The following is a 55,771-nucleotide window of genomic DNA, read 5'->3' as shown; positions in this document are numbered from 1 at the left end:
GCAAGTTGTGCGGCGATGTGGAGTTCGACGCCGCGCGCGAGCGCGCAGGCTTCATTACGCCGGTGCCGGGCGGCGTGGGGCCGATGACCATCGCCACCCTCTTGCAGAATACGCTGGATTCCGCCAATCTGAATGCCTGAGCTTTCTCCGCCGCGCGCGCGGCGGGTCTGAGCATGCTCGCCACAGCGGCCGGTGCAGCCGGGCTGTGGCGATTTTGTTTTTCGCCGCCACGTCGGCGCGAGAGTTGCAGACAGCCGCGCGCGGCTGTTTTAGTATTACGTAAAACTAATTTACAGATTGATCACGGGTTTACTGAATGAGTCACGAGAAACACTCGGCCACGCTGCTGATCAGCGCGCCGGACAAAAAGGGCCTGGTTGCGGCCATCGCCAATTTCCTGATGACCTATAACGCCAACATCATGCACGCCGACCAGCATCAGGATACCAGCGAGAACCTGTTCCTGATGCGGGTGCAGTGGGATTTGGACGGCTTCACGCTGCCGATGGACAGCTTCGCCGCAGCCTTCCAGCCCATTGCCGACGAGCATGGCATGAATTGGAAGGTGTCGCTGTCGGCGCGCAAGCCGCGCATGGCCATCTTCGTTTCGCAGTACGAGCACTGTCTGGTGGACCTGATGCACCGCTGGCGCATCGGCGAGCTGGATTGCGACATCCCGTTGGTGATATCCAATCACGAAACCTGCCGCCGCTTGGTGGAGTTCAACGGCATTCCGTTCCATGTGATCAAGGTGACCAAGGACAACAAGGCCGAGGCCGAGGCCGAGCAATTCCGCCTGCTGGAAGAGGCTGGCGTCGATTTCATCGTGCTGGCGCGCTACATGCAGATTCTGTCCGGCGAATTCGTCACTCGCTACCCGGACCGCGTGATCAACATCCATCACAGCTTCCTGCCGGCCTTCGACGGCGCCAAGCCTTACCATCGCGCCTTCGCGCGCGGCGTCAAGCTGATCGGCGCCACCAGCCACTATGTGACCGAGGATCTGGACGAAGGCCCGATCATCGAGCAAGAAGTGACCCGCATTTCGCATCGCGACACGGTGGAGGACCTGGTGGAGAAGGGCCGCGACCTGGAAAAAATGGTGTTGTCGCGCGCCGTGCGCTGGCATCTGGACAATCGCGTGCTGTCCTACAACAACAAGACCGTGGTTTTCGATTGAGCCGGCCATGCGCGTGCTGATCGACGATTTATTCGACCTGTTGCGCTTGCGGGTGAAGCCGCTGGCCGCCTATCAGTACCCGTGGTGGCAGCCGGCGCTGCTGCTGACGCTGCTGGGGGTGATCGCCAGCGGGGACACCACGGAGCTGGGCAGCAATGTCGCCGGCCGCATCGGCTTCATGGTGGCGTTCACCTGGATGGAGACGGTGTTCTTCACCCGCTTCATCGGTTTCTGGCTGCGGCTGGGCAAGGCCGAGCTGGCGGGGTCGCTGTTTGGCCTGGTGGTGGTGGCCAGCGGCTTGCAATTCATCGAGCCCCTGACCAGCTGGCTGCCGGACGATGTGGCGGCCGGCGCCGACATGCTGTTGTCGCTGCTGGGCATGGTGGTGCTGGTGAACGCCCTGTCGCAGGTGTCGGGCGTGTCCAAGCTGAGGGTGCTGGCGGGGGTGGTGCTGTTCGCGCCGCTGGCCCTGGTGCTGCTGGCGGCGACGCTGTCCTTGGCCAATACCGCTGGCTGGGTGGATCTGCCGGCCGACATGGTGGCGATGATGCAGCAGAAGGGCGCCGCCAGCTCCGGCTCGGCGGCGATAGCCAAATAAGCCTGGGCTGCAGCCAAGAAAAAAGGACACGCTCAAGCGTGTCCTTTTTGTTTTCCCGATGGCGTCAATCGACCTTGGCGATGTAGCGCGCCAGGCCAAGCATGGCGCGCAAGGCCTGGCCTTTGGCGGTTTCCTCGTTGCGCAGATGGGCGTAGCGGCGCAGGATGGCGCGGCCTTCGACGAACAGATCCATATCGGTGTCCGGCGACGATACCAGCGCGATGCGTTCGATCTCGTTCTGCGGTTTGGGCTGGCCCTGCGCGATGCAGAGGTAGACCTTGTGGGCGTTGAACGGGGTGATGTGGTCGAACAGATAAAGCATCGAGTTGATGCGCAGCCCGGTTTCCTCGCGCACTTCGCGGATCAACGCCTGCGAGCGGAGTTCGCCGCGGTTGGCTTTGCCGCCCGGCAAGTTGTAGCGGCCGCCGCGGCTGGCGGTGACGAGCACGCCGTCGGGGAGTTCGATGATGGCGGTAGCGCGCCTGGCCAAATCATCGGGCAGGCGGTCATTTTTACGATCTTCCAATACACTCATTCTTCCGAAAATATTGATGTACGAGGTCTTTCGCCTCCTGTGTGAGATCAGTGATTCCAAGAAAACCGCCGGTTGTGCTCCACGCGCGTAGAGCAGGGCCGGCGGCTGCCATGAAGGCTTTAGCCCGGAGGGAACCGGGTTTCAATAAGTAGAATTACTGTCTGTTGCAATTCTATAGGATTGACGACGTAAGTCCAGCGCTTTACAGCGCTTTTGCCAGCAGGCCGCCGATGCCGACCAGCAGGCAATAGAAGCCGAAGGGCCGCAGCGACTCGATCTCGGTCTTCTTGAAGTAGCGCATCAGGAACCAGGTGCTGGCATAGGCGCACAGGCCTGCTACCGCGCCGCAGGCCAGCAGCAGGCCCCATTCGGCGGAGCCATGGCCCTTGTGCGCCAGCTTGGGGATTTCCAGAATGCCGGCCGCGGTGATGATGGGGGTGGCCAGCAGGAAGGAGAAGCGGGCGGAAGAGGCGTAGTCCAAGCCGTGGGCCAGGCCGGTCACCAGGGTGGCGCCGGAGCGGGAGAAGCCCGGCAGCAGCGCCAGCGCCTGGCCGGCGCCGATCTTGATGGCGCCGGCAAAGCTCAGCTGCGACAGATCGTGCGAGGCCGCTTTCTTTTTCAGCCGGTCGCCCAGCAGCAGCAGCAGGCCGTTCAGGGCCAGGAAGATCAGCACGGCGGTGGTGCTGGTGAACAGCGCGCGCAGCTGTTTTTCCAGCAAGAGGCCCAGCAGGCCGGCGGGGATGGTGCCGGCGATCACCAGCCACATCAGGCGCGCTTCCGGATTGCTGGCGCGGCCGCCGGCTCTGAGCCAGCCGCCGATGAGGTCTATCCAGTCGCGGCGGAAGTAGACCAGCAGCGCGGCGGCGGTGCCCAGGTGCAGCATCACCATGAATGGCAGGAAGTCCGGGCTGGTGCGGTTGATCGACCAGTGCAGCCAGTCCGGGATCAGCACGCCGTGCCCTAGGCTGCTGACGGGAAACAGTTCGCTGACGCCCTGGATCACGGCAAACAGCAAGGCTTCGATTGGATTCATGGATTACCCCTTGAAAATAGACTGCGGCTGCCGGCGCGTGAGCCATGGCCGGCTCGCCTGGTGATGGTCAGTCTATGCTAAACGCGGCGGCATGGCCGCTGGTTTACCCGGTTTTCAATGCCTGTGCCTGGGGTGCGGGTCTGATTCCTGCTCTTCCTGTTCCAGTTGGCGGCGGATGCCGGCGAAGAAATCGTGGATGCCGTGCACGGAGGGCGAGATGGCGGCCAGTAGCTCGGCGCGGACTTCATTGGAAATGCCGTCCACGAAAGGGCGCATGTCGGCATCCGGGTGGCGTTCGAAACCCAGGGCCATGATAGGCTCCAGAAGCGGGGCGCTGTCCGGGGAATCGAACAGCATGCCCCAGTCTTCGTTCAGCAACTCCATGCCGGCGACAAAGCCTTCGCACCAGTCGTTGCCGCGGATTTCGCCATCGGCGCCGGCGTCCAGCCAGGGCTGGAATTCGCCTCCGCTCAACGCTTCGGCGATGTCCTGCCAGTGGCCGCGCAGCAGGGATACGAACTGTTCCAGCGCTTTTTCGCTGGGGAAGGCTGATTCGTCGTCGAAAGCGTCGCCCAGGATCAGCGGCAGGCATTCCGCCGGGCGGATGGCTTCCGGGCCTGCCAGCAGCGCGGCGAAGAAACCGTCCAGTTGTTCCAGATTCATGCAACCCTGATCAACGAAACGGGACAGGGTGGCGGACAGGCGTTGATAGTCTTGCTCGCTGAGCGCTTGGTGCGGCATGGCGGACTTTCCTTGTGGATCAGGCGGCCATTATGCGGCAGGGGCGGACAAAACAAAACCGCCCGCAAGAGCGGGCGGCTGGATGTTCGGGACAGGCTGGCGGTTTGGCTCAGGAAGCCAGCACCAGGCCGGCGATCAGCGCGGACAGGATGCTCACCAGCGAGGAGCCGTAGACCAGCTTCAGGCCGAAGCGGGACACCATATTGCCGCGCTCTTCGTTCAGGCCCTTCACCGCGCCGGCGATGATGCCGATGGAGCTGAAGTTGGCGAAGGACACCAGGAAAATGGACAGCACGCCGCGGGTGTAGTCGGACAGGTGGGCTGCGTGGTTCTTCAGTTCCAGCATGGCGACAAACTCGTTGGTCACAAGCTTGGTGGCCATGATGCTGCTGGCGGTCAGCGCCTCGGGCGCCGGCACGCCCATCAGCCAGGCGAACGGCCAGAACACATAGCCGAGCATGGTCTGGAAGTTGATGCCGAAGATGGAGGTGAAGATGAAGTTGACGCAGGAGATCAGGGCGATGAAGCCGACCAGCATGGCGGCCACGATCACGGCGATCTTGAAGCCGGTCAGGATGTATTCGCCCAGCATCTCGAAGAACGATACGCGGTGGCCTTCGTTGCTGATCAGCTCGTCTTCGCCCAGCGCGCTGTCGTAGGGGTTGATCAGCGACAGCACCACGAAGGTGCTGAACAGGTTCAGCACCAGCGCGGTCACCACGAAGCGCGGCTCTATCATCTGCATATAGGAGCCGACGATGGACATGGACACGGTGGACATGGCGGTGGCGGCCAGCGTGTACATGCGCTTTTCGTCAAAGGTATGGATGATGTTCTTGTAGGCGATGAAGTTCTCGGACTGGCCCACCATCATCGAGCTGATGGCGTTGAACGATTCGATCTTGCCCATGCCGCTGACCTTGGACAGCACGAAGCCGACGGCGCGGATCACCACCGGCAACACGCGGATGTGCTGCAGGATGCCGATCAGCACAGAAATGAACACGATGGGCATCAGCACCATCAGGAAGAAGCTGAACTCGCCCTTGTTCTGGATGCCGCCGAAGGCGAAGTTGGTGCCTTCGCCGGCAAATTCCATCAACTTGGTGAAGACGCTGGAAATGCTGCCGACGATGGCCAGGCCATATGTCGTGTTGAGCAGGAAGAAGGCCAGGGCGATCTCGACAACCAGCAGCTGCAGGACGGAGCGGATCTTGATGTTCTTCCGGTCGCGAGCGACCAGTTGCGTCAGGGCCAGCACCACGAGTAGGCCGATCAGAAATTGAACGATATGCATGATAAGTGTCGCTTTAGGGTTTCCCGTTGCCGGGGGCGAGTTACGAGCAAGGCATGGGTCCGGCTAAAAGCTCGCCGGCTGATGCCCATTCTTATTGGCGGTGCGGGTCGGCTTCGCAAAGCCGGGATAGCGCCACGCCTTGCCGCCATGACCGATGGGTGGCGGTTTCGGTGTGTGCACAATGCGCTGAAGTCGCGATAAAAACTTTTCTTTAGATCAAACAATCTGTCTTTATGTGAAGAGAATTTAGCCCGGTTTGACTCAGCGGTCAAAACCGGGCTTGTCGTCACGCTTCAGACGGATGGGATTCGCTCTCGCGGCGAGCCTTCTCTGCGAAGTAATGCGCGCGGCGGGCTTCCTTGGCGGCGGCCTTTTCGGCCATTTCCTGCGCCTTGCGCGCCTTTTCGGCGTCTTCCTCGGCCTGGCGCGCGGCGCGGGCGGCCTCGCGCTCGGCGGCTTCGGCGGCTTCAATCGCCTCGACTTCCTTGCGCGTCTTGCACGGGCTGGTTTTTTCGAACCAGGCCACGGATTCCACGTGCGCGGTGTGCGGGAACATATTGATGATGCCGGCGGCCTTCAGCGTGTAGCCCTTGGTGTGCACCAGTACGCCGGCGTCGCGCGCCAGGGTGGCCGGGTTACAGGACACATAGACGATGCGCTTGGGCGCGGTTTCTTCGGTGATGGCCTTCAAGAGCTGCACGGCGCCGTCGCGCGGCGGGTCTACCAGCATCTTGTCGAAACGGCCCAGCGCCGCGAACGATTCCTCGGTCACTTCGAACAGATTGGCCATCTCGTAGCTGACGCGGTCCTGCAGCTGGTTGTGGGTGGCGTTTTCCACCGCGCGCTTGACCAGCGCCTGGCTGCCTTCCATGCCGTGGACGATGGCGCCGGAGCGGGCGATGGGCAGGGTGAAGTTGCCGATGCCGCAGAACATGTCGGCGATGCGCTCGCCCGGCTGCGGATCGAGGAACTTCAGCGCGCGCGCCACCATCACCGCGTTGATCTGCGGGTTCACCTGGGTGAATTCGGTGGGGTAGTACGGCATCTCCACCGCGTATTCCGGCATGCTGTAAGTCAGCTTGGGCGCGTCCAGCGGGTAGATCGGGTAGCAGGTGTCCGGGCCCTTGGGCTGCAGCCAGATCTGCAGCGTGCGTTCCGACGAACCGTGCCGATCGGAAAACGCCTTCAGAACGGCGAAGTCGGCATCGGTGATGTCGTCCATATTGCGGAACACCAGGATGTCCAGCTTGTCGCCGACCGCGACTTCCACTTGCGGCATGCGCTGGCTGATGGACAGCGTAGCGATCATTTCGCGCAGCGGCATGATCAAGTCGGAGATGTGCTTGGGCAGGATGTGGCACTCGCGCATTTCGGCGATGTAGCTGGAGCTTTTCTCATGGAAGCCCACCAGCACGCCGCCTTTCTTGGCCACCATGCGCGCGGACAGACGGGCGCGATGACGGTAGTGCCAGGCCGGTCCGGCGATGGGGGTGAGAATGCGTTCGGACTTGACCTTGCCGATGCGCTTGAGATTGTCTTCCAGCACGCGCTGCTTGATCGCCACCTGGGCGCTGAACTCCACGTGCTGCATCGAGCAGCCGCCGCAGACGCCGAAGTGCGGACAGCGCGGATCGGCGCGCATGAAGCTTTCCTTCAATACCGCGCTGGTATTGGCGTTTTCGTAGCTCGGCTTCTTGCGGTAGCTGCTGTAGATAACCTTTTCGTAAGGCAGCGCGCCATCGATGAAGATGGTTTTGCCGTCAACGTGGGAGACCCCCCGGCCTTCGTGATCCAGCGACTCGACCAGGGCAATCGTCTGTGGGTGCGTCATCGTCTTGCTTGCAAAATCAAACGGTAAGGCGCGGATTTTCTCAAAAATCGGCAATCCGTGCTGGTTTTTTTACAAACGCGTTGCGCAAACGCTTTCTGTTAGAATCTACGGAATGATTCAAAGCAATGGAATGAGCAGTATGTGCAAGTGGTTGACGCTGCTGGCGCTGGGGTGTTTGTCGGCGTTCCCGGCCGCTGCGGCGGCGATGCCCGAGCCGGATGTCCAGATCAATCCGGCCGGCAGGCACTTGGTGCTGAATCTGCCGCAGGCGCGGCTGTTCCTGTACCAGGATGGCAAGCTGGAGCGGATTTTCCCGGTGGCCGTGGGCAAGATGCTGACGCAAACGCCGATCGGCAGTTTCGACATCACCGGCATTTACCGCGATCCCCGCTGGCATGTGCCCAAGTCCATTCAGGACGAGATGAAGCGCAAAGGCAAGCCGGTTCAGACCGTAGTGCCGCCGGGGCCGGACAATCCGCTCGGCCCGGTATTCGTCCGCTTTGGCGAAAGCAAGCTGGGTCTGGGTTTTCACGGCACCAACGCGCCGGCTTCGGTGCCTGGCTTCCGCAGCCATGGCTGCGTGCGGATGAAGAACGATGACGCGCTTTCGCTGGCCAATACCGTCACCCGCGGCGATTCTGTCACCGTTGCCTACCAGACCATTCTGCTGAACGAGGACGAAACCGGGCAGCTGTGGCTCACCGTCTATCGCAACCACTACAAGCAGGACGACCCGTCGATGCCGTATCTGGCGGATACCTTGCTGGCCTGGCAGCATCAGCATCAGATTGCCTTGTACGGCCAGCGGGTGGACGAGGCGCTGAAGCAGCGCAGCGGCAAGCCGGTCTGCATCAGTTGCAAGAGCACCAAGGCGCAGGCCAGCGGCAAGCTGGCGGCGCTGCCCTGGCTATCCAAGATGACGCTGCCGCAGCCCTTGCCGGCCACCGACGGGCCGGCCTCGCATGAGTCCGGTGCGCCGATCAGCCAGCGCGGACATGCCGCCAAGGCGGGATAGGATGTAAAATTGCCAATGACAGGGCTGCTGCTGCGGCCCTTTTCTATTTCAAAGCGCGGCGGCTCTCAGCGCTTGGCCGATGTCCGCCAGGATGTCGTCGATATGCTCGATGCCGATGGACAGCCGCACCAGCTCCGGCCGCACGCCGGCCCGCAATTGCTCCTCCGGCGACAGCTGGCGGTGGGTGGTGGTGGCCGGGTGGCAGGCCAGCGATTTGGCGTCGCCGATATTCACCAGCCGCGTCACCAGCTGCAGCGCGTCGATGAAGCGGCCGCCGGCCTCCGCGCCGCCCCGGATGCCGAAGGACAGGATGCCGGAGGCGCGTCCGCCCAGGTAGCGGTCTACCAGCGGCTTGCTCGGGCTGTTTGGCAGGCCGGCGTACTCCACCCACTCCACCGCCGCGTTTTCCTGCAGGAAGGTGGCCACTTTCAGCGCGTTTTCGGTAATGCGGTCCATGCGCAAGGCCAGCGTTTCGATGCCTTGCAGGATCAGGAAGGCGTTGAACGGCGAGATCGCCGCGCCGGTATTGCGCAGCGGCACCACGCGGGCGCGGGCGATGTAGGCTGCCGGCCCCAGCGCCTCCACGTAATTGACGCCGTGGTAGCTGACGTCGGGGGTATTGAGGCGGACAAAGCGCTGGGCGTGCTGGCCCCACGGGAACTTGCCCGAATCGACGATGATGCCGCCTATGCTGTTGCCGTGGCCGCCCAGGTATTTGGTCAGGCTGTGCACAACGATGTCCGCGCAGTGTTCGAACGGCCGGCACAGATACGGCGAGGGCACCGTGTTGTCGACGATCAGCGGCAGGCCGTGGCGGTGCGCCTCGGCGGCGAAAGCGGCGAAGTCCACCACATTGCCCAGCGGATTGCCGATGGATTCGCAAAACACCGCCTTGGTGCGCGCGTCCACCAGGCTGGCGATGGCGGCCGGGTCCTGGTAATCGACGAAGCGCACCTCGATGCCGAACTGCGGGAAGGTATGGGCGAACAGATTGTAGGTGCCGCCATACAGCGTGCGGGTGGCGATGATGTTGTCGCCGGCTTCGGCGATGGTCTGGATGGCGTAGGCGATGGCCGCCATGCCCGATGCCACCGCCAGCGCGCCGATGCCGCCTTCCAGCGCCGCCACTCGCTTTTCCAGCACGTCGGTGGTGGGGTTCATGATGCGGGTGTAGATATTGCCCTGCACTTTGAGGTCGAACAGGTCTGCCCCATGCTGGGTGCTGTCGAAAGCGTAGCTGGTAGTCTGGTACAAGGGGACCGCCACTGCCTTGGTGGTGGGGTCCGGGCTGTATCCGGCGTGCACGGCTAGGGTTTCCAGTTTCATCGGGCGCTCCTCCGCTTAATCAATATCAATGGCGATACGCTCGAACTTATCCGCAAAGTATTTCAAACGCAAAGAAATAAAAAGCGGGTTCCATATCGCATTTTTTAATATGGGAAATGGAGCTATCCGGGTTGGCAAGAATCGGGTCGCCGCCATTGCCGTCCTCTGCCACTTTGCCGGTGTGGTTCACTCAATTAGGAGCAGAGCATGGAAGCATTGGCGGGCAAGGTTGCCCTGGTGACGGGCGCAAGCTCCGGCATAGGCCGCGAGACGGCCAAATTATTTGCGCAAAACGGCGCAGCCCTGGTTTTGGTGGCGCGACGGCGGCAGGCGCTGGATGCGCTGTTGAACGAATTGTCCGCCAGCGGCGCGCGCGCCGTGGCGCTGGCCGGCGACGTGGCCGACGAGGCATGCGCGCAAGAAGCCGTCCGTCTGGCTGTGGCGAGCTTTGGCGGGCTGGATGTCGCCGTCAATAACGCCGGCGCGCTGGGAGAGGCCGTGCCGACGCCGGAGCTATCTTTGACGCAGTGGCGAAACACGCTGGACATCAATCTGACCGGCGCGTTTCTAGGGGCGAAGCATCAACTGCCGGCGATGCTGCGGCGCGGCGGCGGTTCAATGATCTTTACATCCAGTTTCGTCGGCTATCGCGTAGGGCTGCCGAATATGGCGGCGTACGCGGCCAGCAAGGCCGGTTTGATCGGCTTGACCCAGGCGCTGGCCGGCGAGTTCGGCGGCCGGGGCATCCGGGTGAACGCCTTGCTGCCGGGCGGGACCGATACTCCCATGGGGCGCGAAGCGGCCAGCAGCCCCGAGGCCAGGGCCTGGGTGGAAGGCTTGCATGCGCTGAAGCGGCTGGCGCGGCCGGAGGAGATCGCGCAGTCGGCGCTGTACTTGGCCTCGGATGCCTCCAGCTTCACCACCGGCACGGCCTTGTTAGTGGATGGCGGGGTGTCGATCAGCCGCAGTTGAGGCCGCGTCAGCCGGCTAGTTCTCCGGCCAATTCGCCCACCCGCGCCAGCGCCCGTTGGTAGGCCTCGTTCCACGGATAGCAGCAGGACAGGCGCAGGCAGTTGCGGTAGCGGCCCTTGGCCGAATACATCGCACCCGGCACTACGGTGATGCGTTCGGCCAGCGCCTCGCGGAACAGCTGCATGGTGTCGGCGTGGCTGGGCAGCTCCACCCACAGCAGGCAGCCGCCGGAGGGCAGGGTGGCGCGGGTACCGGCCGGGAAGTGCAGAGCCACCGCGCCGCGCAGCTTTTCCATCTGGCTGATGAAGTGGCGGCGGATCAGCCGCAAGTGGTGGTCGTAGCCGCCGCTTTCCAGATATTCGGCCAGGGTTTCCTCCAGCAGCGCCGGCTGGCCCAGGCTGCTGGAGAATTTCAGCCGCCGCACCTCGCTGAGGAAGCGGCCGGGCGCGATCCAGCCGATGCGGAAGCCCGGCGCCAGCGTTTTGCTGTAGCTTGCGCACAAGAGTATCCAGCCGTCGCGGTCGTAGGCCTTGACCGCGTCTGGCGTGGCGGCGCCGTAATACAAGTCGGCGTGCGGCACGTCCTCGATCAGCGGCACCTGGTAGTCATTGACCAGCTGCGCCAGCCGCTGCTTGGCTTCCGGCGGCATGGTGCTGCCCAGCGGGTTGTGCACTGTGGGCATGGCGACGATGGCATTCAGCCGCTTTTCCGACAGCAGCAGCTCCAGCGCGTCCAACGCCAGCCCGCTGGTGGGGTGGGTGGGAATTTCGATCACCGCCAGGCCCAGGTCCTTCAACATGGGCAGCAGGGCGAAGTAGGTGGGCGACTCCACGCCCACCGTGTCGCCGGGCTTGCAGGTGGCGCGCAATGCCAGCTGCAGCGCCTCGGTGCAGCCATTGCTGATCACCAGATCATCGGCGGCCAGCACGCAGCCCCAGCTGACCGCGCGCTGGGCGATCTGGCGCCGCAGCCGTTCAGAGCCGGGCGGGAACGGGTAGTCGGTGGTCAGCTCCGGGTGCTGGCGCAGCAGGCGGCCCATGATGTGTTTGAAGCGGGTGGTGGGGTAGAAGTCGCTGCCGCGCGGGCTGGCCAGCGACAGGTCGATGAAGTCGGCCTGGTTCTGCGCGCCCATCACCGCCTCGATCTGATCCACCACCTCGCCGGTGTGGTGGGCGGCGCTCTGGCGGCGCATGCGCGGCAGCGGCAGGCTGGCGGCCGATTTGACGTAGAAGCCGGACTGCGGCCGCGCCTCGATCAGGCCGCGATCCTCCAGCGTGCGGTAGGTCTGCAGGATGGTGGACGGGCTGACCTTGTGCATGGCGCAAGCCTTGCGCACCGAAGGCAACCGCTCGCCTGGCCTTACCGTGCCGTTCTGGATCAGCGTGATCCACTCGTTGACCAGCTGCTGATATAGCGGCTCTTGGCTCATGTTTGCTCCCCTGCCAATCCAAACAGTACAGTTTCGAACGAAATTGACCATAACAGTTTTGCAACTGTGAAACTGTTATGGTCTCAATTCTATTTTTCTGAATCTGTATTTGTCCAGCCGCAAGGCATATGATGGCGGCCTTGAGTCGGGGGACTGCCCCGAGGATGCCGGCGCCTTGCCGGACGCGGTTTCAGGAGTCGTCATGAATCTGGTTGCGCTTGTCACTTATCTGCTGGTGATGTCCATCACCCCTGGCCCCAATAATCTGGTGCTGGCCTCGTCCGGCGTGAATTTCGGTTTTTCCCGCACGCTGCCGTCGCTGCTGGGCATGACGCTGGGCCTGTCGCTGCAGATCGGCATCCTCACGGTGTTTCTGGGCGAGGTGATGGCGACCATGGCGTCGCTGCAGCTGTACCTGGCGCTTGCCGGCTGCGGCTATCTCTTGTGGCTGTCCTGGGGCATGGCGCGCTCCGGCAGCGCCAAGCACGTGGAAGCCGGCGCCCGGCCCATGGGCTTCTGGGGCGGCATGCTGTTCAACTGGCTGAACCCTAAGGTCTGGCTGATGGGCTTCAATATGGTGATGGTGTTCCTGCCGGCGCAGATGAATCCCTGGCGCGCCGCCGCGCTGTTTGTGCTGATCACCTTCCTCACCAGCCTGCCGTGCATCGCGGTGTGGGCCGGTTCCGGCGTGGCCATTCGCCGCTTTCTGGATTCTCCGGGCCGTCTGCGCCTGTTCAACTGCGCCATGGCCGCGCTCTTGGCGTTGACGGCCTTGTGGCTGCTATCGGAAATGCTGCCGGCCAAGCCGTTGCCCAACATGATCTGACGTCGAAAAAGCCCGCCTGTTTGCGGGCTTTTTTGTTGGCGGCGTACAATAGCCGTCTTTCAGTGTTTTCGTAGAGTCCAACCCATCATGATCCGTACCCGCTTCGCTCCCAGTCCCACCGGTTACCTGCACATCGGCGGCGTCCGCACTGCGCTGTTCTCCTGGGCTTTTGCCCGCAAGAATAAGGGCGTATTCGTGCTGCGCATCGAAGACACCGACCTGGAGCGCTCCACGCCGGAATCGGTCAAGGCCATTCTGGACGGCATGCACTGGGTGGGTTTGGACTACGACGAGGGCCCGTTCTATCAGACGCACCGTTTCGACCGCTACAAGGAAGTGATCCAACAGTTGCTGGCCTCCGGCCATGCCTACCATTGCTATTGCAGCAAGGAAGAGCTGGAAACGATGCGAGCCGAGCAAGAGGCGCGCGGCGAGAAGCCGCGCTACGACCGCCGCTGGCGTCCGGAAGCCGGCAAGACCCTGCCGGCGATTCCGGAGGGCGTGCAGCCGGTGGTGCGCTTCAAGACGCCGCTCTCCGGCGTGGTGGCCTGGGACGACGCGGTCAAAGGGCGCATCGAAATCTCCAATGAAGAGCTGGACGACCTGATCATCGCCCGTCCGGACGGCAGCCCCACCTACAACTTCTGCGTGGTGGTGGACGACTGGGACATGCAGATCACCCACGTGATCCGCGGCGACGACCACGTCAACAACACCCCGCGCCAGATCAACATCCTGAAGGCGCTGAACGCGCCGCTGCCGGTGTACGGCCACCTGCCGATGATCCTGAATGAAGATGGCCAGAAGATGTCCAAGCGCCGCGACGCGGTCAGCGTGGTGGACTACGCCGACAAGGGCATCCTGCCGGAAGCGCTGCTGAACTATCTGGCGCGCCTGGGCTGGGGCCACGGCGACGACGAATTCTTCACCATGGAGCAGTTTGTCGAATGGTTCACGCTGGAGGCGGTGAGCCCGTCTGCCAGCCGTTTCAACCATGAAAAATTCATGTGGCTGAACGCCCAGCACATCAAGGCCGCCGACAACGCTCGCCTGGCGGAGCTGATCGCCCCGCGTCTGGCCGCCGCCGGCATCGAAGCGGCGAATGGCCCGGCGCTGACCGATGTGATCGCGCTGGTGAAGGATCGCGTGCAGGATCTGAACGCCTTGGCCGTGGAGGCTGATTACTTCTACCAGAAGCGCCAGCCGGCCGCCGCAGATGTGGAGAAGCATCTGGCCGGCGACGCCGTGGCGCGCATGGGCCGCTTCGCCGACCGTCTGGCCGCGCTGGAAGCCTGGACCGCCGAATCCATCCATGAGCTGTTCAAGCCCTTCTGCGCCGACGAAGGCATCAAGATGGGCCAACTGGGCATGCCGCTGCGCGTGCTGGTGTGCGGCACCACGCAGACGCCGTCGGTGGACGCCGTATTGGCCTTGATCGGCAAGGAAGAAGTGCTGCGCCGCATCCGCGGCTGAACTGGCCTGTCAGCCGGCTAAACCAACAGCCCCGCCATGAGCGGGGCTGTTTGCTGTCGGGGCGATTCGGGGCGCGCCGAATGGCGATGGCTTGCTTCGGTTCTCACGCGCGCGGGAGATGGCAAGCGGCCTCACAGGATTTCGGCGATGGCGCGGGCGGCGCGCTTGGCGTCCAGGAAAATCAGCCCGAGTTTGGCCTCCTTGCGCGCGATCACCGCCAGCACCGCGTCGCGGCTGGCATGGCTCATCAGGATGTAGCCGTTGTCGCCCTTGACCATGACCTGCTCCAGCTCGCCGCGCGACAGCTCGCGCGCGGTGCGTTCGCCCAGCGACAGCATGGCGGCCGCCATTGCGCCGACGCGATCTTCGTCCACGTCCTGCGGCAAGAGCACCGCCATGGTCAGGCCGTCGGCTGAGATGATGGCCGAGGCTTCGATGTCGGCGGAGGCGCCGTTCAGGTCTTTCAGGATGGATTTGAGCATTTGTTCGCGCATGGTGTTCTCCGGGGCTAGGCGTAGCGGCGGGCCAGCAGCTCCACCAGCGTGACGAAATGCTGGTCTTGCAGGCGCGGCATGCCGCCGATGATCAGGACAAACGATTGCTGGCCGATGTACAGCGGGTAGAAGGCTAGCTCGCTGGCGCCGGCCGGATTGGCCACCGCCCAGGCGGAGCTGCCCAGGTTCAGATGCTGTTGCAGCAGCAGGGCGTGGCGGCGGCCCAGGCTGATGATGTCGCCGGCGAGCGCGGCCACTTCCTCGGCCGTTTCGTGATGGAAGCCGGCTGCGGCGTAATACAGGCCGTTGTCGTCGGCCAGCAGGGCGCGGCCGCTGTCGGACAGCGCGGTCAGCACCGGCGGCAGCTGGCTTTCCAGATTGCTGCTCAGCGAGGGGCGCGGCGTTTCCGTGCCGTGGACGAAGTCCAGCCGCTGCAGCCGGTACAGCGTATCCAGCGCGGCTTCGCCATCGCCGTCGCACCATTCGGCCAGCAGTTCTTCCGTCAGCGGCACGCTGTGGCCCAGGCGCAAAATCTGCGACAGCAGGCGGCGGGCGAGGGTCTTCTCCTGGCTGGCCACCGCGAAATACGCGCCGGCGGGGGTGGCCATCGGGTAGAGCCGGTCTTTCAGTTTCAAAGTGCCGTCCATCTCACGCCTCCAGGCCCGGGTCCAGCGAATACAGCAGCGCCAGCACCAGTTGCTTGACGTCCTCGCGGCGGCGGCAATCCACCTCGAATACTGGCGGCCGCATGCCGAAGCGGGCCAGCAGCAGCGCGTAGGATTCGACGTCCGGCTCGCGCTTGAGGTCGGTCTTGCTGATGCCTATCACCAGGGGTGCCTGGCGCAGCAGCGACTGAAACGCCTTCAGGAAAAATTGCAGATCCTTGACCGGATTGGGGCGGGTGTTGTCCAGCAGCAGCACCAGGCCGATGCCGCCGCGGCTGACGATCTCCCACATGAAATCGAAGCGCTCCTGGCCAGGCGTGCCGTACAGGTGGACCTTGCAGTCCTGGTCCAGCCGCAATAGGCCGTAATCCAGGGCGACGGTGGTTTCCTCCTTGCGTTGCAGCGTCATGTCGGAAGCCGCCGCGTCGGTGCGCACCGGCTCGATGTCGCTGATTGAGGCGATGGCGGTGGTTTTGCCGGCGCCGACCGGTCCGGCGAAGATGATCTTGTTGTCTGGGCTTGGCATGGCGGAAGAGTCCTGATGGCTTACAGGCCGGTAATCTTGCGCAGCAGCCGGGACAGCAGGCTCCGGCGCGAGGCGTCGGGCGCGGCCTCCGGCTGCGGAGGCTGGCCGCGCACGGGCGGGGAGGCGATGACGCCCAGCTTCCCTTCTTGTGGGATGTCCAGCGCGCCTATGCTGTGGGCCGCCGCGAGGAAGTTGAACAGATCGGCCGGGGCGATGCGCAGCATGCGCGCGATGACGCGCAGGTTGACCGTGGCGCGGCACAGCAGCGCGCTGACGCGCAGCGCGTCTGGAATCGGCGCCAGGCGGGTCAGGTTGGGCCAGTGGCGCAGGCGCAGCGGGGTGTCGGCCTGGATCTGGCGCATCAGGCGGCCGCGCGCGCTCCAGATCGCCAGTTGCCACAGTAGCGGCTTCAGCGGGCAAGCCGGGGCCTCGGCGGGCAGCGGGGCGCGGGTCAGCGGTGTCGGCTGGATGGCCGCGGCGCCGATCTGGCAAATCTCGCGCAGCCGCGCTGCGCCGCATAGCGGCCGCGCCTCGTTGCGGCTGCCCAGGATGGCGACGATCGGTTCGCCATCGGCCAGGATCAGCGCGTCCTGATGCTGGCGCTGCAGCAGGCAGGCTTGGCCCAACAGTCCGCTAGCGGGGTCAAAGCGTTCGATCACCGCTGGCCGTGCGGGCCGGGCGCTTGGCTTGGGCGGCGGCGCGGTGGGCGGCGACCAGGCCGTGTCCGCAACGGGTTTTTCCTGTAGCTCGCGCAGCAGCGGGAAGAGCTGTTCGACGCGCAAGGGTTTTTTCAGGATGGCGGCCGGGGCGCGCTGCGGCGGGATGGCGGAAACGATGGCGGCCGGCAGCTTGGGATGCGCCTGGCGAAAGCGCTGCCACAGCGGCCAGCCTTCGCCGTCGATGTCCACAAGGGCGAGATCGGGCTGGGCGTCCGCGGCGTCGACGGCCAGCCGGTAACCGAGCCCGGCATGCATGCGAAAGGCGAGCCGCAGCAGCGCCAGTTTGCGCTCGTCCATGCCGGCGGTCAGCACGGTCACCGGCGCGGATGCGGGACGGAGCAGGCGGCGGGCGTCAAGCGGCAAGTCCACGATGCCGCCGCTCCTGCATGGCCTGGACAAAGGCGCTCAAGGTCAAAGTGATTTCGCCGGGCGGTTGCCGGCCATCGTCTTTCAGGCGGCGCAGCAGCCAGGTGAAGCGCGGCAGATCGTCCAGCCGTTCGTACAGCTGCAGCAGCGGCGGGTATAGCGCCGCATCGTCGGGGCGGCACAGGATGGCCTGCTCCAGCACGCGCGTCGCTTGATCCACTTGGCCGTAGTCGAGATAGCGCTCGGCTTCGCGCAGCGGGTCCGGGCTGTCGTCGCCGCCTTGCGCGGCGCGCCGCTCCACCAGCCGCAGGCAAGGTTTGGATGGGGGCGCGCTCAATGGGCTGTAGCCCGCCTGGCGGCCGATTCTTTCCAGTTCGGGGCGGTCGGGATCGGCTGCCAGTTGTTTCAGCACCGGGTGGCTGCCGATGATCAAGCCGGCATGCACCAACTGTTGCTTCAGCCTGGCGCCGTAAGGCCCCAGCGCCAAGTGGAATTGCCACAGCGTCCGGCAATAGCCGTCCAGGTCGCGTTGCTGGTAGTGAACATACAAGACGTCCAGCCGGTGCGACAGCGAGCCGGGACGCAGCCGCAGAATGGTTTCCAGCACCGGCAGAGCGTGGCGGAAGTCCTGGCTGGACAGCAGGATGCGCGCCTGGCGTTCGGTCGGCAGCAGGCTGGAGACGATGTCGCGCTCCATGGCGTCTAGCGCTGCCAGCGGCCGGCATCCGTCCACCAGCGCCACTGGCGTCAGCGGCGAGCCCTGGCCGCTTGGAGCCGCTTCAGGTTCCGGTTCCGGCACAGCCAGGGTTTGCAGCGTGATTTCTTCTATGCCGTCGCCCAGCGCCGAGGCGATGTCCGCCATGCCGAGGCCGAGGCGCTGCTCTGCCAGCAGCCGCAGCTCAAGATTGTTGAAGTCGCGGCGCAGCCCCTGCAGCACGGCATCCTCCAGTTGCGCCCTGTCCAGCAAGGCCTGGTCGTGCAGACTGCGTAGCGTTTCGGCGTAGTCGTGGATGTGGCCCAGTTGCAGGTACAGTTCGGCCAGGCGCTGCAAGTGTCGCCTGGAATGTCCCGCATAGTGTTCGACATAGCCGCGCAAGGCCTGGGCGGCGTTCTCCAGCTGGCCGAACTGCATGAACACTTCCACCTCGGTCAGCGCATCGACGGCGCCCACTTCGTAGTCCGGCGCGTTCTCCGTCTTGGCCAGGGGAGTCGGTTCGGACATGTCGGCGTGGGGCTGGGCGGCATGCGTCGTCTGCACGGCGGCGTTTGCCGGCGTGATGCGGCGCAGACGAGGCAGCGACATCAATATGACGGCGATCGCGCCGGCCAGCGCCGCCAGGGCCAGCCAGCCGCTCTGGGCAGGGGCGAGTGCCAGACCGGTCCAGTCAGTGGCGTTCATATCAGCGGCTCATGTTTTTGCCGCAGCGCGTAGTCGTCGCTGCTGAGTAGGTCGGTGCCGCACTCCAGCCGTTCGAACCAGTCTAAAAAGCGTTTGACCATGTCCTTGCCTTGGTAGGAGCCGCCGTGCTGCGGCACCAGCCATTCGATGTCGAGCTGGCGCACCATCTCCACCCACAGCCGGCAAGCCTTGTTATTGCTCATGTAGCGGCGGTGGAAGCCTTCCATGTGGCTCTCGCGCAGGTGGCGCTCGAAGTCCTGCACCGGCAAGCCGGCCTCGCGGCCGTCCATCAGCGAGGCGCCGATGTCGCCGGAAAACAGGATTTTACTGAGCGGGTCGTAAATCTGGAAAAAACCCACGGTGTGCAGGTAGTGAGCCGGCACGATGCGTAGTTCGCAGCCGCCCAGGTTCAGCAGCATGCCTTGCGGCGGAATGGCGATCAGCCGTCCCTCGGTGACGCCGCGCACGCAGAAGTGCGGCAGGAAGCGCACCCACTCTTCGGCGATGATGATCTTGGCGTCGGTGATCAGCAGCCAGCCGTTGGCGGAGGCGACAATGTCCGGATCCTGGTGCGAAGCGAAGATGTAGCGGGTATGGGACGGCAGGAAATATTCCGCCATTTCCGCCAGCAGATGCTTGTAGGTGAGATTGCCGCCGGGATCGAGCAGGATGCCCTCTCCCTGATCGATGATGGCGAATTGATTGGCCTGGATGCCGTCGCCCTGCACCAGTTCAGTGAAGGCGACGCACTTGTGGTTTCCGTCGTCGTAAAGCACCTGCGCCATGATGACCTCTGCCAGCGTAACGGGGTTTCTCGCCTGGGGCGAGTGTGACGTTGGGATATTAGGCGGTCTCGGCTGGGGCGGGCTTGATTGAAATCAATATGTCATAAACGGCGCGGGGTAAAAAAAAGAGCCCCATGTGGGGCTCTGAATTGCACCTTCGCTCAGGTGATCGAACCGCGAGCCGCATTCGGCAGGCCATTCGATCGCGTCCGGCTCGCTGGCTCCATGGAGTTGGCGAACTGACGAAGCCATTATCCTGACCTGCGGGGTGAGGGAGTAGCGTGATTGTTGATGGCTTATGTGACGGCATGTAATGAAAAAGGCATTTTTCTTAACACTTTAGAAAACAATTTGCGTGGACTGTTCTGGTTCGCCGCCGGCAGTCATTTTACGTTTATGATGTCGCTTTGCATGACAAGCAGGAGAGGCCGCTTTGACTACGCAGTTTCCGGTGATAGACCGTCGCGTCATCAGCATGCGCTGGGGCGACATGGATGCGGTGGGGCATTTGAACAATACCTATTATTTCCGCTACCTGGAGCAGGTGCGCATCGAGTGGCTGCAATCGTTTGGCTATGGCATAGAGCCGGATGCGATCGGCCCGGTTTTGGCCAGCACCAGCTGCACTTTCCGCAAGCAGCTGACCTATCCGGCCACGCTGGAGATCACCATTGAGCTGGAAAAGCTGGGGCGCAGCAGCCTGAAGCTGCGCCACCATTTCTACCGGCAGGATGATCCCGGCACGGTATACGCCAGCGCCGAGGTCATGCTGGTGTGGGTGGACTACAAAGCCGAAAAATCCGTGCCGATCCCGGACCCGATCCGCGAGGCCATCCTGCAGGCCGCGCCGCAAGCCTGAACTCAGCTTTCATCCAGCGCGAGCTTGCGGCGGATCAAGTCCCGCAGCAGGAAGCGGCTGGGGTGCGCGGCCTGCATCAGGTCCGCCGGCAGCGGCGCCGGTTCGTCTTCCAGCAGCGCGGCCAGGATTTCGCCGGATAGCGGCGCGGTGATCATGCCGCGCGAGCCATGGGCGGCGTTGAGGTATAGCCCAGCGGTCCATGGGCAATCGGCTTCCGGCTGCAGCGTGGCGTCGCGCGCCAGTTCGCGGTAAGCGCGCACAAAATCGCTTTGGGTGACGACGGGGCCGATCAGCGGCAGGTAGTCCGGGCTGGTGCAGCGGAAGGCAGCGCGGCCGGCGATGGCTTGGGGAGGCTGGCCCAGCGCGGCATGCAAGGCCGGCGCCAGCTCGGCCAACATCGCCAGGTTCTCCGCGTGCTCCTCTTCGCGCACCGTCAGGTCATCCGTATCGAACTTGAATGTCGCGCCCAGGCAGTGGCGGCCTTGGCGCGCCGGGGAGATATAGCCTTCGCCGCACAGCACGGTGCGCAGGGCGGCGCTGCTCTCGGTGGCCGCTACCTCGCTGACCTGGCCGCGTATCTTCTTCAAGGGCAGATGGCTGGTGGGGTCGAACTGGGCGGTTTCCGACGCGGCGGCCAGCACCACGACAGAGGCCGCCGCCAGCGGGCCCTGCTCATCGCTGACGGTCCAGCAAGACGCCGCGGGATTGTGGCTCAGCTCCAGCGCGCTGCGGCCGGTGCGGTGCGTGATATTGGGATGCGTCGCCAACTGACGCGCCAGCGCCGGTGGGTGCACCCAGCCGCCCTGCGGGAAGAACAATCCGCCGCTGGGCAAGGGCATGCCCGCCAGTTCGCTTGCTTCGGCTTGATCCAGCTGGCGCATGATCTCAAGCGGCAGGCCCAGCGCGGACAGCGCCTGCTGTTTTTCCGATTCTTTGGCGTCGTAAGCCAATTGCAGCACGCCACAGGCTGCCCAGTCTTTGCCATCCCTGGGCAACTGCGCGGCCAGGGTGCGCAGGCTGTAGGCGTAGCCGGACAGCACCAGTTGCGTCAGCGGCGTCATGTGCGGCGACAGTTTGGTGTACAGCACGCCTTGCGGATTGCCGGAGGCGGCCCCGGCCAGTCGCGGCAGCCGCTCGATCACGGTGACCTGCCAGCCGCGCACGGCCAGGCTGTGCGCCGTGGCCGCGCCGGCGATGCCGCCGCCGATGACAATCGCGCTGCGCTCGCGCCAGCGTTGCGGCGGCCGCGCATACCAAGGGGGGCGCCAGCCCGCGGTCGGCGGCTGGGCGATCCAGCCATGGCTGATGTGGCGTTTGCGACCGTGGCCAGGGGCTTTTTTCACCTCGAACCCGGCTTCCGCCAAGCCGCGACGCACTACGCCGGCGCTGGTGAAGGTGGCGAAACTGGCGCCGGGCGCGGATAGCCGCGCCATCTGCCGGAACAGCTCCGGTTGCCACATGTCCGGGTTCTTGGCGGGGGCGAAACCGTCCAGAAACCAGGCGTCGATGCGGGCGTCCAGCCTGGGCAGCGCGTCCAGCACGTCTCCCACCATCAGCGTCAGCGTGACGCGGCCATCGGCCAGCAGGAAACGGTGCCAGCCCGGCGTCAGCGTGTCGTACTGCGCCAGCAGCTGCGCGGACCAGGGGGCCAGCTCTGGCCATAGCGCCAGCGCCTGGGACAGATCCCGCCGCGTCAGCGGATACTTCTCCGCGCTGACGAAATGCAGCCTGGCATCGGCCGGCGCCAAGGCCTCGAATTGCTGCCAGGCGCAAAGAAAATTCAAGCCCGTGCCGAAGCCGGTTTCGGCGATGACGAAGCGCCCATGCGGCGGCAGCGCGGCGAAGCGTTCTTCCAGCTGGTTGTGCTTCAAAAAGACATGGCGGGTTTCCTCCAGGCCGGAATCGCGCGAGAAATACACGTCGCCGAAGGCGATGGAGAATGGTTGGCCGTCATGCCAGTCCAGTTGGGCAGGCGCTGTCGCGCCATGGGGAAGTGAGCTTGTCATCTGCGGTGATGCCGCCTGGCGGAGGCGGGCGAAGGTGGATCCGGGACCGGATTGTCGCATGGCTCATACACCGCGGCCAGCCTGAAGAGGCTGGTTTGCGCACGGCACGCCTGTTCCGTCATCAATATGTCATGATGCGATGTCGTCTATCGCCGCTGGGGCGATTTTTGTCTCATCCGCGCCATTCAAGACGGGAACGCATGTAATAAGATGAACAAACGACGGGCCGCAGCAGCGGCGCGTCCATACAAGGAATTGCCAGCCCCGGCGACCGGCGCGGCGTACCGCATGACCCGCGGCCAAAACGGCGGCTGGCGGATCGGGGGAGTGAGTATGAAGCGAGCGATGAGCATTGGCGGCCGCCTGGTGCTGACCCAGACGCTGCTGATGGTGGTGGTGGCCTGCGCCATCATGTACCCCTTGTATCTGTTCAGTCAGAAGATGTTGCTGGAGCGCACCCAGAAAGTGCAGAGCCAGTTGCTGGCGCAATCATTGAACATGGTGGACGGCTTCAATGAATCCTTGAAAATATCGACACGCCAATTCGAGAAGGTGTTCCTGGCGGAATTTCCCAGCGGCTTCAGTCTGAAGCCGACGCAGAAGGTAACGGTGGCCGGGGTGGCGACGCCGACCTTACAGATGGGCAATACGGTGATCAATGGCAATAACCAGATGGTCGATCACTTCTCCACCGTCAGCGGCAATGTCGCGTCCATCTTCGTGCGCGACGGCGACGACTTTGTGCGCATCGCCACCACCTTGCTGATGGAGAACGGCAACCGCGCCATGGGCAGCAAGCTGGACCCGGCCAGCGCGGCCTATGCAAACCTGAAGTCCGGCGACGGCTATATTGGCTTGGCCAGTCTGTACGGCAAGGATTACGTCACCAGCTACAGCCCGATCAAGGACAGCGAGGGCAAGGTGATCGGCGCCACTTTCGTCGGCGTGGGGGCGACGGAAGGCATCGCCAGCCTTTTGGTGAGGCTGGGCAAGGTCAAGCTCGAAGAGAGCGGCCACATCGATGTGATCGACATCAATCCCGCGTCTCCCAACTACGGCCGCTATCTATTGCATCCCAAGCTGAACGGGCGCGCCATCGACAAGTCCGTGGACGCGGTTGGCCAGCCTTATCTGCGCGATGTCTTGAAGGCAGGCAGCGGCAATTTTTCCGTGCGCCTGCCGACCGAAACCGGCAGCGCGGCGCATATGCTGTCTTACGCCACTTTCGGTCCATGGAACTGGCTGCTGGTCAGCGACGAAAGCGAGTCCGAGCTGCAGCGCGAAAACCGCATGTTGACGATCTGGCTGGCGGCCGGCTGCGGCATTCTGCTGCTGGTGCTGGCTTTGGGCTCGTGGCTGGTGACGCGGGTGCTGGTGACGCGACCGGTGCGCAGGCTGGTGACGGAGGTCGCCGCCATTCAGGACAACCACGATCTGCAGCACCGCCTGCCGATGGCGCGGCGCGACGAGGTCGGCGAGGTGGCCGACGCGTTGAACGGCCTGCTCGACAGTTTTCAGCAGGCTTTGAATCGCACCGGCCAGCACGCCGAGAACCTGGACCATGCGGCGCGCGACTTGTCGCAGAAGGCCAGCGCGGCGGCGGCCTCGTCCGGCGAGCAGCGCAGCAGCGCCCAACAGATGGCGCAGCATGCCGACCTGCTGATCGCCGGCGTGCAGCAGATCGAAGAAGTGGCGGCGCAGGCAAGCGAGGTGGCGCAAGCGTCCAGCGAAGCGGCGCAAAACGGCAGCGCCAGCCTGGTGGCGGCGGTGGACGAGGTCAATCGCATTTCCGCCACGCTGGACAATGCCGCCGACAGCCTGCAGGCCCTGGAAAACAATGCCCGCCAGATCAGCGACATCGTCAATGTGATTCACGACATCGCCGACCAGACAAATCTGCTGGCCTTGAATGCGGCGATCGAAGCCGCGCGCGCAGGCGAGATGGGGCGCGGCTTTGCCGTGGTGGCGGACGAGGTGAGGAAACTGGCGGAGCGCACCAGCCAGTCCACCCGCCAGATCAGCGAGATGATCAGCGCCATGCAGCAGGCCACGATGCAGGCGGTGCAGGCGATGCGGCAGTCGGTCAGCTGCGCGTCGGAAGGCGCGTCCATCACCGCCAGCGCGCGCCAGGCCATGGCCTCCATCGTCGCCGACGCCGAGCGTTCGATGGCCGTGGTCGCCGCCATCAATCAGGAGTTGGCCACTCAGCGGCAAACCGTGGCGAGCATAGCCGAACAGATCGCCCAAGTGGCGCAACTGGCTGAAGCCAACAACGAGGCGGCAGAACGTTCAGCCGATACGGCCGGGGAGATGACGCAGCTGGCGGATTCGCTGAAGCGGGAGGTGAGGGTTTTTCGGACATAAAGCAAGCCAAGGAGGGGATTGCCATCCTTGGCTGATTTTAATGGATGAGGAAAAACTTTTTTGTCATTGGATTTTTATAATGATTGGTCTTGTGTGCCGCTTAGCTGGGGAAAATCAAAAGGTCCAGCGTAGATTGAAGGTGGTAACCGCTGTTTTGGCATGGTGGTTTCCTGCTGAAACTTTCGGCAGATAGCCAACCTCAAGAGCCACTGCGCGGGTGCCTATGCTCAATATGGGCAAGGCTGCCAAGCCATGTCGGCCAGACCCGTCCAAATAGCCTGCCTGTAGGCCAAGGCCTGCCACAATCGGGCCTGCAATTTGCCATTCCTTCCGCCAGCCTATGGAGCCAAAATAGGCAGTTTCTCTGAATGAGTCGCGGTAGCTGCCCGCACGCGCAAATCAGCGGCCCTGGTCGTCATCTCCTGAAAACTTCCATTCCAGGCCAGCTCCAGGATTGCTTTCATTTAAATGGCAAGTTGAGCATCCGTGATGGTCTGAGGCGCCAAACAACAACAAGGAGAAATCATTGATCGTAACGTCAGCACATGCATTCTGTGCGCAAAGCAACAGAGTCGCCGATGCTAATAGAGCATGCTTCATCATGATTGGTTTTCCCTGTGCTAGATAAGTGACGATGGCTACTTCTTTGTGGTTTCTTAATGCGATTATTCTTTTTTGAGATTAGTCAATGCTTTCAGTTTGGCAAGGCTTGAAAAGCCCTGCGCTCTCCCCAAAATGAAATCTATCGATTTTGACTGCAGGAGCCTCAACCATGCGATTCGACAAGCTGACCACCAAGTTCCAACAGGCGCTCGGGGATGCCCAGAGCCTCGCCGTAGCCAACGACAACCCTTTCATCGAGCCGCAGCATCTGCTGTTGGCCATGCTGGATGACGCCGAGGCTGGCGTCGGCGGCCTGCTGGCGCGCGCTGGCGTCAACGTGCCGGCGCTGAAAGCCAGCCTGAAGCAGGCATTCGAGCGCCTGCCGCGGGTGCAGGGCAACGGCGGCGAGATCACCGTTTCGCGCGATCTGGCCAACCTGCTCAATGTCACCGACAAGATCGCGATGAAGCTGGGCGACGAGTTCATCGCCAGCGAGCTGTTCCTGTCCGCGCTGTCCCAGGACAAGGGCGAGACCGGCCGCTTGCTGAAAGAGCACGGCGGCAGCCACGCCTCCATCCAGGCGGCGATAGACGCAGTGCGCGGCGGCGAGAACGTCAGCAGCGCCGACGCCGAGGGCCAGCGCGAGGCCTTGAAGAAATACACCATGGACCTGACTGAGCGCGCCCGCCAGGGCAAGCTTGATCCGGTGATCGGCCGCGACGATGAAATCCGCCGCGCCATCCAGGTGCTGCAGCGCCGCACCAAGAACAACCCGGTGCTGATCGGCGAGCCGGGCGTGGGCAAGACCGCCATCGTGGAGGGCCTGGCGCAACGCATCGTCAACGGCGAGGTGCCGGAGAGCCTGAAGAACAAGCGCCTGTTGGTGCTGGACCTGGCGGCGCTGATCGCCGGCGCCAAGTACCGCGGCGAGTTCGAGGAGCGGCTGAAGGCCGTGCTCAACGACCTGGCCAAGGACGACGGCCAGACGCTGATCTTCATCGACGAAATCCACACCCTGGTGGGCGCCGGCAAGGCCGATGGCGCGATGGATGCCGGCAATATGCTCAAGCCGGCCCTGGCGCGCGGCGAGCTGCACTGCATCGGCGCCACCACGCTGGACGAATACCGCAAGTACATCGAGAAGGATGCCGCGCTGGAGCGCCGTTTCCAGAAGGTGCTGGTGGGCGAGCCGTCGGTGGAGGACACCATCGCCATCCTGCGCGGCCTGCAGGAAAAGTATGAGATCCACCACGGCGTGGACATCACCGACCCGGCCATCGTTGCCGCCGCGGAGTTGAGCCAGCGCTACATCACCGACCGCTTCCTGCCGGACAAGGCCATCGACCTGATCGACGAGGCCGCCAGCCGCATCAAGATGGAGCTGGATTCCAAGCCGGAGGCGATGGACAAGCTCGATCGTCGGCTGATCCAGCTTAAGATCGAGCGCGAGGCGGTCAACAAGGAAAGCGACGAGGCCAGCCAGAAGCGGCTGAAGCTGATCGAGGACGAGATCGCCGAGCTGTCGCGCGAGTACGCGGACCTGGAGGAGATCTGGAAGGCGGAAAAGGCCGCGCAACAGGGCACACAGAGCATCAAGGAAGAAATCGACCACCTGAAGGTGGACATGGAAGACCTCAAGCGCAAGGGCGACTGGCAGAAGCTGGCCGAGCTGCAGTATGGCAAGCTGCCGCAGCTGGAGGCGCGCCTGAAGGAGGCCGAGGCCGCCGGCGACCAGGGCGAGACCAAACCCAACCGCCTGCTGCGCACCCAAGTGGGCGCGGAGGAGATCGCCGAGGTGATCAGCCGCGCCACCGGCATCCCGGTGTCCAAGATGCTGACCGGCGAGCGCGAAAAGCTGCTGAAGATGGAAGACGTGCTGCACCAGCGCGTGGTAGGGCAGGACGAGGCGGTGACGGCTGTGGCCGACGCCATCCGCCGCTCGCGTTCCGGCCTGGCCGATCCCAACAAGCCGTATGGCTCCTTCCTGTTTCTGGGGCCGACCGGCGTGGGCAAGACCGAGCTGTGCAAGACGCTGGCCAGCTTCCTGTTCGACAGTGAGGAACACCTGATTCGCATCGACATGTCAGAGTACATGGAGAAGCACTCGGTCGCGCGCTTGATCGGCGCGCCGCCGGGCTACGTCGGTTACGAGGAGGGCGGTTACCTGACCGAGCAGGTGCGCCGCAAACCGTATAGCGTGATCCTGCTGGACGAGGTGGAAAAAGCGCATCCGGACGTGTTCAACGTGCTGTTGCAGGTGCTGGACGACGGCAGGCTGACCGACGGCCAGGGCCGCACTGTCGACTTCAAGAACACGGTGATCGTGATGACGTCCAATATCGGCAGCCAGCAGATCCAGGCCATGGCCACCGACGATTACCAGGTGATCAAGCTTGCCGTGATGGCGGAGGTGAAAACGCAGTTCCGGCCGGAATTCATCAATCGCATCGACGAGGTGGTGGTGTTCCATGGCCTGGACGAGAAGCATATCCAGTCCATCGCCCGCATCCAGCTGAAGGGTCTGGAGGCGCGCTTGGCCAAGCTCGACTTGAATCTGCAGATCAGCGATGAAGCCCTGGCGCTGTTGTCTGAGGCTGGCTTCGACCCGGTTTACGGCGCGCGTCCGTTGAGGCGCGCTATCCAGTCGGAGCTGGAAAACCCGCTGGCCAAGGCCATGCTTGCAGGCAAGTATCCGCCTAAGTCCACGGTGCTGGTGGGCGCGCGCAACGAACAGCTGGTGTTCGATTGAGCCTGATGGCGTGGATTGAGTGAGAAAACCGCCTGCGATGTCTGTCGCAGGCGGTTTTGTTTTATCGGCATCAGTCCAGCGCGGCCGGTTCCACCACGATGCCGGCGCGCAAGCCCGGTTTGACTGTCGGGTTGGGGAACAGGATACGCTCCGCGCCGCCGGCGGCGACGTAGCGCGTGTCGCCATCGTCGGCAATCAGCATGCCGTCCGGCAGTTCGGTGAAGTTTTCCACGCTATCGGCCAGATGCAGGCAGAAAGACTCGCTGTGCTTGACCAGATCGTACTTGGCGCGGAATAGCGGCAGGCTTGGCGCGTCCAGCGGCGCGATGGAGGCGTCGGGCGTGGATAGCAGTTTGCGCAAGGCTTGGTCTATGCCGGCAAAGCGCGCCAGATCGTTTTGGCCGAACGGCCTAGCCTTGCCCAGTTCCAGCGTGAAGGCGTCCGCCGCGCAGTGGCGGCTGGTGAAGTAGCTGAAGGTATTGGCCGGCTGGCTATGCAGCAGCACCGCTTCGATGCCGCATTGCTGCAGCCAGGCAAGCTGCTCGCGGCTGTGGCTGCGCTCGTGCAGATAGGGATAGATGGCGAACTTCTCGAACACCGAACCGCGGATGGCGGTGTGCAGGTCATAGTGCAGCCTGCGCTTGCGCGCTGCATGGAAGAAGCCGGCGGCCAAAGTCTCCAGTTGCGCCGCCCGTTGCGACTCGGCCAGCTCCGGCTGCGCGCTGTGCGCGCCGTTGAACAGGCGGTTCATGTCGTACTGGCTGTAGCGCGCGCCGTCGCGGATCGCCTGCGGATTGGCGAATATCACCAGCAGCCTGCAATTCAGGGCAAGCCGGCCGGCTGCCAGATCGCAGAGTATGCCGTCCACCACCTCGATCGGCGCGGTTTCATTGCCATGCACGCCGCAGGACAGCAACACCGAATCGGTGTCGTCCGGCGCGCCGTCCAGCTGCACGCAGCCGGGGGCGAGCCAGCGCGCGCAAAGGCCATTGGGCAAGTTCCAGCTGGGATGGGTGGGATCGGCGGCGAGGGCGTGCTGCAAGAAGCGGCTCATGGTGCGTGTGCTGTGCGGAGGATGGATGGTTTCCCGATTGTAAGCGCGATGCCATTGGCGCGTCATGCCGCGGGCTGGCGCGAGGGGCGGCAAGGTGTTGCGAATTTGATGAAAAACTGTGTGGGAAGCGGAAAATGTTGGCGGTGAAACTTTCTGCTGAAAAATGCCGGATGTCATCGCTGGGCGGGGGGTGAGCCTGCAATCCTTTGTTTTGTCAGCATGGATTTTTTTCCGGGCAAACCCTCATGGCCGCAGGGTTGAGCGCTGAGCGCGGGCCGCGGCGCGGCCGCGAGATTTTTTTTACTTGTCAATCAGCCTGATGTTGCTACAATCCGCGCTCGTTTGCGCTGTGCAACAACTACAATTCACTCTGTTTCGCTCCGACATCCTAGGCCCACATAAAAGCTGTAGAGCCCGAAAGCCGTGCACTAAGGAGCGGGGTTATCCATCATAAGTTCTGAGAGGAAAACTCATGGCTTGGTCTGTGGCTGATAGCCGGAGCCTGTATGGCATCCGGCATTGGGGGGCTGGTTATTTCGATGTCGGGGACAACGGCAATATCGTCGTGAGTCCCAATGCGCGCCAGCACAAGGAAATTGATCTGTACCGGCTGGTGCATGATCTGGGCGCCAAGGGCCTGGACCTGCCGCTGTTGGTCCGCTTCCCGGACATCCTGCAGGATCGCGTCGCCCGCCTGTGCGGCGCTTTCGACAAGGCGATTTCGGAGCAGGGCTATGGCAACCGTTATACCGCCATCTATCCGATCAAGGTCAACCAGCAAGAGGCGGTGGTCAAGAGCATCATCGCCACGCCGGACGTCTCCATCGGCCTGGAAGCCGGCTCCAAGCCGGAACTGATGGCCGTGCTGGCGTTGGCGCCCAAGGGCTGCACCATCGTCTGCAATGGCTACAAAGACCGCGAGTTCATCCGCCTGGCGCTGATCGGCGAACGCCTGGGCCATCAGGTTTTCATCGTCATTGAAAAAGAATCGGAAGTCGATCTGGTGATCGAGGAGTCGCGCAAGCTGGGCATCAAGCCCAATATCGGCCTGCGCGTGCGTCTGTCGTCCCTGGCGTCCAGCAAGTGGTCCGACACCGGCGGCGAGAAGGGCAAGTTCGGTCTGTCGGCCGGCCAGCTGATTTCCGCCACCGACAAGCTGGCCGCCGCGGGCCTGTCCGATTGCGTGCGCCTGATGCATTTCCACATGGGTTCGCAAATCGCCAATATCGGCGATTACCGCATCGGCTTCCGCGAAGCCATCCGCTATTTCGCCGAACTGCGCGCGCTGGGCATGCCGGTGGACCATGTGGACGTGGGCGGCGGCCTGGGCGTCGATTACGACGGCACCCATTCGCGCAACGACAGCTCGATCAACTACGACATGGACGAATACGCCCGCGTGATCGTTTCCATGCTGGCCGAGTTCTGCGACGAGAACGGCATTCCGCATCCGCGCATCCTGTCTGAATCCGGCCGCGCCATGACCGCGCACCATGCCGTGCTGTTGATGAACGTGACCGACGTCGAGCGCCTGCCTGACGCGGTGGACCCGATCGACAACGTCGATGAGCTGTCCCGCCCGCTGCGCAAGCTGGTCGGCTTGGCCAGCCTCAATGACGAAGAACTGGTCACCGAAATCTACTACCGCGCCAGCCACTATGTATCCGAAGTGAGCGAAATGTATGCCGAAGGCCGTCTGTCGCTGAAGGAAAAAGCGCTGGCCGAGGATGTGCATGCCGCGCTGTGCCGCCGCCTGCACAATCAGCTGCAGGCCAGCCAGCGTTCGCAGCGCCAAGTGTATGACGAGCTGACGGATCGCCTGGCCGACAAGTACTTCTGCAACTTCTCGGTATTTCAGAGCCTGCCGGACACCTGGGCCATCGATCAGGTGCTGCCCATCATGCCGCTGCATCGCCTGGCCGAGCAGCCAACCCGTCGTGCGGTGCTGCAGGATCTGACCTGCGATTCCGACGGCAAGCTGAAGCAGTATGTCGATCAGCAGAGCATCGAGTCCAGCATGTCGGTGCATGAGGTGAAGCAGGGCGATGAATATCTGATCGCGGTGTTCCTGGTGGGGGCCTATCAGGAAATCCTGGGCGACATGCACAATCTGTTCGGCGATACCGATTCGGTGAACGTATACGTCCGCGCGGGCGGCGAGCTGGAGATTTCCGGCATCGAAGAGCACGACACCATCGAGGACATGCTGCGCTACGTGCACCTGTCGCCGGAAGATCTGTTGAACCGCTACGAAGCCAAAACGCGCGAGTGCGATCTGAGCGCCGAAGAGCGCAGCCAGTTCTTCGCCGAGTTCTGCCGCGGTTTGAAGCAGTCGTCCTACCTGTCGGTTTGATCTGAAAAATCAGGGTAAAAAACAAAGCCGGGCATTAGCCCGGCTTTTTTCATGTCTGGCTTGGACGCCGCGGACAAGGCCAATCGGCGTCGTTTGGGCGCGCCTATTTCTCTTCGGCAGGAACGAAGTACAGGCTTGGCCCTTCTATGCCGGGCAGCTCCAGCAGGCGGTCGTAGCGCAGGCCAAGCTTCTCCAGCACGCGGATCGATCCCTGATTGTGCGGCGCGGTGATGCCGACGACAACGCCGATGTTCAGGACCTTGCGCGCGTGGTCGAGGCAGGCCGCGCCGGCTTCGCAGGCATAGCCGCGGCCCCAGTGGCGTTCGAGGAAGGCGTAGCCGATGTCCGGGTGCGGCAGGCAATCGCGTTTGACCAGGCCGCAGATGCCGACCGGCGTGGCGCCGTCTGACAACTCCACCAGCAGCAGACCGTGGCCATGCTGTTGATAGCTGGCTTGCGGGCCTTTCGCAATGTATTGGCGGGCGCCGTCCAGATCGCGCACATCCTTGTCGCCGATGTTGGCGATAAAGGCCGGTTCGTTCAGCAGCTCCAGGATGAACGCGGCGTCCTGTTCCTGAAGCGGACGCAGGTGGAGGCGGGGCGTTTCGATATCAAGTGCGTGCACGGAGTATTCTTGCGTATAGGTTCGGGTTCAGTGTGCCAGCTTGCCGGCACGGACGCCAGCGCGAAAAAACGGCCATGGCGGAGTGCCATGGCCGCATTTTCTCAGGCGGTGCGGATCAGCATTCCACGATGTTGACCGGCACCTCAATCACATTGATCGCCAGGCCGCCGCGGGCGGTTTCCTTGTATTTGGTGCTCATGTCCATGCCGGTGTCGCGCATGGTCTTGATCACGCGGTCCAGCGACACGAAATGCTGGCCGTCGCCGCGCAGCGCCATGCGCACCGCGTTGATGGCTTTGACCGACGCCATGGCGTTGCGCTCGATGCACGGCACTTGCACCAGGCCGCCGACCGGGTCGCAGGTCAGGCCCAGGTTGTGCTCCATGCCGATCTCGGCCGCGTTTTCCACTTGTTCCGGCGTGCCGCCCATCACTTCGCACAAGGCGCCTGCCGCCATCGAGCAGGCCGAGCCCACCTCGCCCTGACAGCCCACCTCGGCGCCGGAGATCGACGCGTTCAGCTTGAACAGGATGCCGATGGCGCCGGCGGTCAGCAGGAAGCGGACGATGCCGTCATCGTTGGCGCCCGGCGCGAAGCGGGCGTAGTAATGCATCACGGCCGGGATGATGCCGGCCGCGCCGTTGGTGGGCGCGGTGACCACGCGGCCGCCGGCGGCGTTTTCTTCATTGACCGCCAGCGCGTACAGATTGACCCAGTCCATCACCGTCAGCGGGTCGCGCATGGCTGCTTCCGGAGCAGCGAGCAGCTTGCGGTGCATGTCGGCGGCGCGGCGCTTCACCTTCATGCCGCCCGGCAGAATGCCGTCGCGTTCGCAGCCGCGCTTGACGCAGGCCTGCATCACGTTCCAGATGTTCAACAACCCGGCGCGCACTTCTTCTTCGCTGCGCCAGGCCAGCTCGTTTTCCAGCATGATCTGGCTGATGCTCTTGCCGTGGCGCTGGCACAGCGCCAACAGCTCGGCCGCGCTCTTGAACGGGTGCTTCAATTCGGTGACGCCGGGCGGGACGAAGCCGGCGTCGATCGCTGCCTCGTCGACCACGAAACCGCCGCCGACCGAGTAGTAGGCGCGCTTGGACAGGCTTTCGCCGGCGGCGTCGAAGGCTTCGAAGATCATGCCGTTGGGGTGGTAGGGCAGGGTTTTCTTCTTATGCAGCACCAGATGCTCGCCTTCGACGAAATCGATCTCGCGCTTGCCCAGCAGCTTCAGTTTGCGCTGTTCGCGGATGGCGGCCAGCATGCCGTCCACCGCATCGGTATCGACCAGATCCGGCTGCTCGCCTTGCAGGCCCAGCAGCACCGCCACATCCGTGCCGTGGCCTTTGCCGGTGGCGCCCAGCGAGCCGAACATCTCGGCGTTGACGCGGACGGTGGCGTCCAGCAAGCCGTCCTTCTCCAGGCGGCTGATGAATTGGCGGGCTGCGCGCATCGGGCCAACGGTATGGGAGCTGGACGGGCCGATGCCGATTTTGAACAGGTCGAAAACACTGATTGCCATGGTAATGCTTCTCTAAGGGAAAGTCCCGGATCGGGTCCGGGTTGTTGTCGGGCGCCGTGAGGCGTCGCTTAATATGTATTGTAATGGTTGCTGAGACGGGCGCAGTAGGCAATGGGTCCAGCTTTATCGTCGGCAGATTAACCTAGAGCGCCATCCAGTGCCACCCTGCCAAGAGTATGGTCTTATTTGGAATATGTCTTTGTTTTTTTAGGCGCTTGGAGCGGCACTTTGCTGAGGGCCGGCGCACATCGGCATGGGTGCCAAGTCCGGCTTTGAAATGGCCAAAGCTCGCGCCCTTAGCCGCGCATCGGGTTACGGCTTAAGCCAGTGCCGTGCGGAAATGGCTTTGAACAGGTTCTTGCCAAGCGGGGGGGCAAGATGTTGGTCCGCTTGCGGCTTGGCGGCGAGCAGGAATGCTGTTTCATTTGCTATGGTTAAACGACTATTGTTCAGGCATTCAACGCGCATTGGGCTGACGCGCATTGGCCTGTTCTGTTCGAAACCTGAAGAGGGACGGCGATGAAATCCTATGCGGCGGAGTTTCTGGGTACTTTCTGGCTGGTGCTGGGAGGATGCGGCAGCGCGGTGCTGGCGGCGGCGTTTCCCAATGTGGGCATTGGCTTTGCTGGAGTGGCGCTGGCTTTTGGCCTGACGGTGGTGACCATGGCTTACGCGATCGGCCACATTTCCGGCTGTCATTTGAATCCGGCGGTGTCCATCGGCTTGTGGGCGGGAGGTCGTTTCCCCCCTAAGCAACTGGGGCCGTACATCGTGGCGCAGGTGTTGGGGGCGATTGCGGCGGCGGCCGTGCTGTATGTGATCGCCAGCGGCGCGGCCGGTTTCGATGTGGCCAAGGGCTTCGCGTCCAACGGCTACGCCGAGCATTCGCCGGGCGGCTATTCGCTGCCGGCGGCCTTGGTGTGCGAAGTGGTGATGACCATGTTTTTCCTCTTGGTCATCATGGGCGCCACCGACAAGCGCGCGCCGGCGGGTTTCGCGCCGCTGGCGATAGGGCTGGCGCTGACGCTGATCCATTTGATCAGCATTCCGGTTACCAATACTTCGGTCAATCCGGCTCGCAGCACCGGAGTGGCTTTGTTCGTCGGCGATTGGGCGGTGCGGCAGCTGTGGCTGTTCTGGCTGGCGCCTATCTTAGGCGCGGTGTTGGGGGCGCGGGTGTATCGTTGGATTGCCGGCGAACCGGAGTAAGTTGTTCATCCGCCCGGAAGGGCGGCAAGCGCCGCCCTTCGCCGATGCGGGACGATTACAGGATACTGACAGCGCCATCTGCTGCCTGGCCCCTGCCGCGGCTCAGGATTGCCGCGTCAATCGATGGCCCAAGGCTGTAGTCGCCTATCTGCCAGACCCGGTCGTGACAAGCGTCCACTTCCGGCCGATGCGAGACGCTGATGATCGTGCAATGCGGCAGCTCAGCATGCAGCAGCGCGTAGTAGTGCCGCTGGTTGGGCGCATCCAGGGCCGAGGTGGCTTCATCCAGCAGCAACCACTGCGGCCGGTGCAATAAGGCTCTGGCCAAGGCTAGGCGCTGCTGTTCGCCGGCCGATAGCCTGGCGGACCAATTGCAGTTTTCGTCCAGCTGCGGCGTCAAGTGCCCTAATCGGCATTGCGATAGCACGAATGTCTGCTGCACCGTGGTAAAGGCATTGCTTGCCGCGGGGTAGCTGATGGCCTCGCGCAAGGTGCTGATCGGCAGATACGGCCGCTGCGGCAAGAACATCACTTTATTGGGCGGCAGGGTGATACTGCCCTTTCCCCATGGCCAGATGCCGGCCAGCGCTTTCAGCAGAGCGCTTTTGCCGCTGCCGGAGGCGCCCTTGATAACAATGCGCTCTCCTGCGGACGCCTGCAGATGGATGCCCTGCAGCAGGGCTTGCCCATCCGGCAGCGACACGTCCACGGCGCTGAGTCGAATTTCATCTCCAGGGCGTCGCGAGATTCGGCTATGCGCCAGTTCCTGCTGCGCTTGTTGCGCGGCGAGCTGAAAAGAGGACAAGCGTTCGATATTGGCTTTCCACGATGCCAGGAGCTCATAAGCGTTCACCATCCAGCTCAAGGCGCCCTGCACTTGGGCGAATGCCGAAATGGCCTGCATCAGGCCGCCCAACGCGAACTTGCCGGCAAAATAGCCTGGCGCGCATACCAGCATCGGAAAAATCACGGCCAATTGCGCGTAGCCGGCGCGCGCACCGTTCAAGCGCCATTCCGCGGCTATCAGCAAGCGCCAGTTGGCGCAGATGGCTTGAAAACGACGGTTGAGCGCGCTGCGCTCTACATCCTCGCCGCCGCTCAGCGCCACCTCCTGCGCATGCTCGCGCAGCCGCACTGCGGCATAGCGAAAATCCGCTTCGCGCCGTTCTCCTTCCATATTGATGCGCGACAGCCGGTGGCCAAGCGCATGCATCAGCCCGCTTCCCAGCAGCGCATAGGCCAGCGAAACCCAGACCAGATAGCCGGGAAGGCTGACGTTCCAGCCAATCCGGGCCAGACTCAGTGGGCCGGACAACTGCCAGAGTATGCCGACGAAGCAGGCCAGGGTGGCCAGATTGCGGATCAATTCAAAACCGAGATTCAAGGATGTCGCGGTTAGCGCCTTCAGGTCCTCGGCTATGCGTTGATCGGGGTTGTCCGTGCCATAGGATTTCAACTCCAGCAGGCAGTAGGCCCGGCCATCCAGCCATTGCCCAAGATAAAAATCGGTCAACCACCGCCGCCAACGCAAATTCAGCATGGACGTCAGGTAGGACATCAGCACCGCGCAGCCGATGAAACCGAAGGCCAGCGCGGCGAACACTTGCAGCAACTGGAGGAAGCGGCCCCAGTCGCGTTGTTGCAAGGCATTGAAGAAGTCGCCATTCCACTGGTTGAGCAAGACATTGCAGTAGACCATGGCAATGTTCAGCGCGGAGATGGTCAGCAGCAGCGCCCACGCCATCCCTTTCTCTTCCGAGCGCCAATACGGCGCCGCCAAGGCCAGGAACTTGGCGATTAATCCCTTGCCGGCTGCGCCGCCGGCATTTTGTTCATTCATGCCGTACCTCAATTTTTGCCGTCCGGGCGCATCAATGTGTCCAGACGTCTTTTGCAAACCGCGAGATGGACTGGTCCCTCGCACGTTGAGATGACTGTATTGGAAATAAAATTTACTGTAAAACAATAATTTTTAGTTGTTATACATTCATTTAATGCATGCAAGAGAGAGGATCGCCACCACGGCAAGCCAGGCTTGGCTTTCGGCGTTTTGTGCGGGGAAGGTTGGCGGCGGGCGGAATGTGACGGAAGCGCCACAGTGATAAAATTAAACTTGCACAGCAATAAATTATCGTTTAACAATAAAAATATACTAGGTGCAGTGAACTCCATTCGGCGATGTTCCGTCGGCACCGCTTCGCAACAACACTAAGGACAAGCGATGAACTCTTCGCGATTAAGCCGCTACTGCGCCGTCATGGCCTGCGTCACTTTTCTTGGCATTTGCGCCATGCTGCTGTTTCATCTTTTGCTGTGGCTGTTTCCCCAAGCCATCCTGGATGCCGGCTGGAGCATCACCATCGATGCCAGCCAGGGCTTTTATGGACTGCGCAACTTCACGCTGGCGGACGTGCCGCTTTGGCAACGGCTAGGCGGCGCAGTCATATCTTGCGTCCCCTTGCTGGTGCTGGCCCAGGGCTTGAACGCGTTACGCCGTCTGTTTCGTCTGTACGCACATGGCGAATACTTCTCCGAACGCTCCGCGTCCTTGCTGGCTAAGGTCGGCTCCAGAATCGCGCTATGGGTGTTGGCGGAAATTCTGGTCCAGCCGCTGATGGGACTGTGGCTGACCATGATGCAGCCTGCCGGGCATCGCCAAATTACATTCGGAATGGATAGCGGCAATTTGGAGAGCTTGTTCATCGCCGCGGTGGTCATGGTGATTGCGCGCATTCAGCAGGAAGGCGTGGCTCTGGCGCGCGAAAACAAGCAATTCATCTGAAGAAAGCATCCTGTGCCCATAAAAATCAACCTGGACGTGCTGCTTGTTCAGCGGAAAGTGAAATCCAAGGATCTTGCCCACGCCATCGGCATTACGGAGCAGAATCTGTCGCTGCTGAAACAGGGAAAGATCAAAGGCTTCCGTTTTTCAACGCTGGAAGCGATCTGCCGACACCTGAACTGCCAGCCTGGAGATTTGTTGCAATATGTTCCGCCCACCTCGGGCGAAGAAGGCGTTTCCGATGAGGGGGCTGGGTTTTAGGCCACTCGCCCAGACTTCCTGGCTCAGGATTTGCCTGCATTTTTTTGGCAAGCATCTATGCTGGAAAAGCATCCACATGTTTCGTGTTCAAACGTAAACGCGCAGGGTAGTCAGTACGCGCGGACGATGGAGGGATACCATGAAACTGGACGATTTCAACGTGGTGGCCGATCTGATCGGCATGAAGAAGCGCTCGCGCGAGGCGGTGTGGCTGATGGAAGTGGAAGGCATGACTGGCTATTACGCCGCCCAGCAAATGGACATCAGCGAGTCCACGGTTTCCCGCGCGCATTCTCGTTTCCGCCGCGCCATCAAGCAGCTGAATACCTTGGCAGGGCATCTGCCCCTGCGCTGAATTTCCGTTCATTGCAGCCCATTGGCCCGAGGCGTTGTCTACGCTTCGGGCCTTTTGTCGTTTGCGGCTGTCCAAGCGGCGATTGCAGCTGGATTGTGTGATGCGGAGCTTGGCATACTGTTTGCACCCCATTCTTAAGCGAGGCGGCAATGGCGAAGCGGCATGGCATTGATCTAGGCAAGATGCGTGAACTCCATGAGCGGGAGCGGGCGGACTTTCTGGCCCGTCGGCCGCGGGCGAGGGCTTTGGCTGGACAGTCGGCCAGGCATTTGCTGTTTGGCGTGCCGCTGCACTGGATGGACGATTGGCCCACGCCCAGCCCTTTGTTTGTGGCTGAGGCGCAAGGCGCGCAATTGACGGATGTCGATGGCCATCGCTATGTCGATTTCTGTCTGGGCGACACCGGCGCGATGTTTGGCCACTCGCCGGCGCCGGTTGCTGCCGCGATCGCCCGCGAGTCGGCGCGCGGGCTGACCGCCATGCTGCCGGGCGAGGATGCCCTTTGGGTGGCCGAGGCATTGGCGCAGCGTTTCGGATTGCCGGTATGGCAGTTCGCGCTGTCCGCCAGCGACGCCAACCGCTTTGCCATCCGTTGGGCGCGCGCGGCGACCGGCAGGGATCAGATACTGGTATTCAATGGCTGTTACCACGGCACCGTGGACGACGTGTTCGTGGACCTGGAAGAGGGCCAGGCCAAGCCGCGCGCCAGCCTGCTGGGCCAGGTGTATCCGCTGACCGAGCACACCCGGGTGGTGGAGTTCAATGACCTGGCCGCGCTGGAGCGGGCCTTGTCTGATGGCCGTGTCGCCTGCGTTTTGGCTGAGCCGGCGATGACCAATATCGGCATGGTGTTGCCTGATCCGGACTACTGGCAGCAGGCGCAGGCCATCATTCGCCGTCACGGCAGCCTGTTGTTGCTCGACGAGACGCATACCATCAGCTGCGGCCCCGGCGGCTTTACGGCCCTGCATGGCTTGCGGCCCGACCTGCTGGTGCTGGGCAAGCCCTTGGCAGGCGGACTGCCTGCGGCGGCTTACGGCTTCAGCGCGGAGTTGGCGGCGCGGGCGCAGCAGGCCAAGCGCGATGCGCCGGCAGGCCATTCCGGCATTGGCACCACGCTCAGCGCCAATCGCCTGTCCTGCGCCGCGATGCGGGCCAATCTGGCCGAGGTGATGACCGACGATGCCTACCAGATCATGTTTGAGCGGGCGGCGCAGCTGGAGCGGGGGCTGCGCGAATTGTTCGTCCGTTTCGATCTGCCATGGTGCGTGACGCGGCTGGGCGCGCGCTGCGAGTTCCAGTTTGTCCCGCGCCCCCCGCGCAACGGCAGCGAGGCTGCGGCAGGGCAGGATGCCGAGCTGGAACAGAGCATTCATTTGCATCTGTTGAACCGGGGGCTGCTGATCACGCCGTTCCACAATATGCTGCTGCTCAGCCCGCATACCACGGCGCAGGATGTGGATCGCTTGCTTGCGGTGTTTGATCAGTGGCTTCGAGCGGTGCGCATGGCCTGATTTGTCGCGGGAGGGGCGGCTTCTGTTAATTTGCGTGTCATCGACGTCGGGGGCCGAGAAGCCGATGGTATAACCAGGCTATGAGGGGAGCTTGTCCCTGTTCGCGATAAAGTGAATGCCATGCGTTTCGCCATCACGCTTTCGGACCGCTTCAAGCCAGCGCTGGATGTTTTCCTGCAGGCAGGCTGGCAGCCTGTGAAGATTTTCTGCACGCCGGTCGACCATAGAATGCACCACCACAAGGCCTCGGTGACGTTTGCCGAGCAGCGCAAGCTGCCGCTGCAATTGTCGCCGATGACGGCGCGCGATTTGGAAGAGCTGGCCGAGATGGGGTGCGAGGCGCTGCTGGTGGGCAGCTACAACTGGCGTATTCCGGACTGGACGCCGTATTTGAAATACGCCGTCAATTTCCACCCGTCGCCGCTGCCTTTGGGGCGCGGGCCGTACCCGCAGGTGCGGGCCTTGCTGGAGGGACATAAGGAATGGGGGCTGACCTGCCACAAGGTGGGGCCGGAGTTCGACAGCGGCGACATCCTGGCGCAGGAGCGTTTTCCTCTGGGCGAAACCGACAGCCATCAGGTGCTGGACATCAAGTTGCAACTGGCCTTGCACCGGCTGTGCCACAAGGTGGCAAACCGGTTTGAGCGCTTGTGGGACGAGGCCTCGCCACAGGGCGATGGCGGCAGCTACTGGCCATTGTGGACCGATCAGGACAGGATGCTGGATTTCCAGCGCCCGACGGCGGCGCTGCTGCGGCAGATCCGCGCCTTCGGCGACTTCGAATGCGCGGCAGTCATCAATAATGTCACCATTTTCATTCACCGCGCCGAAGGTTGGGAGGAGACTCACCATTTCGCGCCGGGCAGTCTGATCTACTCCCAGGCGGAGCAGCTGCTGGTCGCCACGGCCGACGGCATGCTGCTGATCAGCGAGTGGAGTCTGTATGGGCCGGATGCGGTGACAGGCAGGGGGCGGCGCTGATTTTATCCATTTGAAATTTTTGTTGCGGCGTTGCCGCGCGCTTGTTCTTTCTTGGCATGCCGATTTGACCACAGCCGGCGAAATGTTAAAAAATGTGAAACGCGACAGAGAGTTGTCGCGTGATCAGTGAAATCGGCTGCGGCCGATTGCAATCGCCGTTCGGACCCGCTCCGGCGGCGATTTGTTTTGGGAAGGCGCCGCGGGGCGCGCGGCGGGTTGGTGCTGGGGATATGTTCAGGATTGTGGTGGGCGTGGCGTGCATGCTGATGCTGGCTGGCGAGAGCCAGGGCGGAGAGGCGCGCTGGTATGCGGAGAGTTCGGCGCCGGTTCGCCAGGCATGCGCGTCCGAAGCGTCTTGCCGTGAGGCTCAGGCATGGCAAGGCGCGGCAAGGCGGGAGGCTTCCGCTATAGTGGAAGACAATATGACGCAACTGGCGGCGGCCAATGAGGTGATGTCGCGCAGCGAGAATATGCGGGATGCCAAGCGTTGGTTCGCGCTGGATCTGTTGCTGTTGGGCGTGGGGGTGTTGTGTCTGCTGGCGTACTGCCGGCGCCTGCTGGGACCGGAAGAAGACGAGATGTGTTAAGCCCCTAGACATCAAAACGGCGCCATCGTAAAGGATGGCGCCGTTTTCGTTCGCAGGCTTACAGCACTTCGCCGGCGTAGTCAGCCAGCCTGGAGCGTTCGCCGCGTTGCAGCGTGATGTGGGCCGAGTGGTCCCAGCCCTTGAAGCGGTCCACCACATAGGTCAGGCCGGAGCTGCCTTCGGTCAAATACGGCGTATCGATCTGGCTGACGTTGCCCAGACATACCACCTTGGTGCCCGGTCCGGCGCGGGTGATCAGCGTCTTCATCTGCTTGGGCGTCAGGTTCTGCGCTTCGTCGATGATCAGGTACTTGTTGAGGAAGGTGCGGCCGCGCATGAAGTTGAGGCTCTTCACCTTGATGCGGCTGCGGATCAGGTCGCGGGTGGCGGCGCGGCCCCAGTCGCCGCCATCGTCGTCGCTCTTGTTGAGCACGTCGAGGTTGTCTTCCAGCGCGCCCATCCACGGCGCCATTTTTTCTTCCTCGGTGCCCGGCAGGAAACCGATGTCCTCGCCCACCGGCACGGTGACGCGGGTCATGATGATTTCGCTGTAGATCTTCTGCTCCAGCGTCATCGCCAAACCCGCCGCCAGCGTCAGCAGCGTCTTGCCGGTGCCGGCCTGGCCCAGCAGCGAGACGAAGTCCACATTGGGGTCCATCAGCATGTTCAGCGCGAAATTCTGTTCGCGGTTGCGCGCGGTGATGCCCCATACGTTGTTCTTGTTGTGGCTGTAGTCCTTCAGCGTCTCCAGCACCGCGCTCTTGCCTTCCAGCTTGATCACGCGGGCTTGGAATGGGCGGTCCCCCTCCTGCCAGATCAGCTGGTTGACGTACAGGCTGGCGACGTCGGGGCCGGTCAGCTGGTAGTAGCTGCGGCCGTGCTCCTGCCACGACTTGATGTCCTTGCTATTGCGCTCCCAGAAGGCCTGGTCGATTTCCCGCATGCCGGTGTACAGCACGTCGGTGTCTTCCAGCACCTTGTCGTTGAAGTAGTCCTCCGCCTCCAGGCCCAGGGCGCGGGCCTTGATGCGCATATTGATGTCTTTGGACACCAGAATGACGGAGCGGTCCTCATGATGGTCTTTCAAGGCCATCACGATGCCGAGGATCTGATTGTCGGCTTTGCCGACCGGCAGCGAGGAGGGGAGCGAGCCGTTGATAGCCTGGGTCTGCAGAATCAGGCGGCCGCTGGCGGCGTCGCGGCTGGCGTGCTTCAGCGGGATGCCGTCGCCGATGTTCAGTTCATTGCCGCTGAGGATGTCGTCGAGAAAGCGGCTGGCCTGGCGGGCATTGCGGGCCACTTCGGACATGCCCTTCTTATGGGTGTCCAGCTCTTCTAGGGTGATGATGGGGATGAACACATCGTGTTCTTCGAAACGGTACAGACAGGTGGGGTCGTGCAACAGTACGTTGGTGTCCAGAACAAACAGCTTGCACGCGCTGGTCTTTTTGCGGCCGGCCATGATGTGGTCCCCTTGTTCGTGTTGTAGCCCGGCCGGCTGGCCGGGCGGGCACTGCCTTACAGCGTTTTGACGAACGACAACACCTCCTCGGCGTGTCCGGGCACTTTCACGCCGCGCCATTCGCGCGCCACATTGCCATGGGCGTCAATTACGAAGGTGCTGCGCTCGATGCCTCTTACCTGTTTGCCGTACATGTTTTTCATCTTGATGACGCCAAACATATTGCAGACAGTTTCTTCCGAATCCGACAACAGTTCAAACGGCAATTCCAGCTTGGCCTTGAAATTTTGATGCGACTTCAGGCTATCGCGCGAGATGCCGACGATGTCTGCCCCCAAGGCGGCGAATTGCGGGTGCAGATCGCGGAAGGCCATGCTCTCGTTGGTGCAGCCTGGCGTATTGTCTTTGGGGTAGAAGTAGATCACCAGCGGCTTGCGGCTGGCGGAAAGCGCAAAGTCGGCGCCGGCGGTGCCGGGCAGGGTGAAGTCGGGGCAGGGTGTGCCTGTCATGCATTACTCCTGGGTAGGGTGCAGGGGGCCGCCTTGATTTGAGCTTAGCGGATTCCCCTTGCGGTTGTCACGTATCCTGAGAGCCTGTTCTCGCGCTTTTTTCGCGTCGGCGATCCGGCGGAAATTCACCGTCGGCGGATGCCGATTGCGATCAAGGGCTTAGTCATCGGTATCGCCTGAAGCCGGGCGGCGCAGCAGCACCAGCAGCGAGCCGCTATGGCCGCCGGTTTCGGCCTCGCAAAAGGCCAGCACGTCCGGGTGGTGCTGCAGCCAGCTGCGCACCAGCTTCTTCAGCACCGGTTCCCCTTGCGGCGAGCCGAAGCCCTTGCCGTGTATCACCTTGACGCACTGGCCGCGCGAGCGGGCGCGATGGATGAACAAGGCCAGCGCGTCTTGCGCCTGATGCCGGGTGTAGCCGTGCAAGTCCAGTTGGGCGCAGACAGGCCAGTTGCCTTGGCGCAGCCGCTTCAATGTGGCTGAAGGCATGCCGGGGCGGACGAATTGATGCAGCAGTTCCGGCGGCTCGAACCAGCCTATTGGATGCTGCGGGATTTCCTGGCCCTTGAGTGCATGCGCGGCGGGACCCTGGCTGGGTTTGCGCGGGCGGGGCTTGGGCTTGGGACGCTGAGGATGGTGGCGGTCGTCAGGCTTGAGCGGCTTGACGTCGCCGAATAGCTGGCGGAAGTCCGGCTCCTCGGGCGCAGCGGGCTGCGGCGGCGTGGCCGCCCGTGGCGGGGCGGCCTGCCGCAGCGACTGGCGAAGTCCCTTCAAAGAGTCCTTGAAGGTCTTCATGATGCGGGACTCCGGCGCTTACTTCAGGCTGTCGAGATAGCGCTCGGCGTCCAGAGCGGCCTGGCAACCGGAGGCGGCGCTGGTGACGGCCTGACGGTAGATGTGGTCCTGCACGTCGCCGGCGGCGAATACGCCCGGCACGCTGGTGGCGGTGGCGTTGCCGTCGCGGCCGCTCTTGGTGATCAGGTAACCGGTGCTGTCCATTTCCAGCTGGCCCTTGAAGATTTCGGTATTCGGCTGGTGGCCGATAGCGACGAACAGGCCCATCACCTTGATCTCTTCGCTGCTGCCGTCCTTCATTGACTTCAGGCGCAGGCCGGTCACGCCGGAGTCGTCTCCCAGCACCTCATCCAGCGTGGCGTCCAGCTTCAGGCTGATCTTGCCCTCCTTGACGCGGTCCATCAGCTTGTCGATCAGGATTTTCTCGGCGCGGAAGGTGTCGCGGCGGTGGATCAGGGTGACGTGCTTGGCGATATTGGCCAGGTACAGCGCCTCTTCCACGGCGGTATTGCCGCCGCCGATCACGGCCACGTCCTGGTTGCGATAGAAGAAGCCATCGCAGGTGGCGCAGGCGGACACACCCTTGCCTTTGAAGGCTTCCTCGGACGGCAGGCCCAGGTACTTGGCCGAAGCGCCGGTGGCGATGATCAGCGCGTCGCAGGTGTATTCGCCTGCGTCGCCCACCAGGCGGATAGGCTTTTCATGCAGATGGGTGGTATGGATGTGGTCGAACAAGATTTCGGTGCCGAAGCGCTCGGCATGCTGCTGGAAGCGCTGCATCAGCTCCGGACCCATCACGCCTGCGGCGTCGGCCGGCCAGTTGTCCACGTCGGTGGTGGTCATCAGTTGGCCGCCTTGGGCCATGCCGGTGACCAGAACCGGCTTCAGGTTGGCGCGCGCGGCGTAGACGGCGGCGGTATAGCCGGCCGGGCCGGAGCCAAGAATCAGCAGGGGGCTGTGACGGGTTGCGCTCATGTGTGTTTTCCTGTCATCAAAAGGGTGGAGACTGGCGCCCACTCTAGCAGTTTTGTTGTGACAGCAGACCTGCGGTCGGCTAAACTGCTTTTGAACGACGCTATTTGAGTCAGGAGGTTGGGGTATGGATCCATTAAGTCAAGTCAGCGCGCAAAATGTCGCGACCAATGCGCAGGCGCTGGTCCTTAAAAAGGCGATGCAGGCGCAATCCCAAGCGGCGATGACGCTCTTGCAAGGCGCGGAAGAATCGTCGCAGCAAATCCAGGCTTCCAATCCGGCGCATCTGGGACAGAACTTAGACGTCCGGGCCTGATCCGCGAGCCGGCTCGGGGCAAGCTGTCTGTTGAACAAGGCGACCTGCGGGTCGCCTTTTTGTTTTATCCATGATCTGCGCCGCGCTGTCATATTCAAATTCAGCAATAAAATCCTGCAATTCCTACCCCAATTATCAATCTTGGACCTGGTCTGAATAATCGACTCCTGACGTTGCCGGCATGTCGCCGGCGCGATGAAAACCAGGAGTCCGTCATGATTCGTCTTTCCTCTTTGATCTGCTCTGGCTTGCTTGCGCTGTCTTCCGCGACGGCCTTGGCCGCCGACGCGCTGCCGCAGCCTGCCCGAGTGTTTTCCGAGCGCAATAATGGCGCGGCGGCGGCGGTGAAACTCGCCGCCATGCGCTATGCCGCATTCTGGAATACCGGCGATCCGCGTTACGCGGAGCTGGCGCTGGACCCCGCGTTCATGGATCGCACCTTGCCGGAGGGCCGTCCGCAGGGCGTGGCGGGACCGCTACAGGCCTCGCGGACATTTCGCGCCGCGGTGCCGGATTTGAAGGTGGAAGTCACCGACATGGTGCTGGCGGATGATCGCGTGGCCCTGCGCCTGCACTTCACCGGCCATTTCAGCGGCCGTTTCGGCGACAGGCAGGGCGATGGCCAGGCGATCGACTTCCAGGCTTTTGATTTGTACCGGGTGAAGAATGGCCGCATCGCCGAGAACTGGCATCTGGAAGATAATCTGACGCTGCTGAAGCAGCTGGGGGTGGTAAAGCCATGATCCCATCCCCCGACTTGTTGAGACGGCGCGATGTCGTGGTGCTGGGCGGCACTTCCGGCATCGGCCAGGCGGTAGCGCAAGCCGCAGCCGCGGCCGGCGCGCGGGTTTTTGTATTGGGCCGCAAGCCGGCGCAGCCTGGCCCCTGGCAGTATCTGCCGGCGGACGTGACCGATGCGGCGACGCTGCGCGCGGCTTTGGCCGAGATCGGCCATATCGACCATTTGGTGCTGACTGCCGGCGCGCGGATAGGCTCGCCGCGGCTGGAGCAGGCGACGCTGGAGGATTTTCGCCGCACTTTCGACGTCAAGCTGTTCGGCAATCTGCTGGCGGCGCAGCAGGCTTTGCCCTACCTTGCGGCGGACGCTTCGGTGACGTTCACTTCCGGATTGTTATCCCGCAAATACGGCGCCGGCGGCTTGCTGAAGAGCGCGGTCAATGCCGCCTTGGAGGCCGCGGCGAAGAATCTGGCCAAGGAACTGGCGCCGCGCCGCGTCAACGTGGTCAGCCCGGGCGTGGTGGATACCGAATTGTGGGGAGAGGATGGGGCGGATAGCCGCATCGCGGCGATGGCGCGCATAGGCGCGAGCCTGCCGCTGGGCCGCGTCGGCAAGCCGCAGGAACTGGCTCAGGCCTATCTGTTCGCCATGGGCAACGCCTTCCTCACCGGCGCGGTGCTAGACGTGGATGGCGGCGGCTTGTTGTAGCAAAGCTTCCCGTCGCCATGGCGCCCAGCCTGGCGACGGGGCGCGCGCTATTGCTGAGGCTTTTTCTTGGCGTGGGTATGGCGGGCCGATGCCTTTGCCGTCGGTTTGCTTGGTTTCTTGGCCGCCGCCTTCGTTTTTGCAGGCTTGGTTTTGGATTTGACCGCCTTCGCATGGGATTTGGCAGGCTGGGCGCGCGTTGCCGCCGGCGCCCGCGCGGCTGCCGGCTGGAAGCCGCTAAGCTCCGCTACCAGTTTGTTCACGCCGCTGCTCATGTTCTGGTAGTGGGTGCCGCCGGTGCGGGTGAGGCTCACCCATACGCCGACCTCATTTTTCGGCGCGATCGCCACATAGCCGATGAAACCGCCGCCGCCGGCGGTTTTCTGGATGATTTCCGGCGAGTTCGGCGTCGGCAGCATGCGTATCCAACCCAGCCCCAACTCATCCGCCTTGCCGGCGACGTCCATGCCGCGCAGCGCGCGCAGGTCGTCGCGCTTGAAGTACATATGGAAGAGCTGATCGCGCAATTGGCGGCGCGCTTCGTTTTGCGGGCGCACCAGGTCTTGCAGCCAACGCTGCATATCGCGCGGGGTGGAGTAGATGCCGCCGCTGCCGCTGGCGGCGCGGGTATCCACGCAGGGGCTGGCGCCGTAGCCTTCCATCAATCGGGCGCATTGCGCGGCGGTGGGCGTCAGCGTGGTGTCGCGCATGCTGAGCGGCGCGGTGATCTTCTCACTCAGCAGCGCGGCATAGGGGCGGCCGGTGGCGGCGGCCAGCGCGTCGGCCAGGAAGTCGAAAGCCAGGTTGGAATACTGGGCGCGCATGCCGGGCGCGAAGCGCGACTTGGTCGAAGACAGCCATTGCCAGCGTTGCTGCTGGTCCGGCCAGACGAAAACCGGCGTGTTCTGCGGCTTTTCGCCCGGCATTTCGCGCGGGAAGCCGCTGGTGTGGCTGGCCAGATTCAGCAGAGTGATGGGTTGCGTGGTGGGCGGGAATGCCACGCCGGCCGGCGCGTATTTTTGCAGCGGATCGTCCAGTTTTACCCGTTTTTCTTGCGCCAGCGAGGCCAGCACCTCGCCGGTCATGGTCTTGCTGATGCTGGCGATGCGCAGCAAGGAGTTTTCATCCGGGCGCTGGCCGCTGCCGGGGCGGGTTTGGCCGTAAAAGCGCTGCGTGGTCTGTTGCTTGTTGACCACTACCATGACCATGCCGACGGCGCGGCTGTTTCTGAAGATTTGTTCGCCGTAACGATCTATCGGGTCGGCGCTCGTTTCTTTTGTAGCGGCGGCAGAGGCGAAAGGAGCGAACAGGGCCAAGCTCAGGCCGAGCAGTTTCAAAGGCTTCATCGAGTTTCCGAAATGGCTGACGGTATTAGCTGGATCGCGCGGAGCAGGGCGCAAGCCGGCTGGAATAGGTTTGTCATTATCGATAACGGGCAAGGCTGCCGGATGGTGGACGCGATTTGGTTTTCCTCGCAAAGTTCAGGCCGCCTTGCGGCGCGGCGGCGTCGCTAGCGAAAAAACAGGCCGGCAGTGTAGCGCAGACCGCCGCCGCGCGCAGGGCTTATTGCATATTTTCCCGAGGGTTCGATATTACACGGCCGGTTTGCCGGCCGGGGCGTTCAGGCTGGTGACAATTCCGCCAGCAGAAAGTCGATCAGCCTCCGTACCCTGGCCGGTTGCAGCCGGTGTCCCGGGTAGAGCAGGTGCAAGGGTGCGGGCTCGGTGAAGAAGTCGTCCAGCACTGTCACTAGCCTGCCGGCGGCGAGGTCGGCGGCGATGTCCAGTTGCGACTTGTAGGCGAAGCCGTGCCCTTGCAGCGCCCAGCGGCGTATCACTTCGCCATCGTTGCTTTGACGAGTCCGTTGCAGGCGCAGCGAGCGGATTTCGCCGCCGTCGCGATAGCGCCATTCGTTCATCGGACCATGGCCAGTGGTGAGCGTCAAGGTGGGCAATCCGGTCAAATCCTGTGGGTGGGACGGAGCGCCCAAGGTTTGCAGCAGCGCCGGCGCGGCGCAGACCACGCGGCGGCTGGCGGCCAGCTGACGCGCCACCAGGCTGCTGTCGGCCGGCATGCCGTAGCGGATGGCCAGATCGATGTCGTCGCCTATCAGGTCTGCCGGCGTATCGCTCAGCGATAGCGAAAAGTGCACTTCCGGGTGGATGGCGGAGAAACGATCCAGGCAATCCAGCAGCCGGTTGCGGCCCAGGTCTGACGGGGCGGACAGTCGAATCGCGCCGCTCAGTTGGCTGTGTTCCCGCTGCAGCTGATTTTCGCCTTCCGCCAACAAGTCCAGCGCCTGACGGCAATAGGCGAGATAAGTCTCGCCCGCCTCGGTCAGCCGGAGTCGTCGCGTGGTGCGCTCGAACAGCCTGACGCCCAATGTTTCCTCCATGCGCTGGATGCAGGCGCTGGCGGCGGCGGGAGACAAGCCGTGCTTGCGCCCGGCGGCGGAGAAGCTGCCCAGCAGCGAAGCGTCCTGAAACAGGCGCAGGTCATTGAGGCGGTCGAACGGCATGTGGGTTCCGGGAAACAAAACAGGCCATGCGCAGAGCATGGCCTGTGTGCCGAGCGGGCGGTTTACAGCGCTTCGGTATTGGCCAGCAGCCAGTCGCGTGCGGCGCCGTCCACCAATGGCAGCAGCCGGGCGCGCACCTCGGCGTGGTAGCCGTTCAGCCAGTCGATTTCCGGTTGGGTCAGCAAAGAGTGGTCGATGCAGCGGCGGTCTATCGGGCACAGCGTCAGCGTCTCGAACTTCAGGAAGTCGCCAAACTGGTTCTTGTCCGACGCCACGTTCAGCACCAGGTTCTCGATGCGCACCCCCCATTGTCCGGCGCGGTACACGCCGGGTTCGATGGAGGTGATCATGCCTTCCTGCATCGCCATATGCGGCTCCGGCACCGCGCGCGAGATGCTTTGCGGGCCTTCGTGCACATTGAGGAAATAGCCGACGCCGTGTCCAGTGCCGTGGCCGAAATCGATGTCCTGCTGCCACAACGGCGCGCGGGCCAGCGCGTCCAGCATCGGCGACAGCGTGCCGCGCGGGAAGTGGGCCATGGACAGCGCCATCGTGCCCTTCAGCACCAGGGTGAAGTCGCGCTTCTGCGCGGCGCTGGGCGTGCCGACGGCCACCACGCGGGTGATGTCGGTGGTGCCGCCCAAATATTGGCCGCCGGAGTCGATCAGCAGCAGGCCGTCGCCCTGGATTTCGCTGTGCGCTTCCGGGGTGGCGTGGTAGTGCGGCAGCGCGCCGTTGGCGTTGAAGCCGGCGATGGTGCCGAAGCTGGGCGAGACGAAGCCTGGGCGACGCGCGCGCGCGGCGGTGATTTGTTCGTCTATGGTCAGCTCGGTGATGCGGGCGCGGTTGACGTTGGCTTCGAACCAGGCGAAGAACTCGGCCAGCGCGGCGCCGTCCTGCTCCATCGCGCGGCGCACGTGCTCGGCCTCGGCCGCGCTCTTGCGCGACTTCATCAGCGTGCTGGGGTTGATCGTCTCGATCACCTTGACGCCATCGGCCACCGCTTGGCGCAGGCCCAGCGTGACGCGGCGCGGATCGATCAGCAGCGAGCCGCCGGGCAGCGCGGACAGCGCCGGCTTGGTTGCTGCGTAATCGGCCACGCGGACGCCGTCTGCCGCCAACTGGGCGGCGAGGGCGTCGTCTATCTTGCCCGGCGCGACGAACAAGGTGGCGCTGTCGGACTCGATCAAGGCATGGGCGATGAACACCGGGTTGTAGTTGACGTCGGCGCCGCGCAGATTGAACAGCCAGGCGATGTCGTCCAGCGTGGAAAGGAAGTGGCGCTCGGCCCCCGCCTCGCGCATCGCTTCACGCACGCGGCCGAGCTTGGCGGCGCGGCTTTCCGGCGCGAAAGCGGCTTCATGCTGGTAGACGGCAGCGTTCGGCAGCGCCGGCCGGCCGGCGTAGACGGCGTCGATCAGGTCCAGGTCGCTGCGCACGATCACGCCGCGCGGCGCCAGCGCCGCTTGCAGGGCTATGGCCGCGGCCAGACTCAACACATCGCCGTCCACCGCCAGCGTCTGGCCGGCTTTGAGCGTATCGGCCAGCCATTGCAGGTGCAGGCTGCTGGCGGCGGTGTCTATCTTCATCAAGGTAATGCCGGTGCCGGCCAGTTCGTGTTCCGCCTGCACCCAGTAGCGGCTGTCCGCCCACACGCCGGCGAAATCCGCGCTGACGATCAGCGTCCCCATCGAACCGGTAAAGCCGGACAGCCAGCGCCGCGCCTGCCAGCGTTGCGGCAGATATTCCGAAAGGTGCGGGTCGGACGACGGCACCAGACAGGCGTCTACGCCGGCCTTGGCCATGGCGGCGCGCAGCGAGGCGATGCGTTGCGGGATGGTGTCCAGTTGCGGGGTGGTGGGGGTGTTCATGCCGGCTCCGGAGAAAATATTGTATCCATTCTGTTGCTAAAGCGAAGACCGCGCAAGGGGATGAGCGATGCTCATGCGAGCATGCCCATCGCCTCGCGCGGGAAACGGTCTTGAACCGTTGCAGAGACAGCCAGGGCGCTTAGCGCTGCTTCAGCCTGCGCATGCCGGGGCGGCCGGCAAGATGGCAGAGTTGAACAAATTGATGCAGAAAATGCTTCATCACGGCTCCTGTTTTTTGGGAATGCGCCGCCATGCTTGGGGCGGCAGCTGCAATGATATCGGCATTTCATGCATTTGTAATGCTGATGGGCGGGCGCGCCTTCCTGCCAAATGCGCTTAAGCGCAGCGCATTCGATTGATTCACGATCATCTATTCGGAATGATCTATACTGGACCAGCAGTATCGGATCCTCCGATGCTCAGCAAGGAGCGTGTCATGAGCAAGTCCAGACAAAGCACCAAGGAAGCCAAGAAGCAGCCGCAGATGACCCTGAAGGAAAAACGGGCTGCCAAGCACCAAAAGAAGCATGCGCCGGATGGCGCGCCTATCATCATCCCCCACTAGGCGGGACGATGAAGCCGCCGCAAGCATGCGGCAAGGTTGAGCAACCTGACCGCCCGGAGAGGGCGGATATTCCCGGCCACCAAGCCGGACCAGCGGACAAACCTCCCAGCCCCTATCCGGCGGGAGGTTTTTCATTGCGGCTTCAGGCGTTCGCCAACATGACGCTCAGGGCGGCGTAGTCGTAGCTGGTGATTTCGTAGCCATTGCCGTCCGGGTCCTTGAAGTACAGCGACCATGACAGCTCGTGATCCACAGCCTCCAAAGGTTGGCCTAGCGCTTGTCGCAGGTGGGCGTGCCAAGCCATGAAGCCTGCGGCGTCCGTCGCCAAGGCGATGGTTGAGGCCGGGGCGATGGCCACCCCTTCAAACAAGGCCAGTTTGACCCTGCCGGCGGCATCGGCCAGCGTCAACGGACCGCCGTCCCGGCTCCAGCTCTCCAAATTTTCCAGCCTGGCCAAGCCCAATACCCGGCCATACCAGATTTCTGCGGCGGCGCGATCGCGCACATAGACATGGATATGGTCTATGCCCTGGCTTGTGAGAATCATGCAGTTGCCTCCGTCTGGAGCTGGTTGAATTGGCAGGCTAGCTGGGCCACGCGCCGGCCAAGGTGGCGGGCGGTTGCCAAATCGGCTGGATGCAGGTCTGGATTGGCGGTATTGGCGATGGCACCCCATTGGCTGCCCATGCGGTTGAGACCTTGCGGGCCATGATGGCTTGGCAGGTCCAGGCCGCACCACAACATGCCGTGCTGCGAAGCCAGCATGGCAAAGTAGCTCAAGGTGCCGTGCTGATCGCCGTTCAGTCCCGAGCCGGTGGTGAACCCGGCTGCTATCTTGCTGGCCAGAGCCTGATCGCGCCACAGTTCGCTGCTGGCATCGGCAAACGCTTTGAATTGCGCGGCCGGGCCGCCCATATAGGTGGGGCTGCCAAAAATGATGGCATCCGCTTCGCGCAGCGCTGCGGAGATGAGTTCTATGGGATAGCGGCCATCGACGATGTGCTCGGGCCGGATGCGCAGCAGTTCGGCATGGCCATGCTCCGCGGCGCCTTGGCAGACCGCTTCAGCCAACTGGTGTGTGTTGCCGCTGCCGGAAAAATAGAGGATCAATACGGTGCTCATGTCGGGTTTTTCTGTTGTGATGGATTTGCTAGTATTTATCTTCAAGTTAACTTGAAGTCAATGGCGCATGAATGACACGATCACGATAGGCTACCTGGCCAAACGCAGCGGCGTGGCCGCCAGCGCCCTGCGCTTTTACGAGTCGCGCGGGCTGATTCGCAGCGTGGGAGAGCCTGGCAAGACGCGGCGTTTCCGCCGCGATGCCTTGCGCCGGGTATCGTTTATCCGCGCGGCGCAGACGCTGGGATTGAATTTGCAGGAGATAGGCGAGGCGCTGGCCAGGCTGCCGCAGCAGCGCACGCCGACGGTGGACGATTGGGCCAGGCTGTCCATGGCGTGGAAGCCGCTGCTGCAAGCGCGCATCGACGCCCTGACGCGGCTGCGCGATCAATTGGACGATTGCATAGGCTGCGGCTGCCTATCGCTGCAGAAGTGCAAGCTGTTCAATCCGGACGACGCAGCCGGAGGGCAGGGGTGCGGCGCGCGCTTTCTGCTGGACGAGCCGGCGGCGGAATAGGACTTAGGGCCGCTAGCACAACCTCGAAGAGCGCCGGAGCCAATGAGGCGCAACGCAGGATCAGGAGTTTGGTTAGCGGCTCTTATAACGCCTTGCGCAGGAAGAGGCGGCTGTGACCCGGCGGATCGCATGGGATTTCGCCAAACACTTGCCAGCCGTGCTTCTGGTAAAAGCCGGGCGCCTGGAAGCTGATGGTGTACAGCACGGCATGTTTGCAGCCGCGGCGGCGGCCTTCTTCTTCAAAGGCTGCCAATATCCTGCGGCCCAGTCCCTGGCCGCGTAACGATTCCGGGAGATGGAACAGGTCGAGAAACAGCAGGCCCAGCGAGCTGCGGCCATATGCGCCGCCTAGCACCTCGCCGCTTGCCGGATCGCGCGCCAGCACAGCCAGCGGCTGGCGGTCGTTGTAGCCGGTGATTTCATCGTTGTAACGGTTCAGTCCGTTTTCGATGGCGCTTGCCGCATCGGCGGGAACGTGTTCGTGGAGGGTGATTTCCGGCGAGGTCATGGGCAGGGTTAGAATGATGATTTATGCATTTTAATTATGATGGTTGCTGCGTGGCAATCGCGCCAAGATAAGGGAACAGGTGTTGAGAGAGAATGCATTCCGTTGTTTCGGCAGAACGCCGGACAGCGGCAATCTGGCGCTGGTGTGCCACGGCGAGCATGCGCAAGGACTCAGCGTGGAGCGGCGTCAGGCGCATGCGCGCAGCCTGTTCGCGCCAGCTTGCGTATTCGTCGATCCTGGCGTGGAGCCGGACGAGGCGGCCACGCTGGATTACTACTACCCTCATGCGCGAAGCACGCTGTGCCTGCATGCTTCGCTTGCCGCGGCGGCATGGCTGCGGCAGCGCGATGGGCAGTTGCCGGCTTTTTTGCGTACCGCCAGTGGTTTGCGCCTGCAGGTGAGCGAGGAGGGCGGGATCATCCTGTTTCGTTTGCGCGAGCAAGCCGTTGCGGGGGCTGCGCCATCGCAGGCCTGGCTGTCCGATGTTTTGGGCAGCCCGGCCGATGCCATCGTCTCCACTGCGGCCTTGGCTTCGGCCGGCAGTCCCAAGCTGCTGGTGGAGTTGGACAGCGTGGCGCGCTTGCGGCAATTGACGCCGGATCTGGCGCGCATCGCCGCCTGGGGCAAGGAAGCGGGCGTGAACGGCTGCTATGCCTATGTGCGTTTGGCCGATGGCCTGTATCACGGACGCAATTTCAACCATCTTGATCCGGCGCTGGAAGATGCCGCCACCGGCGTCGCCGCGGCAGCCTTGAGCCTGCACCTGCGGCGCAGCCTCACGCTGCATCAGGGCGATGGTTTGGGCAATCCCTGCGAGTTGAGCGCGGTTTATGACGGCGCTGACGTCAGCGTGGGCGGCCGCTGCTGCGCGATGGACGGCGAAACAGCATGATTGCGGCGGTGTTTTTCGATTTCGACGGCGTGCTGACCACCGATAAATACGGCTCCGATACCACCAACCGCTATCTGGGCGAGGCGACTGGCCTGGGTTTCGCCAAGGTGGATCAAGCGCTGGAGCGGCACAACGAGGCGCTGTTGCTGGGGCGCGCGAGCCATGCCGATATCTGGCCCGAAGTGTGCCGTGAGCTGGGGCGAGAGGTGGATTGCCGTCTGTTGGACGCGGCCTTTCGCAGTACGCCGATGAACCAGGCTGTGTTGGGCATGGCGCGCCAACTGCATGGCCGCTATCGGTTGGGCATCCTTACTGACAACAAGTGCGACCGTATGGATTGCCTGCGGGCCTTGCATGGCCTGGATGCGCTGTTCGATCCCGTCTTGGTTTCGGCCGAGATTGGGTTGATGAAGACTGATGGCGGCATGTTTGAGCATGCCTTGCGATTGACGGGGTTGAGACCGGCGCAATGCCTGTTCATCGACAATAGCCGGCGCAATCTGGAGACGGCGGCGGCATGGGGGATGGCGACGCTTTTCCATGACGTCGAGCGCAATGATGCGCAGGCTTTGCGCGGAGCGTTGGAGCGGCGTCTGGGAATCAGTTTGGCTGGCTAGCCAGAGCAGGCGTCTTTAGAGCCGCTAACAAAACCTCGTTAGAGAACCTGAGCCAAGGCGCGCCGACGCAGACAGTACAAATAGTACGGCAAGGAGGCGCAACGCCGGATCAGGGGTTTTGTTAGCGGGTCTTAAAAACAAAACCCGCCGGCAAGAAAACCGGCGGGTTGATTCATGAGGCCGTCAGGCCGCGCGCTTACGGACGCTCGACTGCCAGCGCCACGCCCATGCCGCCGCCGATGCACAGCGTGGCCAAGCCCTTCTTGGCGTTGCGGCGCTGCATTTCATGCAGCAGCGTCACCAACACGCGGCAGCCGGAAGCGCCGATCGGGTGGCCCAGCGCGATGGCGCCGCCATTGACGTTGACCTTGTCCGGCCCCCAGCCCAGCTCTTTCGCCACGCCCAGCGCCTGAGCGGCGAAGGCTTCGTTGGCTTCCACCAGATCCAGGTCTTCCAGCTTCCAGCCGGCCTTGGCCAGCGTCTTGCGGGTGGCGGAGACCGGGCCAATGCCCATGATTTCTGGCTCGCAGCCGGTCAGCGCGTAGCCCTTGATGATGGCCAGCGGCTTCAGACCCAGCTGATCGGCCTTCTGGGTGGACATCAGCATCACGGCGGCGGCGCCGTCGTTGATGCCGGAG

55 protein-coding genes (1 of these 55 cut by a window edge) are annotated in these 55,771 nt (G+C 63.1%); 25 read left to right on the top strand and 30 right to left on the bottom strand.

The window, feature by feature from the left end; all coding sequences use genetic code 11:
• The 3 genes from folD to BI343_RS00915 form a co-directional block, all read left to right on the top strand.
• Window positions 1-140: the 3' portion of a bifunctional methylenetetrahydrofolate dehydrogenase/methenyltetrahydrofolate cyclohydrolase FolD gene (gene folD / locus BI343_RS00925; protein ID WP_043622221.1), read on the top strand. The gene continues 712 nt to the left of window position 1, outside the view; the window shows 140 of its 852 coding nt (coding positions 713-852); the start codon falls outside the window, past its left edge; it ends in the stop codon at window positions 138-140.
• A gap of 176 nt (window positions 141-316) precedes the next feature.
• Window positions 317-1,180 (top strand): formyltetrahydrofolate deformylase, encoded by an 864-nt coding sequence (purU, locus tag BI343_RS00920; protein WP_071108291.1) that lies wholly within the window; start codon window positions 317-319, stop codon window positions 1,178-1,180.
• Between the two features lie 7 nt (window positions 1,181-1,187).
• Window positions 1,188-1,778 carry a hypothetical protein gene (locus BI343_RS00915; protein ID WP_071108290.1) on the top strand — a complete coding sequence of 197 codons (591 nt, stop codon included), beginning with the start codon at window positions 1,188-1,190 and terminating at the stop codon, window positions 1,776-1,778.
• A gap of 64 nt (window positions 1,779-1,842) precedes the next feature.
• On the opposite strand, the gene BI343_RS00910 is transcribed toward BI343_RS00915, so the two are convergent.
• From BI343_RS00910 to rlmD, 5 genes are all read right to left on the bottom strand, one after another.
• Complete coding sequence (locus tag BI343_RS00910) at window positions 1,843-2,313, bottom strand: NUDIX hydrolase (protein ID WP_071108289.1); 471 nt, start codon at window positions 2,311-2,313, stop codon at window positions 1,843-1,845.
• A 202-nt stretch (window positions 2,314-2,515) separates the two neighbouring features.
• Window positions 2,516-3,346 carry an undecaprenyl-diphosphate phosphatase gene (locus BI343_RS00905; RefSeq protein WP_071108288.1) on the bottom strand — a complete coding sequence of 277 codons (831 nt, stop codon included), beginning with the start codon at window positions 3,344-3,346 and terminating at the stop codon, window positions 2,516-2,518.
• Window positions 3,347-3,460: 114 nt separating this feature from the next.
• A complete protein-coding gene (locus BI343_RS00900) occupies window positions 3,461-4,087 on the bottom strand; it encodes a YecA/YgfB family protein (RefSeq protein ID WP_052246653.1) in 627 nt (208 codons plus the stop codon).
• Between the two features lie 109 nt (window positions 4,088-4,196).
• A complete protein-coding gene (locus tag BI343_RS00895; RefSeq protein ID WP_071108287.1) occupies window positions 4,197-5,384 on the bottom strand; it encodes a NupC/NupG family nucleoside CNT transporter in 1,188 nt (395 codons plus the stop codon).
• Between the two features lie 286 nt (window positions 5,385-5,670).
• Window positions 5,671-7,215: a 23S rRNA (uracil(1939)-C(5))-methyltransferase RlmD gene (gene rlmD, locus BI343_RS00890; protein ID WP_071108286.1), complete on the bottom strand. Its 1,545-nt coding sequence runs from the start codon at window positions 7,213-7,215 to the stop codon at window positions 5,671-5,673.
• A 139-nt stretch (window positions 7,216-7,354) separates the two neighbouring features.
• Here rlmD and BI343_RS00885 point away from each other — a divergent pair, with 139 nt between their 5' ends.
• Entirely contained in the window at window positions 7,355-8,230 is an 876-nt protein-coding gene (locus BI343_RS00885) for a L,D-transpeptidase (protein WP_071108285.1), read from the top strand.
• Window positions 8,231-8,278: 48 nt separating this feature from the next.
• Here BI343_RS00885 and BI343_RS00880 read toward each other — a convergent pair whose 3' ends face one another.
• Window positions 8,279-9,556, bottom strand: coding sequence for an O-acetylhomoserine aminocarboxypropyltransferase/cysteine synthase family protein (locus BI343_RS00880; protein ID WP_071108284.1), 1,278 nt, complete (start codon window positions 9,554-9,556; stop codon window positions 8,279-8,281).
• 207 nt (window positions 9,557-9,763) lie between these two features.
• Between BI343_RS00880 and BI343_RS00875 the strand changes: the two genes are divergently transcribed.
• A complete protein-coding gene (locus BI343_RS00875) occupies window positions 9,764-10,528 on the top strand; it encodes an SDR family oxidoreductase (protein WP_071108283.1) in 765 nt (254 codons plus the stop codon).
• A 7-nt stretch (window positions 10,529-10,535) separates the two neighbouring features.
• Here BI343_RS00875 and BI343_RS00870 read toward each other — a convergent pair whose 3' ends face one another.
• Entirely contained in the window at window positions 10,536-11,957 is a 1,422-nt protein-coding gene (locus tag BI343_RS00870; RefSeq protein ID WP_071108282.1) for an aminotransferase-like domain-containing protein, read from the bottom strand.
• A 202-nt stretch (window positions 11,958-12,159) separates the two neighbouring features.
• On the opposite strand from BI343_RS00870, the gene BI343_RS00865 reads away from it, so the two are divergent.
• Both BI343_RS00865 and gltX read left to right on the top strand, forming a co-directional pair.
• Window positions 12,160-12,783 carry a LysE family translocator gene (locus tag BI343_RS00865; protein ID WP_071108281.1) on the top strand — a complete coding sequence of 208 codons (624 nt, stop codon included), beginning with the start codon at window positions 12,160-12,162 and terminating at the stop codon, window positions 12,781-12,783.
• Between the two features lie 84 nt (window positions 12,784-12,867).
• Window positions 12,868-14,256, top strand: a complete 1,389-nt coding sequence (gltX, locus tag BI343_RS00860; protein WP_211269366.1) for a glutamate--tRNA ligase — start codon at window positions 12,868-12,870, stop codon at window positions 14,254-14,256.
• 131 nt (window positions 14,257-14,387) lie between these two features.
• Here the strand turns inward: gltX and BI343_RS00855 are convergent, their stop codons facing one another.
• The 6 genes from BI343_RS00855 to BI343_RS00830 are packed head-to-tail and all read right to left on the bottom strand — an operon-like array spanning window position 14,388 to window position 19,210.
• Window positions 14,388-14,750: a roadblock/LC7 domain-containing protein gene (locus tag BI343_RS00855; protein WP_071108279.1), complete on the bottom strand. Its 363-nt coding sequence runs from the start codon at window positions 14,748-14,750 to the stop codon at window positions 14,388-14,390.
• Window positions 14,751-14,764: 14 nt separating this feature from the next.
• Window positions 14,765-15,397 carry a hypothetical protein gene (locus BI343_RS00850; protein WP_043622264.1) on the bottom strand — a complete coding sequence of 211 codons (633 nt, stop codon included), beginning with the start codon at window positions 15,395-15,397 and terminating at the stop codon, window positions 14,765-14,767.
• Window position 15,398: 1 nt separating this feature from the next.
• Window positions 15,399-15,941 (bottom strand): GTP-binding protein, encoded by a 543-nt coding sequence (locus BI343_RS00845; RefSeq protein WP_071108278.1) that lies wholly within the window; start codon window positions 15,939-15,941, stop codon window positions 15,399-15,401.
• Between the two features lie 20 nt (window positions 15,942-15,961).
• Window positions 15,962-17,029, bottom strand: coding sequence for a response regulator (locus BI343_RS00840; RefSeq protein WP_071108277.1), 1,068 nt, complete (start codon window positions 17,027-17,029; stop codon window positions 15,962-15,964).
• Window positions 17,013-18,425, bottom strand: coding sequence for a type IV pilus assembly protein FimV (locus tag BI343_RS00835; protein WP_071108276.1), 1,413 nt, complete (start codon window positions 18,423-18,425; stop codon window positions 17,013-17,015). Before BI343_RS00835 ends, BI343_RS00840 begins: the two co-directional genes overlap by 17 nt.
• A complete protein-coding gene (locus tag BI343_RS00830; RefSeq protein ID WP_071108275.1) occupies window positions 18,422-19,210 on the bottom strand; it encodes an oxygen-binding di-iron domain-containing protein in 789 nt (262 codons plus the stop codon). The genes BI343_RS00835 and BI343_RS00830 overlap by 4 nt, the downstream gene beginning before the upstream one ends.
• Before the next feature lie 433 nt (window positions 19,211-19,643).
• Between BI343_RS00830 and BI343_RS00825 the strand changes: the two genes are divergently transcribed.
• Window positions 19,644-20,069, top strand: a complete 426-nt coding sequence (locus BI343_RS00825; RefSeq protein ID WP_043622279.1) for an acyl-CoA thioesterase — start codon at window positions 19,644-19,646, stop codon at window positions 20,067-20,069.
• A 2-nt stretch (window positions 20,070-20,071) separates the two neighbouring features.
• Here BI343_RS00825 and mnmC read toward each other — a convergent pair whose 3' ends face one another.
• Window positions 20,072-22,075 carry a bifunctional tRNA (5-methylaminomethyl-2-thiouridine)(34)-methyltransferase MnmC2/FAD-dependent 5-carboxymethylaminomethyl-2-thiouridine(34) oxidoreductase MnmC1 gene (mnmC, locus tag BI343_RS00820; protein WP_071108274.1) on the bottom strand — a complete coding sequence of 668 codons (2,004 nt, stop codon included), beginning with the start codon at window positions 22,073-22,075 and terminating at the stop codon, window positions 20,072-20,074.
• A 333-nt stretch (window positions 22,076-22,408) separates the two neighbouring features.
• Here mnmC and BI343_RS00815 point away from each other — a divergent pair, with 333 nt between their 5' ends.
• Window positions 22,409-24,439 carry a methyl-accepting chemotaxis protein gene (locus BI343_RS00815; RefSeq protein ID WP_169828965.1) on the top strand — a complete coding sequence of 677 codons (2,031 nt, stop codon included), beginning with the start codon at window positions 22,409-22,411 and terminating at the stop codon, window positions 24,437-24,439.
• 399 nt (window positions 24,440-24,838) lie between these two features.
• On the opposite strand, the gene BI343_RS19505 is transcribed toward BI343_RS00815, so the two are convergent.
• Window positions 24,839-25,042: a hypothetical protein gene (locus BI343_RS19505; RefSeq protein WP_139165600.1), complete on the bottom strand. Its 204-nt coding sequence runs from the start codon at window positions 25,040-25,042 to the stop codon at window positions 24,839-24,841.
• A gap of 169 nt (window positions 25,043-25,211) precedes the next feature.
• Between BI343_RS19505 and clpB the strand changes: the two genes are divergently transcribed.
• On the top strand, window positions 25,212-27,791 hold the full coding sequence (gene clpB / locus BI343_RS00810; RefSeq protein WP_071108272.1) for an ATP-dependent chaperone ClpB: 2,580 nt from the start codon (window positions 25,212-25,214) through the stop codon (window positions 27,789-27,791).
• Window positions 27,792-27,861: 70 nt separating this feature from the next.
• On the opposite strand, the gene astE is transcribed toward clpB, so the two are convergent.
• A complete protein-coding gene (astE, locus tag BI343_RS00805; RefSeq protein ID WP_071108271.1) occupies window positions 27,862-28,845 on the bottom strand; it encodes a succinylglutamate desuccinylase in 984 nt (327 codons plus the stop codon).
• 472 nt (window positions 28,846-29,317) lie between these two features.
• On the opposite strand from astE, the gene speA reads away from it, so the two are divergent.
• Entirely contained in the window at window positions 29,318-31,198 is a 1,881-nt protein-coding gene (speA, locus tag BI343_RS00800; protein WP_043628327.1) for an arginine decarboxylase, read from the top strand.
• A gap of 103 nt (window positions 31,199-31,301) precedes the next feature.
• On the opposite strand, the gene BI343_RS00795 is transcribed toward speA, so the two are convergent.
• Complete coding sequence (locus BI343_RS00795) at window positions 31,302-31,823, bottom strand: GNAT family N-acetyltransferase (RefSeq protein WP_071108270.1); 522 nt, start codon at window positions 31,821-31,823, stop codon at window positions 31,302-31,304.
• 115 nt (window positions 31,824-31,938) lie between these two features.
• The gene (locus tag BI343_RS00790; protein WP_071108269.1) at window positions 31,939-33,339 is read right to left on the bottom strand and encodes an L-serine ammonia-lyase; all 1,401 of its coding nucleotides are present in this window, start codon (window positions 33,337-33,339) and stop codon (window positions 31,939-31,941) included.
• Window positions 33,340-33,858: 519 nt separating this feature from the next.
• Between BI343_RS00790 and aqpZ the strand changes: the two genes are divergently transcribed.
• The gene (gene aqpZ, locus BI343_RS00785) at window positions 33,859-34,548 is read left to right on the top strand and encodes an aquaporin Z (RefSeq protein ID WP_071108268.1); all 690 of its coding nucleotides are present in this window, start codon (window positions 33,859-33,861) and stop codon (window positions 34,546-34,548) included.
• Between the two features lie 55 nt (window positions 34,549-34,603).
• Here aqpZ and BI343_RS00780 read toward each other — a convergent pair whose 3' ends face one another.
• On the bottom strand, window positions 34,604-36,388 hold the full coding sequence (locus BI343_RS00780) for an ABC transporter ATP-binding protein/permease (protein ID WP_071108267.1): 1,785 nt from the start codon (window positions 36,386-36,388) through the stop codon (window positions 34,604-34,606).
• Window positions 36,389-36,769: 381 nt separating this feature from the next.
• On the opposite strand from BI343_RS00780, the gene BI343_RS00775 reads away from it, so the two are divergent.
• From BI343_RS00775 to BI343_RS19500, 6 genes are all read left to right on the top strand, one after another.
• Entirely contained in the window at window positions 36,770-37,330 is a 561-nt protein-coding gene (locus BI343_RS00775; protein ID WP_043628335.1) for a DUF2975 domain-containing protein, read from the top strand.
• A 12-nt stretch (window positions 37,331-37,342) separates the two neighbouring features.
• Entirely contained in the window at window positions 37,343-37,591 is a 249-nt protein-coding gene (locus BI343_RS00770; RefSeq protein ID WP_043628337.1) for a helix-turn-helix domain-containing protein, read from the top strand.
• 139 nt (window positions 37,592-37,730) lie between these two features.
• Entirely contained in the window at window positions 37,731-37,946 is a 216-nt protein-coding gene (locus BI343_RS00765; RefSeq protein WP_043628339.1) for a sigma factor-like helix-turn-helix DNA-binding protein, read from the top strand.
• A 149-nt stretch (window positions 37,947-38,095) separates the two neighbouring features.
• Window positions 38,096-39,460 (top strand): aspartate aminotransferase family protein, encoded by a 1,365-nt coding sequence (locus BI343_RS00760; protein WP_071108266.1) that lies wholly within the window; start codon window positions 38,096-38,098, stop codon window positions 39,458-39,460.
• Window positions 39,461-39,580: 120 nt separating this feature from the next.
• The gene (locus BI343_RS00755; RefSeq protein ID WP_071108265.1) at window positions 39,581-40,441 is read left to right on the top strand and encodes a methionyl-tRNA formyltransferase; all 861 of its coding nucleotides are present in this window, start codon (window positions 39,581-39,583) and stop codon (window positions 40,439-40,441) included.
• A 230-nt stretch (window positions 40,442-40,671) separates the two neighbouring features.
• A complete protein-coding gene (locus tag BI343_RS19500; RefSeq protein WP_139165599.1) occupies window positions 40,672-41,028 on the top strand; it encodes a hypothetical protein in 357 nt (118 codons plus the stop codon).
• Window positions 41,029-41,086: 58 nt separating this feature from the next.
• Here BI343_RS19500 and BI343_RS00750 read toward each other — a convergent pair whose 3' ends face one another.
• The 4 genes from BI343_RS00750 to trxB form a co-directional block, all read right to left on the bottom strand.
• A complete protein-coding gene (locus BI343_RS00750) occupies window positions 41,087-42,490 on the bottom strand; it encodes a PhoH family protein (protein ID WP_071108264.1) in 1,404 nt (467 codons plus the stop codon).
• A gap of 56 nt (window positions 42,491-42,546) precedes the next feature.
• Window positions 42,547-42,999: a peroxiredoxin gene (locus BI343_RS00745; RefSeq protein WP_071108263.1), complete on the bottom strand. Its 453-nt coding sequence runs from the start codon at window positions 42,997-42,999 to the stop codon at window positions 42,547-42,549.
• Window positions 43,000-43,158: 159 nt separating this feature from the next.
• Window positions 43,159-43,791 (bottom strand): Smr/MutS family protein, encoded by a 633-nt coding sequence (locus BI343_RS00740; protein ID WP_071108262.1) that lies wholly within the window; start codon window positions 43,789-43,791, stop codon window positions 43,159-43,161.
• 18 nt (window positions 43,792-43,809) lie between these two features.
• Window positions 43,810-44,766, bottom strand: a complete 957-nt coding sequence (trxB, locus tag BI343_RS00735; protein WP_043628351.1) for a thioredoxin-disulfide reductase — start codon at window positions 44,764-44,766, stop codon at window positions 43,810-43,812.
• Window positions 44,767-44,890: 124 nt separating this feature from the next.
• Here trxB and BI343_RS00730 point away from each other — a divergent pair, with 124 nt between their 5' ends.
• The 3 genes from BI343_RS00730 to BI343_RS00720 all read left to right on the top strand — a co-directional run bounded on the left by BI343_RS00730 (window position 44,891) and on the right by BI343_RS00720 (window position 46,526).
• Window positions 44,891-45,079: a putative motility protein gene (locus tag BI343_RS00730; protein ID WP_043628353.1), complete on the top strand. Its 189-nt coding sequence runs from the start codon at window positions 44,891-44,893 to the stop codon at window positions 45,077-45,079.
• Between the two features lie 215 nt (window positions 45,080-45,294).
• Window positions 45,295-45,822, top strand: a complete 528-nt coding sequence (locus tag BI343_RS00725; RefSeq protein WP_071108261.1) for an ester cyclase — start codon at window positions 45,295-45,297, stop codon at window positions 45,820-45,822.
• Complete coding sequence (locus BI343_RS00720) at window positions 45,819-46,526, top strand: SDR family oxidoreductase (RefSeq protein ID WP_071108260.1); 708 nt, start codon at window positions 45,819-45,821, stop codon at window positions 46,524-46,526. Before BI343_RS00725 ends, BI343_RS00720 begins: the two co-directional genes overlap by 4 nt.
• 47 nt (window positions 46,527-46,573) lie before the next feature.
• Here BI343_RS00720 and ampH read toward each other — a convergent pair whose 3' ends face one another.
• From ampH to BI343_RS00705, 3 genes are all read right to left on the bottom strand, one after another.
• A complete protein-coding gene (gene ampH / locus BI343_RS00715) occupies window positions 46,574-47,869 on the bottom strand; it encodes a D-alanyl-D-alanine-carboxypeptidase/endopeptidase AmpH (protein ID WP_071108259.1) in 1,296 nt (431 codons plus the stop codon).
• Between the two features lie 275 nt (window positions 47,870-48,144).
• Window positions 48,145-49,041: a LysR family transcriptional regulator gene (locus tag BI343_RS00710; protein ID WP_071108258.1), complete on the bottom strand. Its 897-nt coding sequence runs from the start codon at window positions 49,039-49,041 to the stop codon at window positions 48,145-48,147.
• 62 nt (window positions 49,042-49,103) lie between these two features.
• Entirely contained in the window at window positions 49,104-50,888 is a 1,785-nt protein-coding gene (locus tag BI343_RS00705) for an aminopeptidase P family protein (RefSeq protein WP_211269365.1), read from the bottom strand.
• 460 nt (window positions 50,889-51,348) lie between these two features.
• Here BI343_RS00705 and BI343_RS20510 point away from each other — a divergent pair, with 460 nt between their 5' ends.
• A complete protein-coding gene (locus BI343_RS20510) occupies window positions 51,349-51,477 on the top strand; it encodes a hypothetical protein (RefSeq protein WP_255408125.1) in 129 nt (42 codons plus the stop codon).
• A 142-nt stretch (window positions 51,478-51,619) separates the two neighbouring features.
• Here the strand turns inward: BI343_RS20510 and BI343_RS00700 are convergent, their stop codons facing one another.
• Both BI343_RS00700 and BI343_RS00695 read right to left on the bottom strand, forming a co-directional pair.
• Entirely contained in the window at window positions 51,620-52,024 is a 405-nt protein-coding gene (locus BI343_RS00700; RefSeq protein ID WP_071108256.1) for a VOC family protein, read from the bottom strand.
• Window positions 52,021-52,599 carry a flavodoxin family protein gene (locus BI343_RS00695; protein ID WP_071108255.1) on the bottom strand — a complete coding sequence of 193 codons (579 nt, stop codon included), beginning with the start codon at window positions 52,597-52,599 and terminating at the stop codon, window positions 52,021-52,023. Before BI343_RS00695 ends, BI343_RS00700 begins: the two co-directional genes overlap by 4 nt.
• A 67-nt stretch (window positions 52,600-52,666) precedes the next feature.
• On the opposite strand from BI343_RS00695, the gene soxR reads away from it, so the two are divergent.
• Window positions 52,667-53,116: a redox-sensitive transcriptional activator SoxR gene (soxR, locus tag BI343_RS00690; protein WP_071108254.1), complete on the top strand. Its 450-nt coding sequence runs from the start codon at window positions 52,667-52,669 to the stop codon at window positions 53,114-53,116.
• Window positions 53,117-53,198: 82 nt separating this feature from the next.
• On the opposite strand, the gene BI343_RS00685 is transcribed toward soxR, so the two are convergent.
• Window positions 53,199-53,624 carry a GNAT family N-acetyltransferase gene (locus BI343_RS00685; protein WP_071108253.1) on the bottom strand — a complete coding sequence of 142 codons (426 nt, stop codon included), beginning with the start codon at window positions 53,622-53,624 and terminating at the stop codon, window positions 53,199-53,201.
• An 82-nt stretch (window positions 53,625-53,706) separates the two neighbouring features.
• On the opposite strand from BI343_RS00685, the gene BI343_RS00680 reads away from it, so the two are divergent.
• Both BI343_RS00680 and BI343_RS00675 read left to right on the top strand, forming a co-directional pair.
• Window positions 53,707-54,516: a PhzF family phenazine biosynthesis protein gene (locus BI343_RS00680; RefSeq protein ID WP_071108428.1), complete on the top strand. Its 810-nt coding sequence runs from the start codon at window positions 53,707-53,709 to the stop codon at window positions 54,514-54,516.
• A complete protein-coding gene (locus BI343_RS00675; protein WP_071108252.1) occupies window positions 54,513-55,133 on the top strand; it encodes an HAD-IA family hydrolase in 621 nt (206 codons plus the stop codon). Before BI343_RS00680 ends, BI343_RS00675 begins: the two co-directional genes overlap by 4 nt.
• Window positions 55,134-55,329: 196 nt before the next feature.
• Here BI343_RS00675 and BI343_RS00670 read toward each other — a convergent pair.
• Window positions 55,330-55,771: acetyl-CoA C-acetyltransferase (locus tag BI343_RS00670; RefSeq protein ID WP_479686409.1), on the bottom strand; the 442-nt coding region annotated here is incomplete at its 5' end.

It is taken from the genome of Chromobacterium amazonense, assembly GCF_001855565.1.
Classification (GTDB): domain Bacteria; phylum Pseudomonadota; class Gammaproteobacteria; order Burkholderiales; family Chromobacteriaceae; genus Chromobacterium; species Chromobacterium amazonense.
Note: the sequence above shows the minus strand (reverse complement) of the source record. Positions and strands in the feature narration are given on the sequence as shown.

Coding starts and splice junctions, on each gene's coding strand:
- BI343_RS00830 (WP_071108275.1), bottom strand. CDS start 19,210: ATGGCGCAGGTGCTTTACGACGACGGAAACCACAAGTGCGTCGCCTTC.
- speA (WP_043628327.1), top strand. CDS start 29,318: ATGGCTTGGTCTGTGGCTGATAGCCGGAGCCTGTATGGCATCCGGCAT.
- BI343_RS00850 (WP_043622264.1), bottom strand. CDS start 15,397: ATGGACGGCACTTTGAAACTGAAAGACCGGCTCTACCCGATGGCCACC.
- BI343_RS00880 (WP_071108284.1), bottom strand. CDS start 9,556: ATGAAACTGGAAACCCTAGCCGTGCACGCCGGATACAGCCCGGACCCC.
- ampH (WP_071108259.1), bottom strand. CDS start 47,869: ATGAAGCCTTTGAAACTGCTCGGCCTGAGCTTGGCCCTGTTCGCTCCT.
- BI343_RS00870 (WP_071108282.1), bottom strand. CDS start 11,957: ATGAGCCAAGAGCCGCTATATCAGCAGCTGGTCAACGAGTGGATCACG.
- BI343_RS00760 (WP_071108266.1), top strand. CDS start 38,096: ATGGCGAAGCGGCATGGCATTGATCTAGGCAAGATGCGTGAACTCCAT.
- BI343_RS00815 (WP_169828965.1), top strand. CDS start 22,409: ATGAAGCGAGCGATGAGCATTGGCGGCCGCCTGGTGCTGACCCAGACG.
- BI343_RS00685 (WP_071108253.1), bottom strand. CDS start 53,624: ATGACCTCGCCGGAAATCACCCTCCACGAACACGTTCCCGCCGATGCG.
- BI343_RS00905 (WP_071108288.1), bottom strand. CDS start 3,346: ATGAATCCAATCGAAGCCTTGCTGTTTGCCGTGATCCAGGGCGTCAGC.
- BI343_RS00915 (WP_071108290.1), top strand. CDS start 1,188: ATGCGCGTGCTGATCGACGATTTATTCGACCTGTTGCGCTTGCGGGTG.
- BI343_RS00745 (WP_071108263.1), bottom strand. CDS start 42,999: ATGACAGGCACACCCTGCCCCGACTTCACCCTGCCCGGCACCGCCGGC.
- BI343_RS19505 (WP_139165600.1), bottom strand. CDS start 25,042: ATGATGAAGCATGCTCTATTAGCATCGGCGACTCTGTTGCTTTGCGCA.
- purU (WP_071108291.1), top strand. CDS start 317: ATGAGTCACGAGAAACACTCGGCCACGCTGCTGATCAGCGCGCCGGAC.
- BI343_RS00885 (WP_071108285.1), top strand. CDS start 7,355: ATGTGCAAGTGGTTGACGCTGCTGGCGCTGGGGTGTTTGTCGGCGTTC.
- BI343_RS00710 (WP_071108258.1), bottom strand. CDS start 49,041: ATGCCGTTCGACCGCCTCAATGACCTGCGCCTGTTTCAGGACGCTTCG.
- BI343_RS00875 (WP_071108283.1), top strand. CDS start 9,764: ATGGAAGCATTGGCGGGCAAGGTTGCCCTGGTGACGGGCGCAAGCTCC.
- BI343_RS00730 (WP_043628353.1), top strand. CDS start 44,891: ATGGATCCATTAAGTCAAGTCAGCGCGCAAAATGTCGCGACCAATGCG.
- rlmD (WP_071108286.1), bottom strand. CDS start 7,215: ATGACGCACCCACAGACGATTGCCCTGGTCGAGTCGCTGGATCACGAA.
- mnmC (WP_071108274.1), bottom strand. CDS start 22,075: ATGACAAGCTCACTTCCCCATGGCGCGACAGCGCCTGCCCAACTGGAC.
- BI343_RS00780 (WP_071108267.1), bottom strand. CDS start 36,388: ATGAATGAACAAAATGCCGGCGGCGCAGCCGGCAAGGGATTAATCGCC.
- BI343_RS00700 (WP_071108256.1), bottom strand. CDS start 52,024: ATGATTCTCACAAGCCAGGGCATAGACCATATCCATGTCTATGTGCGC.
- BI343_RS00720 (WP_071108260.1), top strand. CDS start 45,819: ATGATCCCATCCCCCGACTTGTTGAGACGGCGCGATGTCGTGGTGCTG.
- BI343_RS00865 (WP_071108281.1), top strand. CDS start 12,160: ATGAATCTGGTTGCGCTTGTCACTTATCTGCTGGTGATGTCCATCACC.
- BI343_RS00675 (WP_071108252.1), top strand. CDS start 54,513: ATGATTGCGGCGGTGTTTTTCGATTTCGACGGCGTGCTGACCACCGAT.
- BI343_RS00835 (WP_071108276.1), bottom strand. CDS start 18,425: ATGAACGCCACTGACTGGACCGGTCTGGCACTCGCCCCTGCCCAGAGC.
- BI343_RS00750 (WP_071108264.1), bottom strand. CDS start 42,490: ATGGCCGGCCGCAAAAAGACCAGCGCGTGCAAGCTGTTTGTTCTGGAC.
- aqpZ (WP_071108268.1), top strand. CDS start 33,859: ATGAAATCCTATGCGGCGGAGTTTCTGGGTACTTTCTGGCTGGTGCTG.
- BI343_RS19500 (WP_139165599.1), top strand. CDS start 40,672: ATGTTCAGGATTGTGGTGGGCGTGGCGTGCATGCTGATGCTGGCTGGC.
- BI343_RS20510 (WP_255408125.1), top strand. CDS start 51,349: ATGAGCAAGTCCAGACAAAGCACCAAGGAAGCCAAGAAGCAGCCGCAG.
- BI343_RS00900 (WP_052246653.1), bottom strand. CDS start 4,087: ATGCCGCACCAAGCGCTCAGCGAGCAAGACTATCAACGCCTGTCCGCC.
- astE (WP_071108271.1), bottom strand. CDS start 28,845: ATGAGCCGCTTCTTGCAGCACGCCCTCGCCGCCGATCCCACCCATCCC.
- BI343_RS00910 (WP_071108289.1), bottom strand. CDS start 2,313: ATGAGTGTATTGGAAGATCGTAAAAATGACCGCCTGCCCGATGATTTG.
- trxB (WP_043628351.1), bottom strand. CDS start 44,766: ATGAGCGCAACCCGTCACAGCCCCCTGCTGATTCTTGGCTCCGGCCCG.
- BI343_RS00725 (WP_071108261.1), top strand. CDS start 45,295: ATGATTCGTCTTTCCTCTTTGATCTGCTCTGGCTTGCTTGCGCTGTCT.
- BI343_RS00740 (WP_071108262.1), bottom strand. CDS start 43,791: ATGAAGACCTTCAAGGACTCTTTGAAGGGACTTCGCCAGTCGCTGCGG.
- BI343_RS00755 (WP_071108265.1), top strand. CDS start 39,581: ATGCGTTTCGCCATCACGCTTTCGGACCGCTTCAAGCCAGCGCTGGAT.
- BI343_RS00790 (WP_071108269.1), bottom strand. CDS start 33,339: ATGGCAATCAGTGTTTTCGACCTGTTCAAAATCGGCATCGGCCCGTCC.
- BI343_RS00845 (WP_071108278.1), bottom strand. CDS start 15,941: ATGCCAAGCCCAGACAACAAGATCATCTTCGCCGGACCGGTCGGCGCC.
- BI343_RS00855 (WP_071108279.1), bottom strand. CDS start 14,750: ATGCGCGAACAAATGCTCAAATCCATCCTGAAAGACCTGAACGGCGCC.
- soxR (WP_071108254.1), top strand. CDS start 52,667: ATGAATGACACGATCACGATAGGCTACCTGGCCAAACGCAGCGGCGTG.
- clpB (WP_071108272.1), top strand. CDS start 25,212: ATGCGATTCGACAAGCTGACCACCAAGTTCCAACAGGCGCTCGGGGAT.
- BI343_RS00695 (WP_071108255.1), bottom strand. CDS start 52,599: ATGAGCACCGTATTGATCCTCTATTTTTCCGGCAGCGGCAACACACAC.
- BI343_RS00765 (WP_043628339.1), top strand. CDS start 37,731: ATGAAACTGGACGATTTCAACGTGGTGGCCGATCTGATCGGCATGAAG.
- BI343_RS00895 (WP_071108287.1), bottom strand. CDS start 5,384: ATGCATATCGTTCAATTTCTGATCGGCCTACTCGTGGTGCTGGCCCTG.
- BI343_RS00775 (WP_043628335.1), top strand. CDS start 36,770: ATGAACTCTTCGCGATTAAGCCGCTACTGCGCCGTCATGGCCTGCGTC.